46 protein-coding genes and 1 other RNA gene (1 of these 47 running past the window's edge) are annotated in these 57671 nt (G+C 34.2%); 25 read left to right on the forward strand and 22 right to left on the reverse strand.

Annotated features, from left to right (window positions below; all coding sequences use genetic code 11):
- Positions 1-174: 174 nt before the first annotated feature.
- Entirely contained in the window at positions 175-405 is a 231-nt protein-coding gene (locus tag ABD859_RS18940; RefSeq protein WP_345146195.1) for a hypothetical protein, read from the reverse strand.
- Between the two features lie 205 nt (positions 406-610).
- Here ABD859_RS18940 and ABD859_RS18945 point away from each other — a divergent pair, with 205 nt between their 5' ends.
- Together ABD859_RS18945 and ABD859_RS18950 are read left to right on the forward strand one after the other, a co-directional pair.
- Positions 611-1381 (forward strand): TlpA family protein disulfide reductase, encoded by a 771-nt coding sequence (locus tag ABD859_RS18945; protein ID WP_345146197.1) that lies wholly within the window; start codon positions 611-613, stop codon positions 1379-1381.
- A gap of 349 nt (positions 1382-1730) precedes the next feature.
- Positions 1731-3350, forward strand: a complete 1620-nt coding sequence (locus ABD859_RS18950) for an ABC-F family ATP-binding cassette domain-containing protein (protein WP_345146198.1) — start codon at positions 1731-1733, stop codon at positions 3348-3350.
- 77 nt (positions 3351-3427) lie between these two features.
- Here ABD859_RS18950 and ABD859_RS18955 read toward each other — a convergent pair whose 3' ends face one another.
- On the reverse strand, positions 3428-3598 hold the full coding sequence (locus ABD859_RS18955) for a hypothetical protein (RefSeq protein WP_345146199.1): 171 nt from the start codon (positions 3596-3598) through the stop codon (positions 3428-3430).
- Positions 3599-4008: 410 nt separating this feature from the next.
- Here ABD859_RS18955 and pyrR point away from each other — a divergent pair, with 410 nt between their 5' ends.
- The 7 genes from pyrR (at position 4009) to ABD859_RS18990 (ending at position 9268) form a co-directional block, all read left to right on the forward strand.
- Positions 4009-4548 (forward strand): bifunctional pyr operon transcriptional regulator/uracil phosphoribosyltransferase PyrR, encoded by a 540-nt coding sequence (gene pyrR, locus ABD859_RS18960; RefSeq protein ID WP_345146200.1) that lies wholly within the window; start codon positions 4009-4011, stop codon positions 4546-4548.
- Between the two features lie 32 nt (positions 4549-4580).
- Positions 4581-5222: a DUF6891 domain-containing protein gene (locus ABD859_RS18965; RefSeq protein WP_345146201.1), complete on the forward strand. Its 642-nt coding sequence runs from the start codon at positions 4581-4583 to the stop codon at positions 5220-5222.
- A 79-nt stretch (positions 5223-5301) separates the two neighbouring features.
- A complete protein-coding gene (locus tag ABD859_RS18970) occupies positions 5302-6228 on the forward strand; it encodes an aspartate carbamoyltransferase catalytic subunit (protein WP_012026510.1) in 927 nt (308 codons plus the stop codon).
- Between the two features lie 288 nt (positions 6229-6516).
- The gene (locus ABD859_RS18975) at positions 6517-6849 is read left to right on the forward strand and encodes a ribonuclease Z (RefSeq protein ID WP_345146202.1); all 333 of its coding nucleotides are present in this window, start codon (positions 6517-6519) and stop codon (positions 6847-6849) included.
- Between the two features lie 119 nt (positions 6850-6968).
- The gene (locus tag ABD859_RS18980) at positions 6969-7874 is read left to right on the forward strand and encodes a ribonuclease Z (protein ID WP_345146203.1); all 906 of its coding nucleotides are present in this window, start codon (positions 6969-6971) and stop codon (positions 7872-7874) included.
- Between the two features lie 76 nt (positions 7875-7950).
- Positions 7951-8595 carry a pyridoxamine 5'-phosphate oxidase gene (pdxH, locus tag ABD859_RS18985; protein ID WP_345146205.1) on the forward strand — a complete coding sequence of 215 codons (645 nt, stop codon included), beginning with the start codon at positions 7951-7953 and terminating at the stop codon, positions 8593-8595.
- A gap of 172 nt (positions 8596-8767) precedes the next feature.
- Positions 8768-9268 carry a CAP domain-containing protein gene (locus ABD859_RS18990; protein WP_345146206.1) on the forward strand — a complete coding sequence of 167 codons (501 nt, stop codon included), beginning with the start codon at positions 8768-8770 and terminating at the stop codon, positions 9266-9268.
- Positions 9269-9386: 118 nt separating this feature from the next.
- On the opposite strand, the gene ABD859_RS18995 is transcribed toward ABD859_RS18990, so the two are convergent.
- The 4 genes from ABD859_RS18995 to ABD859_RS19010 all read right to left on the reverse strand — a co-directional run bounded on the left by ABD859_RS18995 (position 9387) and on the right by ABD859_RS19010 (position 22014).
- A complete protein-coding gene (locus tag ABD859_RS18995; RefSeq protein ID WP_345146208.1) occupies positions 9387-11318 on the reverse strand; it encodes an OmpA family protein in 1932 nt (643 codons plus the stop codon).
- A gap of 11 nt (positions 11319-11329) precedes the next feature.
- Positions 11330-12247, reverse strand: coding sequence for a PorP/SprF family type IX secretion system membrane protein (locus ABD859_RS19000; RefSeq protein ID WP_345146210.1), 918 nt, complete (start codon positions 12245-12247; stop codon positions 11330-11332).
- A gap of 75 nt (positions 12248-12322) precedes the next feature.
- On the reverse strand, positions 12323-21427 hold the full coding sequence (locus ABD859_RS19005; protein ID WP_345146211.1) for an HYR-like domain-containing protein: 9105 nt from the start codon (positions 21425-21427) through the stop codon (positions 12323-12325).
- A gap of 38 nt (positions 21428-21465) precedes the next feature.
- Positions 21466-22014, reverse strand: a complete 549-nt coding sequence (locus tag ABD859_RS19010; protein WP_345146212.1) for a hypothetical protein — start codon at positions 22012-22014, stop codon at positions 21466-21468.
- Between the two features lie 498 nt (positions 22015-22512).
- Between ABD859_RS19010 and ABD859_RS19015 the strand changes: the two genes are divergently transcribed.
- The 5 genes from ABD859_RS19015 to ABD859_RS19035 all read left to right on the forward strand — a co-directional run bounded on the left by ABD859_RS19015 (position 22513) and on the right by ABD859_RS19035 (position 27401).
- A complete protein-coding gene (locus ABD859_RS19015; protein ID WP_345146213.1) occupies positions 22513-22998 on the forward strand; it encodes a SixA phosphatase family protein in 486 nt (161 codons plus the stop codon).
- A 5-nt stretch (positions 22999-23003) separates the two neighbouring features.
- Complete coding sequence (gene ppk1 / locus ABD859_RS19020) at positions 23004-25082, forward strand: polyphosphate kinase 1 (protein ID WP_345146214.1); 2079 nt, start codon at positions 23004-23006, stop codon at positions 25080-25082.
- Positions 25083-25117: 35 nt separating this feature from the next.
- Positions 25118-26008: a Ppx/GppA phosphatase family protein gene (locus ABD859_RS19025; RefSeq protein WP_345146215.1), complete on the forward strand. Its 891-nt coding sequence runs from the start codon at positions 25118-25120 to the stop codon at positions 26006-26008.
- A gap of 77 nt (positions 26009-26085) precedes the next feature.
- Complete coding sequence (locus tag ABD859_RS19030; protein WP_345146216.1) at positions 26086-26646, forward strand: Crp/Fnr family transcriptional regulator; 561 nt, start codon at positions 26086-26088, stop codon at positions 26644-26646.
- A 176-nt stretch (positions 26647-26822) separates the two neighbouring features.
- Complete coding sequence (locus ABD859_RS19035) at positions 26823-27401, forward strand: NAD(P)H-dependent oxidoreductase (RefSeq protein ID WP_345146217.1); 579 nt, start codon at positions 26823-26825, stop codon at positions 27399-27401.
- Between the two features lie 63 nt (positions 27402-27464).
- On the opposite strand, the gene ABD859_RS19040 is transcribed toward ABD859_RS19035, so the two are convergent.
- Complete coding sequence (locus ABD859_RS19040; protein ID WP_345146218.1) at positions 27465-27881, reverse strand: DNA polymerase III subunit gamma/tau; 417 nt, start codon at positions 27879-27881, stop codon at positions 27465-27467.
- A gap of 10 nt (positions 27882-27891) precedes the next feature.
- Between ABD859_RS19040 and ABD859_RS19045 the strand changes: the two genes are divergently transcribed.
- On the forward strand, positions 27892-28029 hold the full coding sequence (locus ABD859_RS19045) for a hypothetical protein (protein ID WP_345146219.1): 138 nt from the start codon (positions 27892-27894) through the stop codon (positions 28027-28029).
- Between the two features lie 103 nt (positions 28030-28132).
- On the opposite strand, the gene dnaX is transcribed toward ABD859_RS19045, so the two are convergent.
- Entirely contained in the window at positions 28133-29218 is a 1086-nt protein-coding gene (gene dnaX / locus ABD859_RS19050) for a DNA polymerase III subunit gamma/tau (protein WP_345146220.1), read from the reverse strand.
- 198 nt (positions 29219-29416) lie between these two features.
- Between dnaX and ABD859_RS19055 the strand changes: the two genes are divergently transcribed.
- The 4 genes from ABD859_RS19055 (at position 29417) to ABD859_RS19070 (ending at position 31767) form a co-directional block, all read left to right on the forward strand.
- Complete coding sequence (locus tag ABD859_RS19055) at positions 29417-30037, forward strand: DMP19 family protein (protein ID WP_345146221.1); 621 nt, start codon at positions 29417-29419, stop codon at positions 30035-30037.
- 249 nt (positions 30038-30286) lie between these two features.
- On the forward strand, positions 30287-30781 hold the full coding sequence (locus tag ABD859_RS19060) for a hypothetical protein (RefSeq protein WP_345146222.1): 495 nt from the start codon (positions 30287-30289) through the stop codon (positions 30779-30781).
- A 128-nt stretch (positions 30782-30909) separates the two neighbouring features.
- A complete protein-coding gene (locus tag ABD859_RS19065; RefSeq protein ID WP_345146223.1) occupies positions 30910-31389 on the forward strand; it encodes a BON domain-containing protein in 480 nt (159 codons plus the stop codon).
- Between the two features lie 6 nt (positions 31390-31395).
- A complete protein-coding gene (locus ABD859_RS19070; RefSeq protein ID WP_345146225.1) occupies positions 31396-31767 on the forward strand; it encodes a LysM peptidoglycan-binding domain-containing protein in 372 nt (123 codons plus the stop codon).
- Between the two features lie 89 nt (positions 31768-31856).
- Here the strand turns inward: ABD859_RS19070 and ABD859_RS19075 are convergent, their stop codons facing one another.
- A complete protein-coding gene (locus ABD859_RS19075) occupies positions 31857-32150 on the reverse strand; it encodes a hypothetical protein (protein WP_345146226.1) in 294 nt (97 codons plus the stop codon).
- Positions 32151-32274: 124 nt separating this feature from the next.
- On the opposite strand from ABD859_RS19075, the gene rnpB reads away from it, so the two are divergent.
- Together rnpB and ABD859_RS19085 are read left to right on the forward strand one after the other, a co-directional pair.
- Positions 32275-32604: RNase P RNA component class A (rnpB, locus tag ABD859_RS19080), an RNA gene on the forward strand.
- A gap of 30 nt (positions 32605-32634) precedes the next feature.
- On the forward strand, positions 32635-33885 hold the full coding sequence (locus tag ABD859_RS19085; RefSeq protein ID WP_345146227.1) for a cation:dicarboxylate symporter family transporter: 1251 nt from the start codon (positions 32635-32637) through the stop codon (positions 33883-33885).
- A gap of 98 nt (positions 33886-33983) precedes the next feature.
- Here the strand turns inward: ABD859_RS19085 and ABD859_RS19090 are convergent, their stop codons facing one another.
- The 3 genes from ABD859_RS19090 to ABD859_RS19100 form a co-directional block, all read right to left on the reverse strand.
- Complete coding sequence (locus ABD859_RS19090) at positions 33984-34178, reverse strand: hypothetical protein (protein ID WP_345146228.1); 195 nt, start codon at positions 34176-34178, stop codon at positions 33984-33986.
- Between the two features lie 100 nt (positions 34179-34278).
- Positions 34279-34965, reverse strand: coding sequence for a response regulator transcription factor (locus tag ABD859_RS19095; RefSeq protein ID WP_345146229.1), 687 nt, complete (start codon positions 34963-34965; stop codon positions 34279-34281).
- 10 nt (positions 34966-34975) lie between these two features.
- Entirely contained in the window at positions 34976-36334 is a 1359-nt protein-coding gene (locus tag ABD859_RS19100) for a sensor histidine kinase (RefSeq protein ID WP_345146231.1), read from the reverse strand.
- A gap of 136 nt (positions 36335-36470) precedes the next feature.
- Between ABD859_RS19100 and ABD859_RS19105 the strand changes: the two genes are divergently transcribed.
- Both ABD859_RS19105 and ABD859_RS19110 read left to right on the forward strand, forming a co-directional pair.
- On the forward strand, positions 36471-37361 hold the full coding sequence (locus ABD859_RS19105) for a hypothetical protein (protein ID WP_345146232.1): 891 nt from the start codon (positions 36471-36473) through the stop codon (positions 37359-37361).
- 14 nt (positions 37362-37375) lie between these two features.
- Positions 37376-39520 carry a TonB-dependent receptor domain-containing protein gene (locus ABD859_RS19110; protein WP_345146233.1) on the forward strand — a complete coding sequence of 715 codons (2145 nt, stop codon included), beginning with the start codon at positions 37376-37378 and terminating at the stop codon, positions 39518-39520.
- Between the two features lie 96 nt (positions 39521-39616).
- Here the strand turns inward: ABD859_RS19110 and ABD859_RS19115 are convergent, their stop codons facing one another.
- Both ABD859_RS19115 and ABD859_RS19120 read right to left on the reverse strand, forming a co-directional pair.
- Positions 39617-40222, reverse strand: coding sequence for an RsmD family RNA methyltransferase (locus ABD859_RS19115; RefSeq protein WP_345146234.1), 606 nt, complete (start codon positions 40220-40222; stop codon positions 39617-39619).
- Entirely contained in the window at positions 40219-41037 is an 819-nt protein-coding gene (locus ABD859_RS19120; protein WP_345146235.1) for a DUF3822 family protein, read from the reverse strand. The genes ABD859_RS19115 and ABD859_RS19120 overlap by 4 nt, the downstream gene beginning before the upstream one ends.
- 306 nt (positions 41038-41343) lie before the next feature.
- On the opposite strand from ABD859_RS19120, the gene ABD859_RS19125 reads away from it, so the two are divergent.
- Together ABD859_RS19125 and kdsB are read left to right on the forward strand one after the other, a co-directional pair.
- Entirely contained in the window at positions 41344-42753 is a 1410-nt protein-coding gene (locus ABD859_RS19125; protein ID WP_345146236.1) for an ATP-dependent DNA helicase, read from the forward strand.
- 158 nt (positions 42754-42911) lie between these two features.
- Positions 42912-43646, forward strand: a complete 735-nt coding sequence (kdsB, locus tag ABD859_RS19130) for a 3-deoxy-manno-octulosonate cytidylyltransferase (RefSeq protein ID WP_345146237.1) — start codon at positions 42912-42914, stop codon at positions 43644-43646.
- Between the two features lie 243 nt (positions 43647-43889).
- Here kdsB and ABD859_RS19135 read toward each other — a convergent pair whose 3' ends face one another.
- The 8 genes from ABD859_RS19135 to ABD859_RS19170 form a co-directional block, all read right to left on the reverse strand.
- Positions 43890-46301, reverse strand: a complete 2412-nt coding sequence (locus ABD859_RS19135; RefSeq protein ID WP_345146238.1) for an alpha-ketoacid dehydrogenase subunit alpha/beta — start codon at positions 46299-46301, stop codon at positions 43890-43892.
- 189 nt (positions 46302-46490) lie between these two features.
- Positions 46491-49238 carry a gluzincin family metallopeptidase gene (locus tag ABD859_RS19140; RefSeq protein ID WP_345146239.1) on the reverse strand — a complete coding sequence of 916 codons (2748 nt, stop codon included), beginning with the start codon at positions 49236-49238 and terminating at the stop codon, positions 46491-46493.
- A gap of 213 nt (positions 49239-49451) precedes the next feature.
- The gene (locus tag ABD859_RS19145) at positions 49452-50180 is read right to left on the reverse strand and encodes an LOG family protein (RefSeq protein WP_345146240.1); all 729 of its coding nucleotides are present in this window, start codon (positions 50178-50180) and stop codon (positions 49452-49454) included.
- A gap of 206 nt (positions 50181-50386) precedes the next feature.
- Positions 50387-50746, reverse strand: coding sequence for a cupin domain-containing protein (locus ABD859_RS19150; protein WP_345146242.1), 360 nt, complete (start codon positions 50744-50746; stop codon positions 50387-50389).
- A gap of 291 nt (positions 50747-51037) precedes the next feature.
- A complete protein-coding gene (gene uvrA, locus ABD859_RS19155) occupies positions 51038-53869 on the reverse strand; it encodes an excinuclease ABC subunit UvrA (RefSeq protein WP_345146243.1) in 2832 nt (943 codons plus the stop codon).
- Between the two features lie 116 nt (positions 53870-53985).
- Positions 53986-55770, reverse strand: coding sequence for a chloride channel protein (locus ABD859_RS19160; protein WP_345146244.1), 1785 nt, complete (start codon positions 55768-55770; stop codon positions 53986-53988).
- Between the two features lie 85 nt (positions 55771-55855).
- Positions 55856-57535 (reverse strand): gamma-glutamyltransferase, encoded by a 1680-nt coding sequence (ggt, locus tag ABD859_RS19165; RefSeq protein WP_345146246.1) that lies wholly within the window; start codon positions 57533-57535, stop codon positions 55856-55858.
- A gap of 12 nt (positions 57536-57547) precedes the next feature.
- Positions 57548-57671, reverse strand: partial view of an acyl carrier protein phosphodiesterase gene (locus ABD859_RS19170; RefSeq protein ID WP_345146248.1) — the end only. Its footprint extends 461 nt past the window's final position; 124 of the gene's 585 nt are visible here — the last part of the coding sequence; its start codon lies beyond the right edge, outside the window; it ends in the stop codon at positions 57548-57550.

A 57671-nucleotide genomic window follows, 5' to 3' on the forward strand; every position in this document is an offset into this window, starting at 1 on the left:
TAGAAATAAAAAGATGGGACGGTTAAAATTGAGTTTGGTTATTTATTTTTTAACTTTTTTTATTTCGAACAAATGCGGCTTTAGGTAATTTGTTATTTGGTTTTTGCCTAAAGAAGCGCATTATGAACCTGGCAGTTTTTACTGCCAGGTTTTTTTATGTTTTTAAAGTAACGATTAAGCCTCCAAATAAGGATCTAAAATTTCTGCAAGTTTATTGAGCCAATAAAAATTATCATCAATATTCTTTATTTCAGATTCTATGGTTTCGCATCTTCTCATTGTGCATAATGAAAGTACATGATTTACTTCTCGAATTATTTTTGCCATTTCTTTACAATCAATATCATCTGTAAAAAGATTGTTTAATCTAGTTTGAATTTCATTTGAAACACTTTCTGTAGTCATAATCTTATGTTTTTGCAAATTTAAAGAATAATTATTTTAAAATTAGACACAAATTTGTGTCAAAGTATTGAAAATGTTTGTTTTATGCTTTTTTGAGATAAGATTTAAACTAAAAAAACCTTTGCGAACTTTGCGAAAACCTTCGCGTCCTTGCGGTTAAAAAACTTTTACTACTTTTGATATAATATACATTGTTTCAGAATCCATGCAGAAATTTATTAGTTTTATTACACTTCTTTTTATTTTTACAATAAGTACCGCTCAAACAAAATTCGGAAATCCAGAAATTGATCCCATTCAAATTCAAAAAGACTACGTTACTTGGTCGGCATACAATAAAAAGATAATGCTTTCCAGAGATTTTACAGCTTTAGATAATTCATCAAAAGAAATAACAAAAGAAGCTTTTTTAACCGCTTTAACAAACGCAAGTTTAATTCCAATTCGTTTAAAATCTCAGGATTCGGTTTACGTTTATAAATTATTCAAAATACTTCCAAAATCAGATACAAGTATTAAAGCGACTATGAATCAAGAAGCTTTTGACGCTTTAAAAAATTATGAAATGGAAGGAAAACCTTTTCCGCAATTTTCATTTAAAGATTTAGACGGAAACGAAGTTTCAAACGAAACCATGAAAGGAAAAATCATCGTAATTAAATGCTGGTACATTCACTGCGCGGCCTGCATTAAAGAATTTTCAGCCGTAAACGCATTAGTTTCAAAATACAAAGACAGAAAAGATATTGTTTTTGTAAGTCTTGCCGAAGACAATCCGGAACAATTAAAAACCTTTTTAGCCAGAAAACCATTGTCATATTCTGTTATTCCAAACATGAAAGAATACATGAATAATACATTACAGTTAAATGCTTTTCCAACCCATTTTATTCTTAACAAAGAAGGAAAAATTTCCAAGGTTTTAAATAATTACGAAAGCCTTGAAGTCGCTTTGGAGAAAGAAAGTCGTTTTTAAACCATATAAGTTATGTAAGATTTTTAATTTTTTTTTCTCATTTTTTGTCATTTCGACGAAGGAGAAATCTCCGCGAGAAACTCTACAAAGATTTGCGATTTTGCATGTGGAGCTGCTTACGGAGATTTCTCCTTCGTCGAAATGACAAGATTACGTGTTAATAATCTGAATAGAACAAAACTTTGAGTCTTAGCGATTTTGCGAGATTAAAACATTGAGAGCACTTTCTTTAAATAAACTTATATAACTTATATGGTTTAAAAAAGCAGAGAAAACTTAGTCACTTTGTACCTTTGCAACTCTGAACCTTTTTCCGTACTTTTGCACCAAATTAATTAAAAAGACATTCATGTTAACAGTCAATAATTTATCAGTTCAATTTGGTAAAAGAGTTTTATTTGATGAAGTAAATACAACTTTCACTCACGGAAACATTTACGGAGTTATTGGAGCCAATGGTGCTGGAAAATCTACTTTCCTAAAAATCATTTCAGGCGATATGGATCCAACTTCTGGACATATCCATTTAGAGCCGGGAAAACGTATGTCGGTTTTAAACCAGAACCACAACATGTTCGACGAACATACTGTTTTGGAAACCGTTTTAATGGGAAATAAAGTTCTGTATGCTGTTAAAAAAGAAATGGATGAACTTTATTTAGATTATAATGATGCCAATGCAGACCGAATTGGAGAATTGCAAGTGCAGTTTGAAGAAATGAACGGATGGAATGCCGATTCTGATGCAGCATCAATGTTATCGAACTTAGGAATCACAGAAGCAGATCATTATACTTTAATGGCTGATATGGAAGGAAAAATGAAAGTACGTGTGCTTTTGGCGCAGGCACTTTTCGGAAATCCTGATGTATTAATTATGGATGAGCCTACCAACGATTTGGATTTTGAAACAATCGCTTGGTTAGAAAACTTCTTAGCAAACTACGAAAACACTGTAATCGTTGTATCACACGACCGTCACTTTTTAGATGCGGTTTGTACACATATTTCTGATATTGATTTCGGAAAAATCAATCACTATTCAGGAAACTATACTTTCTGGTACGAGTCTAGCCAATTAGCGGCAAAACAACGTGCACAGCAAAACAAAAAAGCAGAAGAGAAGAAACAAGAATTGGAAGAATTTATTCGTCGTTTTAGTGCAAACGTGGCGAAATCGAAACAAGCAACTTCTCGTAAAAAAATGATTTCGAAATTAAATATTGCCGAAATCAAACCTTCAAGCCGTCGTTATCCTGCGATTATCTTCGATCAGGATCGTGAAGCTGGAGATCAAATCTTAAATGTTCAAAACCTGGCGGCTTCTGTAGACGGCGAAGTTTTATTTAAAGATGTAGATTTGAATATGGCAAAAGGCGATAAAATCGTTCTTTTCTCAAAAGATTCACGTGCTACAACAGCATTCTACGAAATCTTAAACGGAGAACAAAAAGCAGATTCTGGAACTTTCGACTGGGGAATTACAACAAACCAAGCGTATCTTCCGGCTGAAAACCACAAATATTTCGAAAATGATTTGTCTTTAGTAGACTGGTTACGTCAGTACGCTAAAACTGAAGAAGAGCGTGATGAGGTTTTCATTAGAGGATTCTTAGGAAAAATGATTTTCTCTGGAGAAGAAGCTTTAAAAACATCCAGAGTTTTATCTGGAGGAGAAAAAGTACGTTGTATGTTATCAAGAATGATGATGGAGCGTGCTAACGTTTTAATGCTTGATGAGCCGACAAACCACTTAGATTTGGAGTCTATTACAGCTTTTAACAACTCATTGAAAAACTTTAAAGGTTCTGTAATCTTCACAACGCATGACCACGAGTTTGCGCAGACTGTTGGTAACAGAATCGTAGAATTGACACCAAACGGAGTAATCGACCGTTACATGACATTTGACGAATATCTTGATGATGAAAAGATTCAGGAACAGAGAAAGAAGATGTATAATCTTTAATCAGTAAGATTTACAAAATTCCAAATAAAAAAAATCCCAAATTCCAATGAATAGAATTTGGGATTTTTTTATGTTTTTTATTTTCTAAAAATCCTGGCAAAAATCCAGATGATAATCGCAATAATAAAAATTACGATAAAAATCCCGAATCCCATTCCGGCTTTAAAAATGTCTCCTATAACTTCACAGCTTGTAAATGAAAACAGTATAACAAATACCATTAACAATCTTAGTATTTTATTTTGCATGATTTTGAGTTTTTAAATTCATTATTAAAATTACTACCAGAATCAGGAAAATGTGTTATAGAATTTTTGAGAAATGTTTTAGGATTTGGAGTTACATTTCGAAGAAAATAAGAGCCATCGGCTCGGCCAAATATTGTAGGGCCGGATTTTAATCCGGTTTGTAATAACGAGTAGAGGTTTTAAGAGCCGTAGGGTCGATACATTTTAAGCGTTTATAATATGTATCGTTCCTATGGAACTAGACGGAATGCTGATTAATTTCTCAACGGATTGAAATCCGTTGCTATAAAATGTTTCATTCCTACGGAATTTATACAGTTAGTGTAGATGTAAAAAATATTTCTATTCTAATAATTCAAACAAATAAAATCAGATTCCGTATATTTGCCCAACTAAATATATCAGTTATTATGAGCCAAAAAGTATTACTTAATTCAAAAGAAGTTACTATCATACTCCATCGTTTGGCTTGTCAGTTAATTGAGAAACACTTAGATTTTTCGGATACTATTTTAGTGGGAATTCAGCCTCGTGGTGTTTTTTTAGCTGAACGTTTAAAACAAATCTTAGAAAACGAATACAAGGTTCCTGAAATTTCTTTGGGATATCTGGATATCACTTTTTTTAGAGATGATTTCCGTCGTACAGACAAACCGCTTGAAGCCAATAAAACACAAATCAATTTTATAGTCGAAGACAAAAAAGTCATTTTTATAGATGATGTATTGTTTACAGGACGAAGCATTCGTTCGGCTTTAACGGCGATTCAGTCTTTCGGGAGACCTTCAGAAATTGAATTGTTAGTTTTAATCGACAGACGTTTCAGCCGTCATTTGCCAATTCAGCCGGATTATCGCGGTCGTCAGGTAGATGCTATTAATGGCGAAAAAGTAATCGTGAGCTGGAAAGAAAATGACGGAGAAGACGTAGTTCATTTAGTTACCAATTAATATAGTAATCATTAAAAATTGAAAATATAGTCATGACAGAGAACGAAGAGTTTATTTATGAATCAATTTTTAATCAGGTAAGAATGGGATTTCTTTCTATTGATGATATTAAAGAAAATATCATGGAAGAAATTGAAGACAACGAATTTGAAGATGAAATTTCAGAAGCCTGGGCTTTTGAAAAAATCGACGAAGAATACCAAAAGTTACTTCAAGAAAGTAAACAATGGAAAAGCCCGACTGATACTGAAAAGCTTATAAAAGCGTTTGATGAATTATGTGATCAAAATATTATCGCACTTCACAACGCCGGATACACCACAAGTGATGGTGAATATGAAGTAGTTGAGGTTGAAAGAGAACTTCGTGAAAATGAAGTTGAATCAGACGGTTACTGTTTTTATCATGAACAGGATTTAGCAAGAGCAATCGATCCAGAAAATCCGAGTTTGTACATCGCTTTCCAGAAAGTAGATAATTCAGATGAAGAAACTACGATTGGAGTGGGTAATAAAGTTGCAGAAGTGCTGAAAAATAATGGTTTTGAACTCAACTGGGATGGTTCTGCAAAAAGAAAAATCGAAATTCCGGGTTTCAAATGGCAGCAGATTTTTGATGAAGAAGGAAGAGATTTGCAGGATTACGGCGAAGTTATAGACAGAATGATCCAATAAGGACATCTGTTTTAAAGAAGTATGGAATGAAGAAAATTTCATCATTCAGAATTAAACAAATAATAGTAAAGAAACACCAATGAAAGAATTAAGCGTAGATCATTTATTAGGAATAAAATATATCAACGAAAATGATATTAACCTGATTTTTGAAACGGCAGATCATTTTAAAGAAGTCATTAACCGACCTATTAAAAAAGTTCCTTCATTACGAGATATTACCATTGCCAATATTTTTTTCGAAAACAGTACAAGGACCAAACTCTCTTTCGAATTAGCGCAGAAACGTTTATCTGCTGATGTAATCAGTTTTTCTGCAGCTCAGTCATCGGTTAAAAAAGGAGAGACCTTGATTGATACAGTAAATAATATCCTTTCCATGAAAGTTGACATGGTTGTAATGCGCCACTCCAATCCCGGAGCGGCTTATTTTTTATCTAAAAATGTCAAAGCGAGTATCGTAAATGCCGGAGACGGAGCGCACGAACACCCAACACAGGCTTTGTTAGACAGTTATTCTATTAGAGAAAAACTAGGCGATGTAGCCGGAAAAAAAGTAGTAATCGTAGGTGATATTCTGCATTCGAGAGTTGCTTTATCAAACATATATGCTTTGCAGATGCAGGGCGCTGAGGTAAAGGTCTGCGGGCCAAAAACCTTGATTCCGAGATATATTGAATCTCTTGGAGTTACGGTTGAACCAAATCTTCGTAAAGCCTTGGAATGGTGTGATGTTGCCAATATGCTTCGTGTGCAGAACGAACGTATGGATGTCAATTTCTTCCCGTCAACACGCGAATATGCACAGCAATACGGAGTTGATAAACCACTTTTGGATTCGCTTAATAAAGAAATCGTAATCATGCACCCGGGACCAATTAACAGAGGAGTTGAGATTACTTCTGAAGTTGCGGATTCTGATCATTCTGTAATTCTAAATCAGGTTGAAAACGGTGTAGCAATTAGAATGGCGGTTATTTATCTTTTGGCTTCTAAGATTCAGTAAAGTTTTAGTGTTCAGTGTTCAGATTTTTAGTGTTCAGTTATTGGTTGTCTCACTGACCTGAATGAATTCGAAAGACTTTTTTTAACGAGAACATAATTTGACAACAAGAGCTTCGACTCTAATCAGCCTGAAAACTTGGAAGAATTAAGGAAAAGACTTAATACTGAAACCTGACCAGTGATCAATAAAAGAATCTGATTACTAAAAATCTGAACACTGAACACTAAAAAAATCTTCGTACCTTAGCTCTCGAAAATCAATTTTTATATTAGCCCCATAAATTAAAAAATGAAAGTAGATCAAAAAGGACATACCGTTACTATTAAAGACACACAAGGAGATGTAAATGCTTTCTTAGAAAAAGTAACGCAGCAGTTTAAAACCTTTGAAAAACAAAATATTATCATCGATTTATCAGCAGATGCTTCGGTTACAGAAAAAGATTTAAAAGCTTTTTTACCGCTTTCTAAGCTTCAGAAAAAAGCAAAAAAATCGTTTGTAATTGTCGCTTCTGATCTTGATTTTAATGCCATTTCAGATAAATTAGCCGTTGTACCTTCGCTTTTAGAAGCTCACGATATTATCGAAATGGAAGAAATTGAAAGAGACCTCGGATTCTAATTTTATCCCGAAGTCTCGGGACAGATTTTAGATTTTAGATTTTTTTGAATACTAAATCTAAAATGGTAGTTAATCTAAAATCTTTCCCGAGACTTCGGGATAAAATCTAAAATCAGTAAATGAAATTAACAATACTTGGCTGTTATGCAGCGACTCCCAGAACACTTACAAACCCGACTTCGCAGGTTTTAGAAATTAAAAACCGATTATTTTTAATTGACTGCGGCGAAGGAACTCAGGTACAGCTTCGAAAGAACAAAATTAAATTCTCAAAAATCAACCATATTTTTATTTCTCATCTTCATGGTGATCATTTGTATGGTTTAATAGGAACTATTTCGACTTTTTCTCTTTTAGGAAGAACAACAGATTTACATATTTATGGTCCAAAAGGAATAAAAGAACTGATTCTGCTTCAATTAAAGTTAACAGAATCATGGACAACTTATTCTTTGTTTTTTCATGAATTACAATCAAAAGAAAGTGAAATTATTTTTGAAGATAAACGTGTTATTGTAAAAACAATTCCGCTTAAACATCGTGTGTACACAAACGGTTATCTTTTTCAGGAAAAACCGGATGAAAGAAAATTAGATGTTGAAGCTGTTCAAAAATATGATATACACGTTGCCTATTATCAGAAAATAAAAAACGGAAGTGATATAACTCTGGATAACGGAACTGTAATTGAAAATGAAAAACTGACTTTCGATCCGCCGCCGGCAAAAAGTTATGCTTTTTGTTCTGACACGGTTTACCATGAAGCTGTAATTCCAATTATACAGAATGCTGATATTTTGTATCACGAATCAACTTTTTTAAATTCTGAAGCTCCTTTGGCTCAAAAAACACTGCATTCTACTGCAAAAGAAGCTGCAACAATTGCTTTAAAAGCGAATGTAAAACAGTTAATTTTAGGTCATTATTCAACACGATACGATGGTTTAGAGCGTTTTAAAGAAGAAGCTGAACAAGTTTTTCCAAATGTGCTTTTAGCAGATGACGGAGTTTCGTTTGAGTTTTAAAGATGCTACGTTTCTAAGGAGCTGAGGTTCTAAGTTTTTGAAGAAATCTAAAATCAACAATCTAAAATTTAAAATCATGAATGATTTAAGCAATTATAGAAAATCATACGAAAAAAGTGAATTACTGGAAAGTAATATTCCGGAGGATCCTATTAATCTTTTTAACCGATGGTTTCATGAAGTGGAAGATTTTGGCGGAAGCGGTGAGGTAAATGCCATGACGGTTTCGACTATTGGATTGGATGGTTTTCCAAAATCGCGTGTTGTGCTTTTAAAGAAATTCTCAGAAGAAGGTTTTATATTCTACACCAATTATAATTCTGAAAAAGGAAAAGCAATTGAAGCGAATCCAAATGTATGTTTGTCATTTTTTTGGCAGGAAATGGAGCGTCAGGTTATTATAAAAGGAATTGCCCAAAAAACATCTGAACTTATTTCTGATAATTATTTTGATTCAAGACCAGACGGCAGTAAACTGGGTGCTGTAGTTTCACATCAAAGTGAAGTTATTCCTTCCAGAACTTTTTTAGAGGAAAATTTAAAAAAACTGGAAGCTGAATTTGAAGGGAAAGCCATTCCAAGACCTGAAAATTGGGGTGGTTATTTAGTAACACCTTTACAGGTAGAATTTTGGCAGGGAAGACCCAACCGACTGCATGATAGAATTCGTTATACAAGTCAATCTGATTTTTCATGGACAATTGAGCGTCTTTCTTCTTGATTTGTAAGAAAAATATAGTATAATAAAAAATATTAGTGCATTTCATCGATTATTTTTGTAGTTTACCGATAAATTGAATACGTTTGACGTAAGAAATTTAGAGCAATTTGTCACATAATAAATTTAAAGCATTTGCCCCAACATTTACTTTATAACTTAACTACTACTGATTATGAAAAAGATTATGTGCGCTATGGTGTTCATTGTGATGTCAATCACAATGAACTCATGCTCTGCCGACGGCGCCGAGGGCAATGAAAATACTACAACTCCAGAAGCTGTAGTTACTACTTATAATTACAATTCATCTGAATTGGAAACGATGCAGTTAATAAACGAATACAGAGTTAGTATTGGTTTAAATGCGTTGGAAAAAAATAATCACATTTCTTCTAAATGCGAAGAGCATAATAAATATATGATTGACAATAATGTTGTAAATCATAACGATTTTACAGCTCGTTCTAACAATATCATGACTGTTCTTGGAGCTAAAAAAATAGGAGAGAACGTGGCTTACAACTACAAAACTTCTGCAGCTGCATTAAAAGCCTGGCTTGAAAGCTCCGGACATAAAGAAAATATTGAAGGTGACTACACTCACTTTGGATTATCTGTTTCGACAGATGCTTCCGGAAGAAAATACTACACGAATATTTTCGTAAAATTATAAAAGAGAAACGTTTGAACTGGTTGGTTAGTTGTCGTTGTGATTCCTGATTTGCAACGACCGTTTTTTTAATAAAAGCTGTCTGAAAAGACAGCTTTTATTTATTTTAGTCTGTTTTTAATTATAATCCAGTAATGATAAATTCGCTTCTTCTGTTCATTTGATGTTCTTCTTCAGTACAGTTTACGCCATCAGAACATTGGTTTACTAATTCAGTTTCACCATAGCCTTTTCCGGTTAAACGGTTTTTAGCGACTCCGTTTTTGATAAGCCACTTTATGGTCGATTTTGCTCTTCGGTCAGATAAGGCTTCGTTGTATTGGTGAGAAGCCCTGCTGTCTGTATGTGAACGAATGTCGAGTTTCATTGTTGGATATTGATTTAATACATCGAGTATTTTTTCTAAATCCAAAGCAGCTTCGGTACGAATGTTTGATTTGTCGAGATCAAAATAAATCATTTTAATACCAAAACATTTTCCAAGATCATCTCCAATAGCAACTTTACATACAGATTTGTCTAATGCAATAGGAAGATTGGTTTTTCCGTTTGTTCTCGCAATCGTTATATCAACTTCTTTTGTAGCATAGTCTGGTTTTTCGGCTCTAACGCTGTACGTTTTGCCGCACTCTACTGCGAAACTGTATTCTCCGGATGTACTGGAAACGGTTGAGTTTTTAATTTTATGATTTTCATATAAAGTAACTTTTGTTCCCGGAAGCACAATCTTGCTTTCAGAATCTGTGATTACGCCATATAATTCCTGAAGACATTTTAATCTTTTGGTTTCGAGAAATTGGTAAATATCATCAGAACCTTGCCCGCCGTCTTTGTTAGAACTAAAATAACCTTGTCTGGTATCCGAATTAATGATATAAGCAAAGTCATCTTTAGGAGAATTAATATCATTTCCTAAATTTTGAATATCGCTTATTGTGCCGTTGTCTTCAATTTGTCCCACAAAAACATCTAAACCTCCAAGTCCGGGATGACCATCTGAAGCAAAATAGATTTCGTTTTCACTTGTTACATACGGAAAGGTTTCTTTTCCTTCGGTATTAATAGAAGATCCGAGATTTTGCGGTGTCCCAAAACTGCCATCGGGATTTATGCTGACTTTAAAAATATCCGACTGTCCCATTGTTCCCGGCATATCTGATGCAAAATACAATGTTTTTTCATCTGGGCTTAAAGCAGGATGTGCTGTACTGTAATTATCGCTTGAAAAAGAAACAGCTTTAACATTAGCCCATTTTCCATTTTCTAAATGTGCCTGGTAAATTTTTACTAAAGTAATTTTGTTGTCATCTTTTCCTTTTTTGCCGTCTATATAGTTATTTCGAGTAAAATAAACGGTAGTTCCATCTTTTGTAAAAACCGGAGTGGCTTCATGAAACTTGCTGTTTAAAGCAGTTTTGAACTTGCTGGTTTTTAGAACCGTACCACTTTGCTGGTCTAGATTGGCGCTGTAAATATTAGTATAATATTCTCCTGTCCATTTATGTTTTCTCTGCGAAAAGTTTCCAGTATCTCTGGCAGAAGCAAAATAGATAGTATTGTTGTAAATAAAGCTTCCATAATCTGAATATTTAGAGTTAATTCCTGCATCTTCAATTTTATAACGTCCGGAGTTTGCTTTAATTTCGGTAAGATAATCAGCATCTTCTCTGTAAAGTTTCCCTCTGGAATCATTCTTGTATTTGGCATTAAATTCATTCATTATTTTATTTGCCTTATCTGTCTGTCCAGTTGATTTTAAAGACTGTGCATATCTGTAATAATATTCGGCTTCGGGAGATGTATTAATGGTAAATAATTCTCCGTACCACTTAGCAGCGCCTTCAAACTCTGAATTGAAATAATAAGAATTTCCAAGTTTTTTAAACAAATCTTCGGATTTATATCCCTTATTGGCAACCCTTTCATACGTTTTTATAGCGTCGATATACGCATAACCGTCATATTTTTTATCACCCGAATTCAGCTTTGCCTGCTGCGGATAGCTATAAAAAACATTTAGAATTATTAAGCAAAGAAGTCTATAATTTTTCATAATACTTATTTTTAAAAGAAACGAGGAGTTGTCATTTTACCATTGTTTTTAAAGAATTCATAACGCAGGAATATTTCATGCGATCCTGAATTGTAATTATTTAGGTTTGTGGTTTCTCGGTCGTAACCATAACCTATATAAAGTCCGTCGGTGATTTGAAATCCAGCCATGGCACTTAAAGAAGCGCTCCATCTGTAAGCAACACCCAAAACAAGTTTATCAATAAACATAAAATTGGCAGAAACATCAACCTGAAGAGGAGCTCCTTCGACCATTTTGGTTAAAACAGCCGGTTTAAACTTGATGTATTGTAATTTATCAAGATCAAAAACATAACCTGCCATTAAGTAATAATTGATTTTGTCTTTGTAAATGGCTATATCATTATCACTATATCTATTGGTTTCTATAAAATTGGGTACAGATAAACCAATGTATGCTTTGTCTGAATGCCAATAAACTCCGGCTCCTACGTTTGGAGTAAATTTGTTGCTTAAATCCTGAAACTGCGGATCGCCTTGTTCTGCCGGATTTAGTTTGTTGACATCAAGATTGAATATATTGGCAGTTCCTTTAATACCAAATGATAGTTTAAAATCAGCAGAAGTCTGAACGGTATACGAAATATCGGCTGAAATATTATTTTCATTTGTAGGTCCGATTTTATCATTTACAAGCGAAAGACCAACTCCTAAATTGCTGTTGTTTATTGGAGTATTGATAGAAAAAGTGCTTGTTTCAGGCGCTCCGTCCAGTCCAACCCATTGGGTACGATATAGTCCAAAAACACTTAAAGCCCCGCGTGATCCTGCATAAGCCGGATTTATATTAATTGTATTGTACATATATTGCGTATACTGTGCATCTTGCTGTGCATAACCCGCAATGGTTACAAACATAATGACGAAAAAAAATAATTTTGTTCTCATAATAGATGTGTATTGTTTAGTGAATATGCAATGCGTTATACGTTTTGCGTTGTACAACGCATTGCTTTTTTGTTCCTATTTGGACAGATATAAATACCCTTCTTTTTTATTGTTTTGAATAACATTGTTTCCATCTAACGATTTATAAGTCACGATGTAGAAATAGGTACCCGTTGGCAGACCATCAGATTGCTGAATAGTTGTTCTTCCTCTTGATGTTCCGTCGAAGGCATTCGTAGTATTGTTGTAATTGTTGGTTTCAAATACTAATATTCCCCAGCGGTTATAAATCTCTACAGTGTTTTCTGGATAACAGGTTAAATCATCAATACCATCAATTACGAAAAAGTCATTTTTTCCGTCACCGTTTGGTGAAAAAGCATTGTGTATCAAAATACTTTGACAAGCCAATACTTTACAGTCGTCGTTTATTTCCATAGTCAGTAAAATACTTCTTGGACAGTTTTCATTAACTATTTTATATTCGAATGTATAACTGCCAAGAGCAAGACCATACGCATTAAGTATATTTCCCTGCAATGCTCTGCTGTTGCTTGTATCTAGCCAGCTTCCTGTTAAAGGAGTACCTTCTGGTAATAAATCAGATAAATTCAATAATGTTGTATCGTCGTTACAGGCTTTACTGGTAATATTTGTTGTTCCGCTTGGCAGAACTGTAATCGTTACCGTTGCAGTGTCACAGTTTTCTGAGTTTTGCTTACCGCAGATGCGATACATGTAAGTATAAGTTCCGGCAGGTGTTAAGCTTGATACCGTTACATTTCCAGATGCATCGATAGTAATGTTAGGATCTGTTTTTGCAGCATTATTGTTTTCATTCAACAGAGTAAAAGTTACCAATTCCAGTGTTGCAGGAAGCTGTCCTTTTAAGTCATTGCTTAAAACATTACCAACTAATCCAAATGTGTTGCATCCTATATTTACGTAATTGTCGTCATTGGCATTTACTTGAGAATCAAGAACGGTTACAGTTACAATTGCTGTATCACAATTTCCGGCATCGGCTTTTTCACAAATTTGATACACTAAAGTATAAGTACCTCCCGGAGCATTTGCTGCAACATCTACAGAACCGTCAGGATTTAGAGTTAAAACTCCTTTTGGATCTGGTGTTACTGTTGACAGCGTTACATCATTAGGATTTATAGCACTATTGTTTAATGTGTCGTTATTTAGAACATTTACTATATTTATTACTCCTGCCGGTCCGGTAATTGGAGTTGGAGTATCATCATTTGCCACGATTGCAAATGTTGGTCTGGCAGTACAATAAGGATCAGCCGGAGGATAATTTACAGTAATAGTTTCACTTGGATTTACTGATACTGTAACGTTAACCGTTGGACGTAGTGACTCGAAACCATCTGAGCCCTGAATCCATTTATTGTTTTCAAAAATCCAGCCCGGCCAGTCAATTCCTTTTCCGTTTTCATCTACTAAAGCTCCAGGCCATAACACTCTGCCGGAAAGAGGCAGATTTGTCATTGTAGTGATTACCGTATTTTGAGCATTGGCCCACGCAATGGTTACGCCGTTTACAGGTGTGAAGTTTACCGGAGTTACTACATAATCAATATAAGGAACATCGTTTACACAAATTGATGTGGCAGTAACCGTCATAACCGGAGCTTCAATGGTAATGGTAACCGTTGCTGTATCACAATTTGAAGTCTGATCTGCTTCGCATATTTGGTAAACCAATGTTAAAGTTCCTGTTGGAGCATTTGGCAATACATCTACAGAACCATCTGGGTTTAGTTGTAAAAACTCATTTGGTGTTACAGTTGTTATAATAACCTGAGAAGATGTTATTGGCGCGCCTTCAAGTGTGTCATTAGTAAGAACATTTATAACATTATGTGTTATGTTATTTACACCAGCTATTGGTCCCGCATTATCATCATTAGCTACTATATCCAAATACGTTTTACAGCTTACGCCGAAATCAATATCTAAGTGTATTAAATCTTCTGGTGTTACATTTACAATGTAACCACTTTCGGTTGTAGTTGAACAAACAATATGCGTTTGCGATTTACTGGTTTTTGATGTAATTTTTTTATCGGTTACAGAAGGAAGCACTTTAACTAAACCTGTAGCGCCTAATGCAGATGCCACGGCGTCAAAATTGGCTTCACGAACTAATTTGATAGTATATTCACCATACGGATTTTGACTGTTTGGTCTGTCTCTCCAGAATCCTGCAATACCAACAATTACTTCTTGGTGATAGCCATTTGGTCCGTCTATAATTACATTTGCGTTAGCTGCATTACCAAAACCGCCGGCATTCAATTCACCTGCATTTAGAGGTCCGGTATAGCTTCCGTCACCGTTTAAATCGATCCATTCCCAAAGGCTGTAATCAATTGCGCCGTTTGAATCAGGAATATTTTTGGTAACAATTCCGTCATTGTTGGCATCATACCATTCATCCTGAATTCCGTTACTGTTCGTATCATACCAAACATAATCTCCTAAAACAGGAAGTGTAGAGGCGCCATATTCAAAATCATGTTTTTGAATTTTACAATCTTCAAGTGTGGTAAAGAACAAGCTTGAATCAATAGGATATAATTGGTATGCACTATTTAAATTAGCATCCTGAACCTGAACTAAATAATTTCCTGTCGGCATGCCTGAGAAGCTGTAACTTCCGTCGGCTGCAGTTAAGTGTAATAAAACAGGACCTGTTGTTGGACTTTGCGGAATCAATGTTATAGGAACATTAGCGATTCCGGAGTGAGTATCAACATTAATTACTTGACCTGATATTTTTACAGTATAACTTGGCTCTGTAATAGTTACCGTTGCTGTTGCAGTACAGTTTTGATTTTCATTTACAGGAGATGATGCAGTAAGCGTATAAGTTCCGGCAGGTAAATTGGTATTACCAACCACTTCGTTTTTATCATTTGTGATAACAACTGTTGAACCTGGACTGCTGGTTACTAAAATTGAACCGTCTTTACCTCCAAGACACGTAGTATTTGTCGCAATACCGCTTACAGTAACTTTATTTTCAACTGTAAAAGTCTGAACTAATTCAGTTTTATTACCTGCGCAGTCTGCCAGCGTATAAGTTCTTGTTAAGATGTAAGGACTTCCTTGACAGCCGCTTCCTTCGTTGTTGGTATCAGATATTGTAATAGAAACATTTGAACTGCAATTATCAGCAGCATCTTTTATATCCTGTACATTTCCGGCTGGTATTTCGGTAATACTCTGCAAGTCTGCAACATCAGAAGGTGCAGTTCCTGTAGGAGCCGTTGTATCTCTTACTGTAATAATTTGAGTGTGAGAAACGGTGTTTCCAGAACAGTCACTTGTTTTCCAATTACGGGTCAGAGTATAATTTGAAGCGCATTCGTTTTGAATATCACTTTTTGTTTCAGTATATACAATTGGTAAATTTCCGTTGCAGTTATCAGAAGCTTCCATATTAGCAGGTTGAGGAACTGCATCGCAAGAAACAGTTATATCGGCAGGAAGTTCTCCAATAAAAGTTGGTGAGCTGGTATCCTGAATAGTAATTACCTGAGTAAAAGTATCCGAAGTATTACCGCAGTCATCTTTTACAGTCCAGGTATTGGTGTAAGTTCCGGCATTACCACAACCTGCAGAAGCCATAAACTGACCGCTTACTTTTGTAATATTGCTTACATCAGCATCGCATAAATCAGTAGCTTTTGGAAATAAGGCTTGCGCCGATGCCAATCCTGTTGTATCACTGCATTCTAAAGTTACGTTTAGAGAACCATTTTGAGTTGTCCAAGTCGGTGCAGTAGTATCCTGAATTGTGATTACCTGAGTAAAAGTATCCGAAGTATTACCGCAGTCATCTTTTACAGTCCAGGTATTGGTATAAGTTCCGGCATTGCCACAACCTGCAGAAGCCATAAACTGACCGCTTATTTTTGTAATGCTGCTTACATCAGCATCACATAAGTCAGAAGCTGTTGGAAATAAGGCTTGCGCCGATGCCAATCCTGTTGTATCGCTACATTCTAAAGTTACGTTTAAAGAACCATTCTGAGTTGTCCAAGTCGGTGCAGTAGTATCCTGAATTGTGATTACCTGAGTAAAAGTATCCGAAGTATTGCCGCAGTCATCTTTTACTGTCCAGGTGTTGGTATAAGTTCCGGCATTGCCACAACCTTCAGAAGCCATAAACTGACCGCTTATTTTTGTAAGGTTGCTTACATCAGCATCACATAAGTCAGAAGCTGTTGGAAATAAGGCTTGCGCCGATGCCAATCCTGTTGTATCACTGCATTCTAAAGTTACGTTTAAAGAACCATTCTGAGTTGTCCAAGTCGGTGCAGTAGTATCCTGAATTGTGATTACCTGAGTAAAAGTATCCGAAGTATTGTCGCAGTCATCTTTTACAGTCCAGGTGTTGGTGTAAGTTCCGGCATTGTTGCATCCTTCAGAAGCCATAAACTGACCGCTTATTTTTGTAAGGTTGCTTACATCAGCATCACATAAGTCAGAAGCTGTTGGAAATAAGGCTTGCGCCGATGCTAAACCAGAGCTATCACTGCATTCTAAAGTTACGTTTAGAGAACCAGTTTGCGTTGTCCAAGTCGGTGCAGTAGTATCCTGAATTGTGATTACCTGAGTAAAAGTATCCGAAGTATTACCGCAGTCATCTTTTACTGTCCATGTATTGGTGTAAGTTCCTGCATTACTGCATCCTTCAGAAGCCATAAACTGACCGCTTACTTTTGTAATGCTGCTTACATCAGCATCGCATAAATCAGAAGCTGTTGGAAATAAAGCTTGCGCCGATGTTAAACCAGAGCTATCACTGCATTCTAAAGTTACATTTAGCGAACCATTCTGAGTTGTCCAAGTCGGTGCAGTAGTATCCTGAATTGTGATTACCTGAGTAAAAGTATCCGAAGTATTGCCGCAGTCATCTTTTACTGTCCAGGTGTTGGTATATGTTCCGGCATTGCCACAACCTGCAGAAGCCATAAACTGACCGCTTACTTTTGTGATATTTGTTAAATCAATATCACAGGCGCCTGAAGCAGTTGGGAATAAAGCCTGTACCGAAACAAGAGCTTGTTGATCGCTGCATTCAATAGTTCTATTTAAAGAACCAGATTGAGTTGTCCAAGTTGGAATGCTAGTGTCTTGTATTGTAATTACCTGTGTGAAAATAGTTGAAGTATTGTTACAGATATCTTTTGCAATCCAAGTATTAGTGTATGTTCCAGAATTAGCACAAGAGCCTACAGAAAAAACGCCGCTTGTTTTAGTATACGTTACAGTTCCTCCACAATTGTCAGAAGCGACAGGTGCCTGATTCTGCGCAGCAGTTAATCCCGCTGTATCACTGCATTGTAAAGTTACATTTAGAGAGTTTGCAGCAGTTGTCCAAGTCGGTGCTGTGTTATCTTGAATGGTGATTACCTGCGTAAAAATCGTTGAAGTATTATTACAAATGTCTTTTGCAGTCCAGGTATTAGTATAAGTTCCAGAATTTGAACAAGAGCCGGCAGAAAAACTTCCTGAGATTTTTGTATACGTTACAGTTCCTCCGCAATTGTCAGAAGCGACTGGAGCCTGATTTTGCGCAGCAGTTAATCCCGAAATATCACTGCACTGCAAAGTTACATTTAGAGAATTTGGTGCAGTTGTCCAAGTTGGCGCTGTGTTATCTTGAATGGTGATTACCTGCGTAAAAACTGTTGAAGTATTACTGCAGATATCCTTTGCAGTCCAAGTGTTGGTATATGTTCCTGAGTTAGGACAAGTTCCCGCTGAAAAGCTTCCTGAAGTTTTAGTGTAAGTTACGGTTCCTCCGCAGTTGTCAGTTGCAACAGGCGTCTGATTCTGCGCAGCAGTTAATCCAGAAGTGTCACTGCACTGCAAAGTCACATTTAAGGCGTTTGCTACGGTTGTCCAAGTTGGTGCAGTTGTATCCTGAATTGTAATTACCTGAGTAAAAACTGTTGAGGTATTATTGCAGATATCTTTCGCAGTCCAGATATTAGTGTAAGTTCCAGAGTTGGCACAAGAACCAGCAGAAAAAGATCCGCTTATTTTTGTGTACGTTACTGTTCCACCGCAGTTATCAGAAGCAACTGGAGCCTGATTTTGCGCAGCAGTTAGTCCCGCTGTATCGCTGCACTGTAAAGTTACATTCAATGCATTTGCAGCAGTTGTCCAAGTCGGTGCAGTTGTATCCTGAATCGTAATTACCTGCGTAAAAACTGTTGAAGTATTGTTGCAGATATCTTTTGCAGTCCAGGTATTAGTATAAGTTCCAGAATTAGCACAAGTTCCGGCAGAAAAACTTCCTGAGGTTTTAGTATACGTTACAGTTCCGCCACAATTATCAGTTGCAATCGGCGCTTGATTCTGTGCAGCAGTTAATCCAGAAGTATCACTGCATTGTAAAGTGACATTTAGAGCATTTGGTGCTGTTGTCCAAGTCGGCGCTGTTGTATCTTGAATTGTAATTACCTGCGTAAAAACTGTTGAAGTATTATTGCAGATATCTTTTGCAGTCCAGGTATTAGTATAAGTTCCAGAGTTAGCACAAGTTCCTGCAGAAAAGCTTCCTGAGATTTTAGTATACGTTACAGTTCCTCCGCAGTTATCAGATGCAATTGGAGCCTGATTTTGCGCAGCAGTTAATCCCGCTGTATCACTGCACTGTAAAGTTACATTCAATGCATTTGCAGCAGTTGTCCAAGTTGGCGCTGTATTATCTTGAATGGTGATTACCTGCGTAAAAACTGTTGAAGTATTATTGCAGACATCTTTCGCAGTCCAAGTGTTGGTATACGTTCCAGAATTAGCACAACTGCCTACAGAAAAAGCACCGCTCGTTTTAGTATACGTTACTGTTCCTCCGCAGTTATCAGAAGCAGAAGGCGCTTGATTCTGCGCAGCAGTTAGTCCCGCTGTATCACTGCACTGTAAAGTTACATTCAATGCATTTGCAGCAGTAGTCCAAGTCGGTACCGTTGTATCCTGAATCGTAATTACCTGCGTAAAAATTGCTGAAGTATTATTGCAGATATCTTTTGCAGTCCAAGTATTAGTGTAAGTTCCAGAGTTAGCACAAGTTCCTGCAGAAAAGCTTCCTGAGGTTTTAGTATACGTTACAGTTCCTCCGCAGTTATCTGTTGCAGTTGGAGCTTGATTCTGCGCAGCAGTTAGTCCCGCTGTATCACTGCACTGTAAAGTTACATTCAATGCATTTGCAGCAGTAGTCCAAGTTGGAACCGTTGTATCCTGAATTGTAATTACCTGCGTAAAAACTGTTGAAGTATTATTGCAGACATCTTTTGCAGTCCAAGTGTTGGTGTAAGTTCCAGAGTTGGCACAAGTTCCTGCAGAAAAACTTCCTGAGATTTTTGTATACGTTACAGTTCCTCCGCAATTATCAGATGCAATCGGCGTTTGATTCTGTGCGGCAGTTAGTCCCGCTGTATCACTGCATTGTAAAGTTACATTTAGAGAGTTTGCTGCGGTTGTCCAAGTAGGAGCCGTTGTGTCTTGAATGCCAATTGTTTGTATCGCAGTAACATTTCCGCAGCTTGTAGTAACCTTAAAAGTTCGGGTAACTACGGTTGGACATGTTCCTGTAGAAGTATCAGAATAAGATATTGTATAACTTCCAATTGAACCGCTGTTTGATAATGATCCTCCCGCACTATTTAATTGAGCAAGTGTTATATTAGTACTTGCAGCGCTATACGGAAGCCCAGTTATTGCTGCAGTACTGCATCCGGAAATAGAGGCATTTGCAGGAGCGACTAATGCTGCAGCCGGACTTATAGAAACAGTAGAATCTGCCGAAGTTAATTCGCAGTTTGTAGTGCCATTTTTAACCTTCACTTTATAAACACCACTTGCAGTTGCTGTAAGAGTTGCAGAAGTCTGACCGGAAATTACAACATTATCTTTATACCAAACATAACTTGGCGAAGCGGCATTTGTAGTTGCTGTTAAAGTAGTAGAACCACACGCTGTTAAAGCTCCAGTAATTACCGGCGGGCACGGAACAAAATAACTCGGACTCGTTATTGCTTTTGAATCATTAGCACAAGTTGAATTTTGATAATTCAGCGTTGATGTGCTGACTGTTTGGTTTCCGCAAGCGCTTCCCGTTGGAGTCAGCTGATAATTTAAAGTGATCGTTTCAGAATTTAAAAAATCAGTATTCCAGGTAATCACTTGTCCGGATAACGAAGCAGTTCCCTTACTTGTGGTAATGGCACTTATCGTAAAACCAGGAATAATAGTTTCTTTTGCAACCAAACTTTGAGCTACCCATGAAATCTGAGTTGCAATCTGATTATAAATTGCAGTTAAATTGGCACCACTTTGCGTAATATAAGCAGCACTTCCCTGAATATTATCTAAAGTATATTTAGCAATATTCTGGTCGCTGTTGTTGGTATTTATATTACCGCTGATACCTCCAAATAACCCCACAGAAAAAACCTGATTATTATATACAACACTAGATTTGGTGGTCGTTTTGGCATTCGCAGCCGCATTTATGGCATCAGTAACGCATTGCGATGTTTTGCTTACATTACAACTTGTATTACCGCTGGTTCCGGTAACGTTGGCAATTCCATCAGTAAGTAAAATTATGGCTCTTGCAGTGCTGCAGTCAAAACGGCCGTTGGTTTCTAATTCAGTTTCAGATCGCACAATTCCAGCATAAATATTTGTAGAATTAGTAGCCTGTAAAGCATTTATCTGATTTGTGATTTGAGTTACGCCTGTAGCATTCAAATACGTCAGTCCAATTTTTAAACTGGCAGTAGTGCTGTAGGCAACAATAGCAATTCGGTTTTGAGGATTTGCTTTTGCCTGATTCAAAAAAGCCAGAGCAGCATCTTTGGCATAATCCATCGAAGTTTTAAAATCTCCCGAAATCGTATTACCCATACTTCCGGATATATCGATTGCCAGAATCACATCCGAATTTCGGGTAATTGGATTAGCGCCTGTAATATCTACTTTTACATTCACAATTCCGCAGTTACTGGCATTTGCTGTTACTGTTTTGTTAGTAGTTATAGTTTGTGCGAATCCAATTGAAGAGGAAAGAAGTAATACAACGAATTGTATTTTTTTTATATCTCGTAAAAAATTGTTTAAAAAAAGTAATAGTTTTTCCATTTTAAATCATTTTAAGGGAATACTTGATATATTTTATTTTAATCATTAACCGGATTAATGATGTAAGTGTGCAAAACAGTATCAGCAGTATAGCTGGAACAGTTTGTAGAAGTCGCGGTAATCTGATTACAAGACCATTTTTGCGGCGAAGTGCCGGCAGGAACCGTGATGTGAACATAAAAATTTACGGATTGTCCTGCATTTAGAGTTAGTTCACTTATTGAGTTTCTTTCTGAGTTTATAAATTCGGTTTTGATGGTTACATTTCCAGATGTTGAACTTCCGTCGGTATTGGTGCAGGAAGCATTAATATTCCTAGAACTTAAAACAAAAGTATCTGTTGAGGAACTGTTGTTTGTTAGAACCATTGAGTAATATGTTCCATCGAGAGGAGTGCTCCTGATATTTCCATTATTTTCAACAATCAAAGATGCGTTGCACGAACCAGATTGTGCTAATGAAATTGTAGTTGTTAAAAGGAAGTATAAGATCAATAATTTTTTCTTAAAAATATTCCTAAGAGAAAATATGAACTTACAATTATTAACAAATTTCACCGCTTTTTCAAGATTTAATGTAGTTCTCATAATTTAGGATTTTTGTTAGTGGTATTTCTCAAATTTTAACAGAATCAAAATTATATTAGAGTTTTTCTAATTAAATTTTTTTATCTGTAACTAACCTAAAAACTCGTTTAACTACTCTTTTTTTGTTAAAAATTGACTCAAAAAAATATTTTTTTAGCTTATTTGATTAAAATTTTAGATCGATTTTTCTTTCATTTTTAATGAAAAACACAAGTATTGTTTTTGTGTAAATGATTAAAAATCAAATATTTAGTTAATTTATTGTTGATTTGTAAAAAATCGACTAAATGTATGTTTTGACAGATGAAGTACATTTTTTCTTAAAATGAGGGAATTTGATTTTTAAGATTGTTAAAATTTTGAGGATAATTAATTCTTGTTAAAATTGCCCCAGAATGTTAACAGAATTAAAAAAAAGAATACTATTAAAATTTCTTTTGTAAATTAGAACTTCAATAAAATCACACTTCTTTTTTGTGGTTTAAAAAGCTTTTGTCTATGAAAAATTTAATTTTAATACGTCATGCAAAATCAAGTTGGGAAGCTCCTTTAAAGGACTTCGACAGACCTTTACAAAAAAGAGGTATTTTAGATGCGCATGAAGTTTCTACTCATATTTCAAAATACCTTCCTAAAACTTATATCGTTTGGAGCAGTACTGCTGCACGTGCTTCAGAAACTGCTTTAATATTTGCTCAAAACATTTCGTATCCTTTAGAAAGCATAGTTTTCAAAGACGATTTATATACTTTTGATGAAAGACAATTAGAAAAGGTTATTAAATCGTGTGATAATAGTTTCGAAAGCGTTATTCTTTTCGGACATAACGAGGCTATTACAAATTTTGTTAATAAATTTGGAGATGTTTTTATCGATAATGTTCCAACTTCCGGCTTTGTATCACTGCAATTTGATTCAGAAAGCTGGGAATCAATCAATAAAGGCAAAACCAACAAAACTATATTCCCCAAAGACTTAAAATAATTACAGTGTACGAACAAAAATATATCGATAGAGAAAAAAGCTGGTTAGCGTTTAATGCAAGAGTACTTCAGGAAGCGGCAGATAATACCGTTCCTCTTTTAGACAGACTGCGTTTTGTTGGAATTTTTTCAAACAACTTAGATGAGTTTTTTAGAGTTCGATATGCTGCAATTAGAAGATTAAGCCTTTCAGGAATTTCCGGAGAAAAATATTTAGGAGGAATCTCTGCGCACCAATTAATTAAGGATATTACCGAAATCGTAATTCAGCAGCAATCTGAAAGTTTACGTATTTTAGGTAATATTGAAAGCGAACTGGAAGCCGAAAATATATTTATTATAAACGAAGACCAGATAACACCAAAACAGGAATGCTTTCTAAAAGACTTTTTCATGCAGAAATTAAGTCCTGAACTGGTGACTATTATTTTGAATGATCTGGCTGTTTTTCCTGTTTTAAAAGATACCGCAGGATATTTAGCCGTTCGTCTTGAACTAAAAAATGATGAGGTTCGTTACGCTTTAATTGAAATTCCTAAAACTATCAACAGATTTGTTGTACTTCCATCTGACGATGAAAAACAATACGTAATTCTGATTGATGACGTAATTCGTTTAAAACTAAAAAACATCTTTAATATTTTTGATTATAAAAGTGTTTCGGCACATATGATTAAAATTACAAGAGATGCACAGTTAGATATCGATAGTGATTTGAGTAAAAGTATGCTCGAAAAAATCGCTACTTCTGTAAAAGACCGCCGAATTGGAGAACCTGTTCGTTTTATTTACGATAGTTTGATTGAAGATGATACTTTAAAGTTCTTCTTAGATAAAATGAAAATCGTCGAAACCGACAGTATAATCCCGGGAGGAAGATACCATAACAGACGTGATTATATGGATTTTCCAAATCTTGGGCGTTACGATCTGCTTTATAAACCAAATGAACCTCTTCCGGTTCCGGGTTTAAGCCTTGACGGAAGTATTTTGGAAAAAATCAGTAAAAAAGATTATCTGGTACACGCACCATATCAGTCATTTGCCTATTTAACTAAGTTTTTGCGTGAAGCCGCTTTAGACCCAAAAGTAAACAGTATTAAAATTACTTTATATCGTCTGGCAAAAAATTCGCAGATTATTAGTTCGCTTATAAATGCTGCCAAAAACGGAAAAAAAGTAGTAGTGCAAATTGAGCTTCAGGCGCGTTTTGACGAAGCTTCGAATATTTCCTACGCAGAGCAGATGCAAACCGAAGGAATCGAACTTATTTTTGGAATCAAAGGTCTAAAAGTACATAGTAAAATATGTGTTATAGAAAGAACCGAAGATGGAAAAAATCGTCGTTACGGATTTATTTCAACAGGAAACTTCAACGAATCGACCGCTAAAATTTATACAGATGTAACCCTTTTTACCTGTCATCAGGGAATTTTAAAAGATACATCTAAAATATTCGAATTCTTCGATATTAATTACAGAGTACACAGATACAAGCATTTAATAGTATCGCCGCATTATACAAGAACAAAGTTCGTAAAATTAATAGATAGAGAAATCCTTCACGCTTTAGCCGGAAGAAAAACATTTATTAAGTTAAAAATGAATAGTTTATCTGATTTTAAAATGATCGATAAATTATACGAAGCGAGCAATGCCGGAGTAAAAATTCAGCTGCAGGTTAGAGGAATATGCTCTTTAATTCCGGGAATTCCCGGAATGAGCGAAAACATCGAAGCCATAAGTATTGTCGATAATTATCTGGAACACTCGCGAGTATATATTTTTGGTAATGCCGGTTTAAACGAAGTATACATTTCGTCTGCCGATTTTATGACCAGAAACCTTGACGGCAGAGTAGAAGTTACCTGTCCAATTTACGATCACGAAATCAAAAAAGAATTAATCGACAATTTTAATATTGCCTGGAAAGGAAACGTAAAAGTAAGATATCATTCATATAAACTGGATAATAAATATAAGCCTCGAAATCATCATGCCCCATTTAGAGCACAATTTGAAACCTATAAATATTATCAAAACAAAGTTGCATTACTGGAAGAGGTTCCTCAAAAAGTAAACTAAATAATTAAAATTCAATTACAAATCATATAGTGAGCATGATTAATATAAGGAAATTTGCAGCGATAGATATTGGTTCAAATGCCATGAGGCTTCTAATATCGAACGTTGTAGAACAAGATGGAAAAGAACCGCAGTTTAACAAAAGTTCCCTTGTCCGCGTGCCAATACGTTTGGGGCAGGACGCCTTTACTGTAGGTGAAATTTCACCGGAAAACATAGACCGAATGGTTGATGCTATGAAAGCATTTAACCTTTTGATGAAAGTACATAAAGTAGAACGCTACATGGCGTTTGCAACTTCGGCAATGCGTGAAGCATACAATGCCAAAGAAGTTGTAGCATTAATAAAGAAAAAAGCCGACATAAAAATCGAGATCATAGACGGTAAAAAAGAAGCTGCAATTATTGCTTCTACAGATTTACATCATTTAATAAAATCAGACGAAACCTATCTTTTTGTTGACGTTGGAGGTGGAAGCACCGAGTTTACTCTTTTCTCTTCTGGAAAAATGATTACGTCAAGATCGTTCAAAGCAGGAACGGTCCGTCTGTTAAATAATATGGTACATGACGTTGTTTGGGATGAAATCGAAAAATGGATTAAAACCAACACAGCAGATTACGAAGAAGTAACGCTAATTGGATCTGGAGGAAACATTAATAAATTGTTTAAAATGTCCGGAAAACAACAGGAAAAACCGCTTTCGTACATTTATATTAATTCGCAATATGCCTTTTTAAATTCATTGACTTATGAGCAGAGAATTTCAGAATTAGGATTGAATTCTGACCGTGCCGACGTAATTATCCATGCAACACGTATTTACTTAAATGCGATGAAATGGAGTGGAGCGCGCCAGATTTATGTTCCAAAAATCGGACTTTCAGATGGTATCGTAAAAGCAATGTATTACGGGAAAATATAATTTTTTCTGCCACGAATTCACGAATTTTAATAAAGCTTACTAAAAATACGTGAATTCGTGGCTAAAAATTTACCATAATGAAAACCATTTTTCAGTCCATTCAGGATTTTTCTTCTGCCGAATTATCTCTTTTAGATGATTTAATAACTTTTCGCACGCTTAAAAAAGGAGAACTTTTATTGACTGAAAATGAAGTTTGTAATGAAATTGTTTTTATAGAAAAAGGAATTCTCCGTTCCTTTTTTGTGAATCACAAAGGAGACGAAATTACCAATTGTTTTGCCTTCGAAAATGAATTTATGGCTTCTTTTGCCAGTTTTATTACAGAAGAAAAAGCCGAAGAAAATATTCAGGCTTTAGCCAATACAAAACTTCAGATTCTAAATAAAAAAGCACTCAAAAAACTATACGAGTCCGGTTTTAAATGGCAGGAAACAGGAAGAAAACTGACTGAATTAGAATTTGTAAATCTTCATAAAAGAATGGTTTCTTTTCAAAAATTATCCGGTGCACAACGCTATCAGGAATTGTATGAAAATCATCAAAAATATCTTCAGTTAATTCCGCTTCAATATTTAGCATCTTATTTAGGAATCACGCCAAGACATTTAAGCAGAATTAGAAAAGCTGTTGTTTAAAATTATTTTTTTTCTCACAGATTAAGCAGATCTTTTATCTGCTTATGAATTAGTAGATTTTTGAGTATGATGATCAGCTTAATCTGCGGGAAAAATAAAAAGCTAGTTTACGGTTTTTTAGGACATTTGTCCAGTAAAAAGAGGACATCAAAAAGTATTTTTGAAAAAACTTCAATATGAAAAAAATACTAATTATAAACGGACATCCAAATCCAGAAAGCTTCAATTTTGGACTTGCCGAATCGTATAAAAATGGAGCCATTGCCTCAGGAGCGCAGGTTGAAACTATTGTAATTGCTGATTTAAACTTTAATCCAAATCTGAAATTTGGTTATCAAAAACGAACAGAATTAGAACCTGATTTACTGGATTCGTGGGAAAAAATTAAAAAAGCAGATCATTTAGTCTGGATTCATCCTGTTTGGTGGGGCGGGCTTCCGGCAATTACAAAAGGATTTATTGATCGTTTGTTTTTACCCGGAATGGCTTTTCAATACCACGAAAATTCTGTTTGGTGGGATAAACTGCTAAAAGGAAAAACGGCCCATATTATTACAACTCTCGATCAGCCTGGCTGGTATTACCGATTGTTTTTTGGAAGACCAAGCGTAAATCAGTTAAAGAAATCGACTCTTGAATTTTGCGGTATAAAACCTGTAAAAGTCAGCTATGTTGGAATCATCAAAACTTCTGATGAAAATCAACGAAAAAAATGGCTCGAAAAAGTCTACAATTTTGGACTTCAAAATAAATAAAGCAGTATCGAATTATACGAATTAAATAATTTGTAAAAATTCGTGTAATCCGTGGCAAAAAAATTAATCTTTTAAATCTAATCCAAATGTTGAGCGTAAAAGTTCGATATTTGGGTTGATTTCTAAGAAACGATTGTAACGGTCCTGATTGTTGTAGCTTTTTTTGGCTTCAACCTTTTCATTAACAATTACTTCAATTGTTATATCATGATTATGTAAATGTCCTTTTAGGTGTCCTAACAACGCATTCATCTGGCTTTCAAACTCCAGTTTTGAACCCTCGTTTGGCAATTCATAACTAATTTTAGTTCCGTCTAAAACAGGATCACTGATCTGCAAAATAGATTCCATGATTTTTAGACCTTTCTTACCTAAACGTTCTGCATAATTGTTCCAGTGAAGACGCATATCAGTTTCGTTAAACTCTTCAGTAGGTAAAACAGAAGTAGGCTTAACGTAAGTTTTACTGCTTTCTTCCAATTCCTTTTTCTTGCGGATACTCGCTAAAGAAAATGCAGAAACTTTAGGTTCTCCGCCAGTTTCAGCTCTTGGAGTTTCAACCTTAGGTACAGGAGGAGTTTCTGTTTTTTGGACAGATTCAGCAGGTACAGGATTTGATGTTGGTTGATTTGAAACAGGAGTATTTGTCTCAGCTGGAGTTTCTGTTTTTGAAGTTTGGCTTTTTACTTCAACAATAGAAAAACTTCCGTTTTTATAATAAGTGGGCGGAATTATGAATTGCTCAACTTTTTTTTTTCTCCATCAAAGTTGATAGAGGCCAATTGCATCAAACATAACTCTACTAAAAGACGTTGATTTTGACTCAATTTATATTTTAAATCGCAGTCGTTTGCAAGATCAATTCCTTTTAGTAAAAATTCCTGAGAGCATTTTTGAGACTGAACACCATACATTTGCTGTGCCTGTTCTCCAACTTCTAGTAAAGCAATAGTCGAAGGCGTTTTACTTACCAGCAAATCTCTAAAATGAGACGCAAGTCCGGCAATAAAATGATGTCCGTCAAAACCTTTGGCAAGAATGTCGTTATAAGCAATTAAAAGATCCGGGATTTTGTTTTCCAAAATCAAATCTGTAACAGTAATGTAGGTTTCGTAATCTAAAACGTTTAGATTTTCGGTTACTGCCTGACGCGTTAAGTTAGTTCCGCAATAGGAAACCACACGGTCAAAAATAGACAAAGCATCACGCATTGCACCATCTGCCTTTTGAGCAATAATGTGCAGTGCATCATCTTCAAAAACGATTCCCTGACTTTCAGCAACATCAGCCAAATGTTCTTTAGCATCTTTTACTGTAATTCTTTTAAAATCAAAAATCTGACAGCGCGATAAAATCGTTGGAAGGATTTTATGTTTCTCTGTAGTTGCTAAAATAAAAATAGCATGTTTTGGCGGCTCTTCTAATGTTTTAAGAAAAGCATTAAAAGCGGCCGAAGACAACATATGCACCTCGTCAATGATATATACTTTGTATTGTCCTGTTTGCGGCGGGATTCGAACCTGATCGATAAGGCTTCGAATATCATCAACAGAGTTGTTTGAAGCAGCATCTAACTCAAAAACGTTAAACGCAAAATCTTCAGTTGGATCGTCATATCCGGGCTGATTTATTTTTCGCGCCAAAATACGTGCGCAGGTCGTTTTTCCAACTCCACGCGGACCTGTAAATAAAAGAGCAGAGGCTAAGTGATTAGTTTCAATAGCATTCAACAAAGTGTTTGTAATGGCTTTCTGCCCCACAACATCCTTAAAGGTCTGCGGGCGGTATTTACGAGCCGATACTACAAATTGTTCCATATTCTCTTTTATTGGATAGCAAATATAGAGTATAATTTACGGATTTAAAAATTTAAAAATTGAAAGATTTTTAAGTGGAGTATTCACTTTAAGTTTAACGATTGCTAGTAAGTTAATTACGGAAATTGGGTCTCACTTTTTAATTTTTTGTATTAGAAAAAAAACTAATTTCGAAACAAATACTTAATCTCAATAAAAATGAATAAGAAATTTTTCGGTTTACTATTTATCATTCTTCTAACAAGTTGTAATAAAAAAGAAAGCCCTAATTCTATAGATAATGAAATTATTAACAGGGTTGAAATTTTTGAAAAGCCTGCAAAAGTTTATGTGGTAACGGAACAAATTATAGATAATTCTTCAGATGAAAACCTTGAGCAAATTATTTATGAAGATATTTTTCGGTTTTTAAGTGCAAATAGTGATACGGAATTTGCAAATATTGAAAAATTAAGTGCCGGTCAGCAAATGTATTGGTCCACTTGGATTGTTGAAAGAGAAGTAAATAATGGCGGATTTAATCAATTTTATTTTAATAATAGTATTGAGTTAGGAGAAATTGCATATAAAGGATTTAAAACTTTGAATGCTCATAAATTTTCGGATTTAATGTTTGATGCTAATAAAGTCTTTAAAGAAAATAAAAAAGAATTAGAAGCTTTTTATAATGGAACGGCTGAAAGTTTTAGTAAATCTTACGAAAAAAATCCTTTAGGAAAATTTGATGATATGTTTTATGATTTGAATAATACTTTGCACTTAAGACAATTAAGAGTAAAATATATTCGCGAACACAAAAATGAGTTCATTAATCGTTAGCATTTTTAAAGTAAGCTCTAAAATAATTTGAGTTGCAAATTTTAGAGCTAAATAATAGCAATCAGCTATAGTCACATTAAAAAATTCTGCAATACGTTGCAGTCGATTTTTAAAAAGTTAGAAGATCTTCGACAAGGCCTAATGATTAGAAATTATTTCGATAATAAAGTTTTCTAGTATAAAACAGATAAAAACATGCTTTCTGATTTTGATAAAAAAGAGATCAGATATTCAAAACAGGAGTAAATCATGAAAAACCTGAAAATTTCAAGACTTATTATTCTTTTGGCAATTCTTTGTTTTTCAAAATCAATATCGCAGACTATGAATGCACTTCCTTCAAATTTAATGAAAATTACCAATGCGTTTTCTGTTGCTGATTTTGAAAAAGTCAAAAGTTTTGTTCTAGAAAAAGGAAATCGAAAAACCTACCGAAATTTCGACAATCAAAATCCATACTATAATTTTGAAAGTTTTGAAGCCTATTTGGGTGCCGATATTGGTCAGCAAAATATTAATAACGATCCCAATTTATCTGATTTTAATGAATTGACTTTAAAAGATCAAAATAATTACTATAAAATTATAATTGTACGTAAAGGCGATATTCACGCTTCAAAAAGAAATGTTCTAAAAGGAATGCATGAAAATGAAGTATATTATGTTGATCCCTATCAGGAAAAAATAAATCAGATTCCAAACCTGCTTTCGCAATATTTAAAACATCTTCAAAAAATCAAATAAGTTTTTTACAGTAAATCAATTACCCTTATTTTACTGGAAAAGATATAAAACCCGTGACAATATCCTATAATGTTTTGATTTTTAATCTCTTTAATTTTGAAAGTGGTTAATTATTAAAATCTATTATTATGAAAATGAAATCAATTTTATTGGGAATGGGAATTGCAGTTTCTCTTATTGCCTGCGCTCCTAAAGACGCTGATATCGAAAAAGCAATCATGGAAAAACTAAGCGATACAACCGAAGTAACTGTTACAGTTCATGAAGGTGTAGCTACAATTGTTGGAACTTGCGATGATGAAGCTTTCAAAAAAAATATCGAGCGTTCTGTAAAATCTGTTAAAGGTGTAAAAACGGTCGTAAATAACTGTCAGATTCCACAGCCTAATGTAGAACCAGCTGCCGCTGCAGTAATCATAAATTCTGATGCTGAATTAGATAAATCAGTACACAAAGTTGTAGATTCTTACGATGGTGTAAGCGTAACTGTTGTTGGCGGTGTTGTAACACTTTCCGGCGAAATTAAAAGAGATAAGTTACAGCCTTTAATTCAAAGAATTCAGGAGCTAAAACCCAAAAAGGTTGACAATAAATTAATTATTAAATAGATTGTTATGAGCTTACAAGAAAAATATAGAGATTTAATTACTGCTGCTGACGATTTACAAATAGCTGATTTAGAAGTTAGAGAACAGGATAATGTACTGTACATTGACGGCATAGCAAAATCTGCGGCAGATAAAGAAAAACTTTGGAATGCTTACAATACAATCGATCCTGATTATAGATCTGCTGATGTTGTAATGAACATTCAAGTTGAAGAAGGTATGTCAAGAGAATATACAGTAGAAATTGGTGATTCTCTTTCTAAAATAGGAAAAGCATATGGAGTTTCGTGGCAGGATATTTACGAAGCAAACAAAGATATTATTACCAATCCTGATTTAATTCAGCCGGGCTGGAAATTAAAAATACCCACGGTATAAAGTTTGACAAATTCCAATAAAAAAATCCAAATTCCAATTGTACAGATGTAAAATTGGAATTTGGATTTTTTTAATTTGGGTTTTTAATTTTACCTCCCCCTAATACTTAAATCAAATAAAAATTTGGCAGTTTCCTGATCTGAATCGGCAGAAAAACCTGCTACATAAACACCTTTTTTGCCATTAATGGACCTAATTCCGTATACAACTGCCTCATCCGCCGGGTCTGATTCCCCTTCGTATCTATACACATGAACAATTTCAAATTTCTCAGGATTTTTTTTAATCATATCTGCATTTCTATTAAAATCGCAGGTAAATCCTTTTTCATTCAATTGATCTAAAGCCTTTGAGACAGTTGCGTAATGATACATTCTTTTCATGATAACTGAATTTAAAATTATAGATTTTTAAAGATAACTATTTTAAAATTAAAAAGTTAGAATAAAAATCATAAAATCGGAAATTTAAAATGAATATAGTTAGATGATAAAATTGTACTTTTGCCGCGCAGACCGCCTTATCGCCGTCCTGATTTATTAGGAGGGAGGAAAGTCCGGACACCACAGAGAAGCATAGCGGGTAACGCCCGTCGGTTCTCTCGTTTTTTGGAACGAGAGGATTAGGACAAGTGCAGCAGAAAGTATGTACAGGTAATGCTGTAGTGAAACCAGGTAAACTCTATGCGGTGAAATGCCAAGTATATCAGCATTTAAGGGTTTCTCGTCCGTTGCTGAAGGGTAGGCAGCTTGAGTTCCGGAGTAATTCGGAATCTAGATAAATGATAAGGCCTTGATTTATCAAGGACAGAATCCGGCTTATAGGTCTGCATTTTTTATATATTTGTGAAATTATCTAACCAATTTCATGAATATAACCACACCCAATCCTTCTTTAAATACTAAGAAAAGTGTTTTTAAAACTGTTGTAACCAATCTTACGTTTTGGGTTTTAATTGCTATTATATCGGGTATTCTGCTTGGCCATTTTTCTCCTGAAAATGGAGTAAAAATGGAATTTTTAGGAAAGAAATTTATTCAGTTGATTTCTCTTTTTATTGGCCCGATTATTTTCCTGACCATTGTTTTAGGAATTTCCGGAATGGGAAATTTGAAGAAAGTAGGCCGAATTGGTGTAAAAGCATTAACGTATTTTGAAGTTGTTTCGACTGTTGCTCTGGCAATTGGCGTGGCTGTAGCTTACCTGTTTAAACCCGGAAAAATTGATAAATCGAGTTTAACATTTGGAGATGCAAGCCAATATACTAAAGGTGCTTCAGAACATTTTTCATGGCTGGAGTTTTTCTTGTCAAATTTTACACTTCAGGTTTTACTGGCTGCAATTATCTGTGGGATTGCATTAAATTTTTATCAAAAAAGAGAACAAACGATTTTGGTTTTAGAACGCTTTTCAAAAGTAGTTTTTCTTGGTTTGAAATACGTTATGTATCTCGCGCCTATTGGTGCCTTTGGAGGGATGGCGTATACGATTGGTAAATTTGGTCTGGCAACTTTAATTCCGTTAGGAAAATTAATGCTCTGCGTTTATTTAACAATGGTATTGTTTGTCTTTTTGATTTTGGGAACTATTCTCAGGTATTACAAAATCAGTATTCTTTCGATTTTAAAATATATCAAAGAAGAACTTTTACTTGTTCTTGGAACATCTTCTTCAGAAGCTGCTCTGCCCAGCATTATGGTTAAACTGGAAAAAATGGGATGCAGTAAATCCGTGGTAGGACTGGTAATCCCCACAGGTTATTCTTTTAATTTAGATGGAACTTCTATTTATCTTTCGATGTCGGTGCTTTTTATTGCGCAATTATATGATGTGCATTTAAGCTTCTTCGAAATTCTAACCGTTATCGGAATTTTAATGATTACATCAAAAGGAGCGGCAGGCGTTACCGGAAGCGGCTTTATTGTTTTAGCATCGACATTAACAGCATTGCACAAAATTCCTGTAGAAGGCTTGGCATTTTTACTGGGCGTAGATAAATTTATGAGCGAAGCCAGAGCGATTACCAATTTAATAGGAAACACAGTCGCAACCATTATAATCTCAAAAACAGAACGTGATTTTACAGAATTGAATCTAGATCCTGTTTATGAAGAATAGTTTTTGTTTTTAGTAGCAAAGAGACAAAGAGACAAAGAGACAAAGTTCTAACTCTGAATCTTTGCCTCTTTGTTACTCTGTTACTTTGTCACTTTTAATCAAGCTTCATCTTTTGTAGCACGTACAAGGCTGATTCCCGACATAAAAAAGACAATGCCTAATATTCCGTAAATAATTAATGATTTTATATCTCTGGTGCCGCCAGAAGTGCCGGCAAAAATAACCGCGGTATAAATAAGGCCAACAATTCCGAGAATCGTTAATAAGCCTCCAAAAAAGCGTTTTAGATTCATGACTTTTAGTTTTAATGTTATTCAAATGTATAATTGATTCTCTTAGAATGCATTATACAATTGATTTTAAAACTTATATCATTTTCACGATCTCTAAAAGTTATTTTTCTATTTTAAATTCTAAACCAATACCACGCACGCTTTCAATACTGATTTTTGGATCTGAATTGAAATATTTTCTAAGTCGGCTGATAAAAACATCCATGCTTCGACCTGAGAAATAATCATCTTTTTTCCAAACCGACATTAAAATTTGTTCTCTCTTTAATAACTGATTATGATTTAGATACAAATATTCAATAAGAGAAGCTTCTTTTTCTGTAAGCTGCTGAACGTGATTTTTATTGTTAAGAGTTAAGCGTTCATTATCAAAAATATAAGAACCAATTTCAATAATATTATTTCCGTTTAAAGTTCTTTTTTGTTCAATTCTCTTCAGAATATTCTGTAAACGCAAAACAAGTTCATCGACTTCAAAAGGTTTTGCAATATAGTCGTCTGCGCCTAGTTTTAAGCCAATAAGTTTATCTTCTTTTAACTTTCGTGCCGTTAGAAAAATAAACGGAATGTCGGGATTAATAGTAATTATTTTTTCAGCCAGCGAAAATCCGTCCAGTTTAGGCATCATTACATCAAAAACACAAATATCAAAAGTTTGGTTTTTAAAATAATCCAAAGCAATCTCGCCGTTTTCTGCCCAGGTTACTTCAAATTGATGCAGTTCTAAATATTGTTTTAAAATGGCAGCAAAATCAAAATCGTCTTCCGCTAAAAGTAATTTTTTCAAAATGAGGTATTTAAACTTTTAATAAAATAGTAAACTGAGCGCCTTTTCCTAAATCGCTTATCACGTTAACAGAACCCTGATGCGCTTTTACAATTTGATCAACATAATACAAACCTAAACCAAGACCTTTTGTATTGTGAAGATTACCTTGTTCAACACGATAAAATTTCTCGAAAAGAAGCGCTTGCTTGTTTTTAGAAATTCCAATTCCGTTATCTTCAATGCTTATAGAAAACTGATTATCAATTTGTTTTGTTTTTATAAAAATGGTATTCGAGCCATATTTTACAGCATTTTCCAGAACATTTAAAATTGCTGTTGTTAAATGAAATTTATCTAAAACCAGTGTCGTTTTTTGAGTTTCAAAACGGGTTTTAATTTCAATTTCAGGATATGTGATTTTAAAATCGTTTACAATTGCCTGAAGAAATTCTTCAGTTTCAATTTTTTCTTTTTGCAGTTCGATTTCATTTTCTGCCAGCGAATTAGCCATAACCTGATCGATTAGATTTTGAAGACGATTGTTCTGGCGTGAAATAGTGTTAACAATTGCGGTAAAATTTGCATCGTTTTCACGAATGTTTTTCTGCTCTAAAATTTTTGTTGAAATGCCCAAAGTGGCTAAAGGCGTTTTAAGTTCGTGCGTAATATTATTGATAAAATCTGTTTTTACATCACTTACTTTTTTTTGTTTTATTAAAGCTTTAAGCGCAATTACAAATAAGGTTATAAGCGTAAGAATCGATAATAATGACAATATAAGCACAAAAGTCATTCGTCTTAAAATAATCATTTCCCAGTCGATTACCGAAACATACATAGAATCTTCGGTCAATAATTTATAATCCTGATTTTTATAAGTTCCGTTTGTTGTGCCTACATAACTGCGAACCAGAAAAGCATGATTAAGCGAAGCCAGATTACCGTATAATTTATTTCGAATAAAAGGTTTTTCAGAAAAAATAGTATCGGCTTTTTTTGTGTTTTGATATAAAATGAATTTGTTGAGAACAATTGCAAAATCGATTTTGAAATTAGGAAGATCTCTTTCAAATTTTCGTTGAATTTCTCGGGTTAAAGCGCTTTGATATTCATTTCGTAAGACCTCATTTTTAATGTCTAATTTATTTTTTTGTCCCTGAAAATACGTTTCGGATAAACTTTTATAAAGTTCTTCTTTTTTTGAAACCAAAGCCGAATCGATATCGCTGTAATCATTTGAAATCTGAGCAATTTCATTTTTAATCTGCGTATGAAACTGTGCCACTTTATAATCATAAGCGGTTTTTACCAAATAACACTGTACAGTCGATAAAACAATAAGCGCGATAACCGAAAATGCGATTAATAAATTGATTCTTTGTTTCATATTCATTTGAAATTCTGATTCAAAAATACAGCTTTTACCACACATAAAGGAGATTAACGCTCCATTAACCTTCGATTAACTTTCGCAATTCCTTTTTTAAAGCACTTTTGCTGCATCTCAAACCAAAAAAATCAAAATGAAAAGACTAAAAAAGATTAGTGAAGTTTTAATTGTTTTCTGTTTTTTACTCAATTGTCATGCAGGTGAAATGAAAAAAAAGGAAAGATTTTATGAACTAAATATTGCTTCAAAGCAAAAAGCAGTTTTGATTTTATTTCCGTGTTTTCCGTGCGGTATTGAACATACCAAAAAAGAAGCAGGGTTTTTAAAAAACCTTGCAAAAGAAGGGGTTACAACGATTCTTTTAAATTATAATATGAAACTCTATTTAACAGAATTGGAAAAAGAACAACTGGCTAAAAAATTGAATTTAATTTTCGAGCAAAACAAAGTTGTAAAAGAAAATATTTTTATAGGAGGTTTTTCCAGCGGCGGAAATCTTGCGGTTTTGTTGTCAAATTATCTCATAAAAACACAAAACTCTTTAAAATCAAAGGGTTTATTTGTTGTCGATTCGCCTTTAGATTTAGAGCAATTATATGATGGAGCAGCAGAAGATGTAAAAAAGAATGTAAGTGAAGAAGCGGTTGAAGAAGGGAATTACTTACTGCAATTATTTAATAACGAATTAGGAAATCCTAAAGACAATATTGAGAATTATAAAGCACTTTCGCCTTATTTAATGTCTTGTGATTCAAAACAAAATATCGAAGACCTAAAAAACATTAAAGTTAGATTGTATTGTGAACCGGATTTAGAGTGGTTTTTAAAAAATAAAAACAGGAAATATGAAGAACTGAATGCTTTTCAGCTGGAAATGACTTATAAATCGTTATTAAAGCTGGGGGCAGAAAAAACTGAATTTATAAAAACAACAGACAGAGGTTTTGATGCAGAAGGAAATAAAAAACCGCATTCATGGAATTTGGTTGAAAGAGAAAGTCTTTTAAAGTGGCTTTTAAATTAAAACAGCTTAGAAAAATGAAATCTAATCACTTTAAACTTAAAATGAATCTTTATTTACCGCTAAAAATTCTAATAACAATTTTGCTTTTTTGTCTTTCGTTTTTTGCAAATGCTCAAAATGAAACTCCAAAAGATTCTATTGCAAATCAGGAATTAAAAGAAGTTGTAATCAGCCAGAACAAGAAAACGTTTACCAATACAAACGGAAATATTAAAGTAGATGTTGCCAATTCGGTTTACAATGCCATTCCCAATACAATCGATTTATTGTCCAGACTGCCAACAATACAAGTAAGCTCTGATAAAGAAAGTATTACGGTTGTAGGAAAAGGAAATCCTCTGATTTATATTGATAATCAAAAAGTAGGAATAAACGATTTAAATGCCTTGGTTCCCGCTGATATTAAAACGATCGAAATTATCCAAAATCCTTCTTCTAAATATGAAGCCGAGGGAAGATCTGTAATTTTAATTACCAGAAAGTTCAGTAAAAAAGACAGCTTTAGAACCGATATTTCTGAAGTGGCGTCGTTTAAGAAAAATTTCAACAATTATCTGGGATTTAGTTCGAGTTTTAAGAAAAATAAACTCGAATGGAAAGTCAATTTTAATTACAACAGATTAAATCCGTGGGAAAATCATAGCATTGATTATCAAATCGCAGATGCCGATATTGCTTCAAAATATGATGTTACAGCGACTACAAAACGTAAACAATATATTTATGGAGGAAGTTTGTTTTATAAAATAAACGAAGACGATTATTTTTCGGTTAGTGCTGCTTTCAGACTCCGCGATGATACTTTTCCAATTAACACATTTACGTATAACAAAAATCCAGATGGCGAAAACAATGTTTTAACGTGGAGTGATAATTCGAGCAAAAAGAATTATGGAAATATATTTATGAATTATTCAAAGAAAATAAAAGCAATCGATACCAGGCTTTTTGCCGGTTTTCAATATTCTAATTTTCAGCAGGATTTAAAAACTTTAGTCAAAAATAATTACAACGAAACTGAGTTTAATCCGGCTCAAAACCGAAATCAGAAATTTAATGTCGATTATTTTTCCGGAAGAATTGATTTGGAAAAGAAGTTTAAAAACGAAATAAATCTGGAATACGGAGCACTTTATTCTGCCACAAAATCAAAATCAGATACTGATATTTTTGATTTTGAAAATGATGAAAACTCAAATTTAAATTATGATTTTAAAGAAGAAAACCTTGCGGGATACACACAGCTTTCGGGAAAAATTAAAAAAATCAGTTTTTCTGCCGGACTTCGGGTTGAGAATACAAACGTTAACGGAAAATACAGAACCGATTCTTCACCTTTAATTGATAAAAATTATACCAATGTTTTTCCTAAAATGCAGTTGTCTATGGCTATAGACAGCACTAAAAATATTAGTTTTAATTATGCCAAAAGTATTTCAAGACCCCAGTATTCCACTTTAAGCAATATTGCGACTTATATAAATCCGTATTTTCTATATTCCGGAAATATTAATTTGGGTCCGACATTTACCAATGAAATTTCATCGACTTTTCAATACAATGACAAATCAGTAAAACTGAGTTATTACCAAAATAGAAATCCGGTTTACAACAGTTTTTTGTTTGATAAAGAAACAAATATAATGACTTTTAAAGACATAAATTTTGAGAAGGAATCTGGTTTAAACCTTGATTTTGAAATTCCGTTTACGTATAAATTCTGGACAACAAGTAATTCACTCATTTTTATTCTGGAAAAAATTGAAGATCCGTCGGCAGCATTTTTGGCTTCAAAACCTTATTTATATTATTATTCAAATAACGAATTTAAGCTTCCAAAAGAATATTCGTTTGTAGTGAGTTTTTGGGGATTAACGAGGCAGACGAGCGGTATTTTTGAAAGAAATGTGAGGTTTGTTACAGATCTGGCGCTTTCTAAAACATTTTTTAAAAAATGGAATTGTACTTTGAACTTTAATAATGTATTTAAAAATGTAATTCAAACAGAAGAATTTATCATAAACAATGTCAGTTCAACAGCCCGATATGTAGTGGATGCGCATGAGATTTCAATTTCGGTTAAATATTCTTTTGGGAAAGTTAAAGAAACAGAATTTAAAGACAAAAATGTAAATGAAAACGAAAGTAGAATTCGATAAAAAGAAAAATTCCAATCCCGAAGTTTCGGGATAAAATCCCAAATTCCAATTGAAGTTTGGAATTTGGGATTTTAAAAAGTTAAAAATTGATATAAATTATCCTTCGTCTTCTTCAACAATTTTCAATGGCGATTCGCCCGGAAGTTCTTCATCATCATCTGTAGAATTTAATTCGAAGAAACTAAAAAAAGAACCGCCGTAACTTTTCTGAAATGAAAAATTACTTAAATGATCCATTTTGGTATATTTAGAATGTTCGATAATCATCATTCCGTCTTCAGAAAGTAATTCTTTTTCAAAAACTGTGAGAACAATTTTTTCAAAAGCTGCCTGATCAAATCCGTAAGGCGGATCGGCAAAAACAATATCGTAAGTCGTTTTGCAGTTTTCTAAAAATTTATAAACATCACTTTTTGTCGCTGCAATATCAAAATCAAATTCTGATGAAACTTGTTTAATAAATTTTACGCATCCAAAATCGCCATCGATAGACGTAATAGGAGCGCTTCCGCGTGAAGCGAATTCATAACTAATGTTTCCGGTTCCCGAAAATAAATCCAAAACCTTTAAGCCGTCAAAACTAAAATGATTATTTAAAACATTAAACAATGCTTCTTTACTCATGTCAGTCGTAGGTCTTACAGGAAGATTTTTTGGTGGAAAAATCCGGCGCCCTTTGTATTTTCCTGAAATGATTCTCATGATTGAAATAAGATATAATGTTTTTGATTCCGAGCAGTTGTATAATTGTTTCTTTCTTTTAACGTGCTAACGTCAAGAAAAGAAATATTACGAACGTATTTGTAAGCAATAGCGTAGAATGGATCATTCTGATGAATTGTACCCAATAATTCTAATTGAAAAATTTCAGGATTTAAATTTAACTGTTCTGCTGTGAAAAGAATATAATAAATAAAATCCTCAGGAGTCTGGTATTCAAAAGAGTTAAATAACAGCAGTTTTTGGTTTTGAACAACGATAATTTCAAAATGGTCGGGATTAAAATTAACTACCATTTTTTTCTCGTCGTTATTTTTTGAAGCTTCAAGAATTTTTTCGACCAAAATACTGTTTACATGTTTGTAATCGAATGAACCCACATTATCAATTAAAAAGTTATTGATGTTGATGTAGGGAATGTAAACAGAATTCATTTCGTAATTCAAAATCTGATCGTACGTAAAAAAATCTGTATCGAATACTTTTGTGGTGTACTGCAAATAACTTCCCAGATAATCTTCGTCAAATAATGCCGTAGGTACAAAAGTGGAAAGATTATTATTATGAATGACTAAAATATCGTCATACGTTTCTTTTAATTCAGGGTGATTCTTAAAAGCTGAAGCATATAAATCTTCAATTTTATTTTGTTTTTGAGTATCAAACAAAACTTCATTAAAAGCAGTAATCGTGTTATTTAAAGTATCAAAACAACAAAATGAAAATCCGTTCAGAGAGACCTGAATCGAAAGTTTTTTATAATTTTTTGATGTGATATTTTTATTGTGTATTGACATAATTGATTTACAATTCGTTACCTGTTTTGTTTCAAGAAAGAATTTAAAGGTGACCACAAACTTACAAATAAAAAAAATAACAATGTTAATTGCATTTCAATGACAATCACATAAATTAAATGCAATTTCAAAAAATAATATTACAATAAAGTTATCTAAGTATTATCATTGTGTTTATTTTCAGGTGTATAAGTAAATTTTAACTTGAGGTTGTGTTTTTTAATTTTGATAATAGAAATTGAATACTGCAATTGATTTTTGTCATTGCCATTTAAAAAAGCGACCTTTGTATTTCAAATTTACTTTATGAATTCAGCCTCATTTTACGGCATTCTGCAAAAAAGATTTCCTTTTGCACCCACTTACAAACAGGATATATTTTTTCAAAAAATCGCCATTTTTTTAACCGAACCTGCAAATGATACAATTTTTGTATTGAAAGGATATGCCGGAACAGGAAAAACAACAGTAATTTCGACTATTGTAAATAATCTGGGCGACATTAATAAAAAATTTGTTCTGCTTGCGCCAACGGGACGCGCCGCAAAAGTAATTGCAAACTATTCGAATACACCGGCTTTTACGATTCATAAAAAAATATATTTCCCTAAAAAATCATCGGGTGGAGGAGTGGCTTTTACCAAACAAGTCAACAAACATAAAAACACCATTTTTATCGTCGATGAGGCCTCAATGATTTCAGACAGTACTTTAGACAGCGGTTCACTTTTGGACGATTTGATTTATTATGTGTATTCGGGAACCAATTGTAAAATGATTCTGCTTGGAGATACAGCACAGCTTCCTCCGGTAAATCTTGATATAAGTCCGGCTTTGGATATTCATACGCTTGGCGTTCATTATGATAAAGAAGTAGAACATATTGAGTTAGACGAAGTAATGCGTCAGGAAGAGAGTTCCGGGATTTTGTACAATGCCACAGAATTACGCGAATTATTGAAAGAGAGTTTTATTACGGAGTTTAAATTCAATGTAAAAAAGTTTAAAGATATTGTACGTTTAACTGACGGTTATGATATTCAGGATGCTATAAATACCGCTTACAGCAATTATAGTATTGAAGATACTGCTTTTATTGTGCGGTCAAATAAAAGGGCAAATCAATACAACGAACAAATTAGAAGCCGAATTTTGTTTAAAGAAAGCGAACTTTCGGTTGGCGACTTTTTAATGGTGGTAAAAAACAATTATTTCTGGCTTAAAGAAAGTGATCATGCGGGATTTATTGCCAATGGTGATATTATTGAAGTGCTTGAGCTTTTTGGAATCCGCGAATTATACGGATTTAGTTTTGCCAAAGTAAAAATCAGAATGGTGGATTATCCTGACCAAAAACCTTTTGAAACGGTTTTGATTCTCGATACTTTAAAAAGTGAATCTCCATCTTTAACTTACGAAGAAACCAATCGTTTGTATGAAGAGGTAATGAAAGATTATGAAGATGAACCAACAAAATATAAAAGATTCCAAAAAGTAAAGGAAAACGAATATTTTAACGGACTTCAGGTGAAATTCTCGTATGCGATAACTTGTCATAAATCGCAGGGAGGGCAATGGAATACGGTTTTTATTGAACAGCCTTATCTGCCGGACGGTATTGACCACGATTATATACGCTGGCTTTATACTGCTATGACACGTGCAAAAAACAAACTTTATTTAATAGGATTTAAAGACGAAAGTTTTGAAGAATAATATTTGCGGCCACGAATTCACTTTGTCTATTCGTTATCGCTCGAATCACGAATCTGCACGAATTTTTTCTAAAGATTTTTGTGTTAGCGTAATTTTTGAAATTCGTGGCTGAAATTTAAAAGTTACTTACATTTGTTTTACTTAAAACGAGATTTAAAATGAAAATAATAGCGGTAATTCCGGCACGATACGCATCAACACGTTTTCCTGCAAAACTTATGCAGGATTTGGGAGGCAAAACAGTAATTCTAAGAACGTATGAAGCGGCAGTTTCAACTAATTTATTCCATGATGTTTTTGTAGTTACAGATTCGGATTTAATTTTTGATGAAATTGTTTCTCATGGCGGAAAAGCGATTATGAGTATCAAAGAACACGAATCAGGAAGTGACAGAATTGCTGAAGCTGTTGCTGATCTTGATGTGGATATTGTGGTAAATGTTCAAGGCGATGAACCTTTTACAGAAGCCGGCCCTTTAGAGCAGGTTTTATCTGTTTTTAGAGACGATCATGACAAAAAGGTTGATCTGGCTTCGTTAATGCGTGAAATTAAAGATGAAGACGAAATCAATAACCCAAATAATGTAAAAGTTGTGGTAGATCAGGCGCAGTTTGCGTTGTATTTTTCGAGATCAGTAATTCCGTATCCAAGAGAAAAAAATGCTGGAGTAAGATATTTTCAGCATATTGGGATTTATGCTTTTAGAAAACAAGCTTTGTTAGATTTTTACAGTCTTCCAATGAAGTCTTTAGAAGCTTCTGAAAAACTGGAACAATTGCGTTATTTAGAATTTGGAAAACGTATTAAAATGGTCGAAACAACACATGTTGGAATTGGTATTGACACAGCCGAAGATTTAGAAAAAGCGAAAGCTATGCTTAGAGATATTTAATTAATTGATTTATATCCCGAGGAAAGGATTTCCACAAGCAGTTCGACAAAGATTGAAGATTTACTGCGTGGAGTTTCTTGCGAAGATTTCTCCTTACGTCGAAATGACAAAACAGTTGTAATAATAAAAAAAGCTCCTTAGGAGCTTTTTTTATTATAGTAAATCTAAAATCTAAAATCTAAAATCTAAAATCTAAAATCTAAAATCTAAAATCTAAAATCTAAAATCTAAAATCTAAAATTCTTAATATAAAGCCGGGAATTTAGAAGGATTAACTTCATTCATCATGCTGTACACTTTCTCAAAAATATCTTCGGCAGAAGGTTTAGAGAAATAATCACCGTCAGTTCCGTAAGCCGGTCTGTGGGCTTTTGCAGCAAGAGTCTGCGGTTTGCTGTCAAGATATTTGTATGCGTCCTGTTCTTCTAAAATCTGCTGTAAGATAAATGCTGAAGCTCCACCCGGAACGTCTTCATCGATTACTAACAAACGATTTGTTTTTGCAATACTTTTTACAATATCTTTATTTACGTCAAACGGAAGTAGAGACTGAATATCTATAACTTCACAGTCAATTCCTAAATCTAATAATTCATTAGCTGCCTGCTGAACCAGTCTTAAAGTAGATCCGTAAGAAACTAAAGTAATATCTGCACCTTCTTTTAAAGTTTCTACAACACCAATTGGTGTTTTAAATTCTCCAAAGTTTAGAGGTGTTTTCTCTTTTAATCGGTAACCGTTTAAACATTCGATTACTAATGCAGGTTCATCACATTCTAAAAGCGTGTTGTAGAATCCTGCTGCTTGTGTCATATCTCTAGGAACCAAAACGTGAATTCCTCGAATTGCATTTATAATCATTCCCATTGGAGAACCAGAATGCCAGATACCTTCTAGGCGATGTCCGCGGGTTCTGATAATTAATGGGGCTTTTTGTTTTCCAACCGTTCTGTATTGTAATGTTGCCAAATCGTCACTCATGATTTGAATTGCATACAGTAAATAATCTAAATACTGGATTTCAGCAATTGGACGTAAACCTCTTAACGCCATTCCAATTCCCTGACCAATAATAGTGGCTTCACGAATTCCGACATCGGCAACACGAAGTTCTCCGTATTTCTCCTGCATGCCTTCTAAACCTTGATTTACGTCGCCAATGTTTCCAACATCTTCACCAAAAATCAATAATTCAGGATATTTATTGAATAATGCATCAAAATTATCACGAATTATCATTCTTCCGTCTAGATCCAATTTTGCATTTTCGGCATATTTAGGAAGTACTTTTTGTACAGAAAATACATTTTGAGCTGATTCTGAATGCTGATTACTGCTGAATTTTTCCTGAGTAAGTTCAATAAAATTAGTAATCCAGTTTGATAAAAGAACCTTACTGTTTGGAACTTCAATAAAACGAAGAATTTTGCGTGCATAAACCAATAATTCTTTCTTTAAAGGCGCTTTAATAGCTGCTAATTCAGAAATTAATTTTTTGATTCTTTCTTTATGGTTGATGCTTGCTTCTGCAATTTGCTCCAATAAGTTTAAAAGATTATTCTGATCTTCGATAATTGGATTGATAAAATCATTCCAGGCTTCTTTTTTAGCATCAAGAACTTCTTTCTTTAACTGAGCATCAAGTTCTGCTAATTCTTCCGGAGATGCGATATTAATGGCAATCATCCATAAACGCATTTGACGAATACAGTCAAAATCTCTTTCCCAAGCTAGTCTTTCTGCGCTTTTGTAACGTTCGTGAGAACCAGAAGTAGAGTGACCCTGAGGCTGCGTTAATTCGTTTACGTGAATTAAAATAGGAATATGTTCTTCGCGGGCAATTGCGCCGGCTCTTTCATAAGTCGAAACTAGTTCGGCATAATCCCAGCCTTTTACTCTAAAGATTTCATAACCTTTTGAGTCTTCATCGCGCTGGTAGCCTTTTAATATTTCAGATATATTCTCTTTTGTAGTTTGGTGTTTGGCGTGAACCGAAATTCCGTATTCATCATCCCAAACACTCATAACCATAGGAACCTGAAGTACACCGGCAGCATTAATGGTTTCAAAAAATAAACCTTCAGATGTGCTGGCATTTCCTATAGTTCCCCATGCAACCTCATTTCCTTCTACAGAAAATTTGTCTTTTATGGTAATTCCATCAACGTTTCTGTAAATTTTTGAAGCCTGAGCTAATCCCAATAATCTTGGCATTTGTCCTGCTGTAGGCGATATATCTGAGCTTGAGTTTTTTTGTTTAGTTAAATCTTTCCAAGATCCGTCTTCGTTTAAACTGTGAGTAACAAAGTGTCCGCCCATTTGTCTTCCGGCAGACATTGGATCATAATCTAAATCGGTATGGCCGTATAAACCTGCAAAAAATTGTTTTGCGGTTAATTCGCCAATCGCCATCATAAAAGTTTGATCACGATAATATCCAGAACGAAAATCCCCATCTTTAAAGGCTTTAGCCATAGCAAGCTGTGGTACTTCTTTTCCGTCTCCAAAAATTCCAAATTTAGCTTTTCCGGTTAATACTTCTTTACGGCCTAAAAGACTACATTCGCGGCTAGTAACGGCAATTTTATAATCCGTCAATACCTCCGTTTTGAAATCTTCAAAGGTTAAAGTAGTATTGCTTTTTTCTGTTATCATAATCTTGTAGGGGTCATGTTGAGTCTGCGAAATTACTTAAAAACAATCAATAATCATAATTCTTTAAAATAAATATAATTCAATTATTTGTATTTAAAACCAAAAAACTACGTATTTTATTTATGATATTTTTATTGTATTTGTTCTTTTTCTGATAATTATTTATGTTTTTGATTAAAATTTATTCAATTAAAACCATTTTCGGGTGAAAAGAGTGACTAATGTTCTTGGTGAAAAAGTTATCACAAATCTAATTTTTTCGTTGTATTTATTTTGTGATATTTCCCATCCGTTATTTGAATAAACCGGAAAATAAAGTTCAAAATAGTCAGGCACAAGGTTTAAGCGTATTCCGCTGTCATAACCAAAATACTCTTTTTGATGTTTATTTTTTAAAAAACCGGCGTCGCCATACACCTCAATCCAGTTCCAAAGAGCGTAACTGGCATTTACAGTCGCCATCCATTGATTGGCATAAGAAGGATTAAGTCTGGACTTAAATCCGCCTTCGGCAATTACATACTGCTGACTGAAAAAGCCTGTTGTTTCTGATCTTCCCAGAATATTATAATCAAATAAATAATCTGTTGGCTTGTCTAGACCAAAACTAAAATAATCTGAATTTGTTGTGTTGTAGATAAAACTTCCCGCAAATAATCTCAGGTTTAACTTTCGGTTATTTTCAAATAATCGTCTATATTCTACTTCTCCTGAAACTTTTCCAAAACCGCTTGAAAACTGAACATCAGTCATAAAATTAAAATGATCTACTAATTCCGTTTTGGTGTTGGCGTAACGCGCGTTGAAAATAGAATAATTAGGTTTTGAATTATCTGTAATAAAAGAACTTGCTTCGCGGTTTACAATTACCTGACGCAAAAGGATAAGTTGTTTTCTGTTGTCTCTGAAATTTTCTTCACGAATTCGAAACTGCACCATAGGGTTTAGTCTTAAATACGTTGCATCCGGCGCGTAATGAAAATAGTTCTGGCTTAGAGAATATCTTACATTATATAAAGTACTGTTTCTGTAATACTGACTCCATGAAAAAGCAGACGAACCTGATAATGTTCCTGCTTTTAAAGAATAAGCCGGATTAATATCGAATATAAAAGGTTTGTCTAGTATGGTTTTGTTATGAAAACGTACTCCTGGCGTAAAACCGTCATAATAGTTATAAGTAAGCGTAGGAATATATAAAATTTGATTGTAATAAGGATCTTCTAAATCTTTTGCAAAATTAAATTTTATAGGACGATTGGTAATCGCTAAACTTTTTAATGATTTCCAGTTGTTTCTCTGATTGAATTCCGGAACTTCATTATCATAATTAATTACCAGTTTGTCAGCGTTTTTTCGGCTGAATTGGTATATTGAATCCGGTTGTTTAGGCTCTATCCATTCTTTAAAAACGATTTTGTTCTTTTTAAGTCCATAAATCGGAATTGGTGCGTAAATATCTGTTTTGCTTTTTATAGAAAACTGAACACTGTCTGCAGTTCTGGATACGTTTGTAAATTTATAATCAATAATTTCTCTTGAATCAATAATGGTATTAAAAAACCAGTCAAGATTTTTTGGACTTTTATTAACTAGAATTTTTTCAAAATCATAACGATTTGTCTGCTGTGATTTATTAAGTTCATAAAATTGCTGAACACTCTCGGGTACAATATTGTGATTTAAATAATCGTCTAAATAGCTTAAACTTAAACCTGCGCGGTATTTACTGGCAATCTGTTCGTTAAATTTTATTAAAGTGTTTTTTGGATCACCAAGAGGCTGATCCAGATTTTTACGCGCCATAAGCATATAGTAATAGCTGTATTGCTCGTTAAAGGTAAGATTGGTAATGTTGTAACTTTTAAAAAGTTTCATTTTAGAAAGCTTTCCAAGCATTTTTTCATCTAAATGGTATTCTTCCATGTATTTCATCATGGCATAAATCTGAATTCCGTCGTAAACCCAGTTGTCTTTTCGCGGATCAAGTCGAAGTGAATTTTTTAAGTAATTGTTGAGATAGGTTTTAAAAAACGTAATCTCGAACATAAATTCATCTGAAAACGGACTTATAAATGAAGGAAGCTGATTGAGCCCGTAAAATGGATTTCGTTCGTAATCAGCCTGCGAAACCGTGATTTTCTGGTGAGGATATTTCCCTATAAATTCATTCGCAAAAGCGGCCACACGATTAATGACAATGGCTTTTTCAATTTCGGTTATCTTTTTGTTTTTCAGGTCAGATAAAACTTCGATTGTTCCGTTATCGTAACTTCTAAAATTGTTTTCTTTTTCAATAAACAAATTAAAATCAGTTCTGTTATTTCCGGAAAAGGAATAAATATCGTAAGACGTATTTGAACTGTCTTTAGAAACCGAATTTAAATCGGTTATAACAGAATAATTGTTTGGAACTTTTATTTCAAGCTGAAAATCTGCCGTGGCATTGGCAATATCATCAAGATTAAAGTTGTTGTATTTTACAAAAGAATGATTTTCGAAACGGGCAGGAGTTAAAAACCAGTTTTTTAAATTCATTCCGTTTTGGTCAAATCCGTAATGTGTGAATTTATCACTCGGTATTTTTGAAATATAAGTAATATGCAGATCTATTTTTTCGCCCGGAAAAAGTCTTTGGTTTAGTTTAACAATAATAAAATCCGGATTTTTTTCGGTTCTTTCCCATTCAAAAGCTGTAAAATTAGAATCAGTAAGGCTTAAAATAGTTGTATTTCCTCTTTCAGCGGCTTTTGCCAAATGAAAACCACGATAAAATTCATCAGAAAAGCGTTTTGCCAAAGGCGTATTTTTATCAGCAAAAGCATTATTCCAATCGTTCAGTACAATCGAATCCAGTGTGTCGTTTGAAGTGTTATAATACGTAATATCTTGTTTGGTATTAAGTGTTTTAAGTTCAAGATTAACCGCCACTTCCATCTTAGATTGATGTTGCGCGTATTGTTTTATCGAAGTGAATAAAACAAAAACAAGTATTATAATTTTATAATATGATTTCAAGAATTGGAGTAAAATTGTTGATATTCCTTAAGTTACGTGTATAAACGCCTTTCGGTTTTCGGTAAAAATAATATAAAAAAAGCTGTTTAAAAAAACAGCTTTCAAATTTTGTGATAATATGTAATTTAAATTTTAGAAGTTTGGACTTAAATCGTATTTCTTGTAGAATTTGTCAAGCGCTTCAACTACTTCATCTTCAGTGTCTACGATTTTAAATAAGTTTAAATCTTCCGGGCTGACAGTGTGCATTTTTTCGACCAAAACTGTTTTTACCCATTCGATTAATCCAGACCAAAATTCAACTCCAACTAATATAATTGGGAATTTTCCAATTTTCTTAGTCTGAATCAAAGTAATCGCTTCAAACATTTCGTCAAGTGTTCCAAAACCTCCCGGCATAACCACAAAACCTTGTGAATATTTTACGAACATTACTTTTCTCACAAAGAAATAATCGAAATTCAGGTTTTTATCGTGATCAATATAAGGATTAAAGTGCTGCTCAAATGGAAGTTCGATATTTAAACCTACCGAAGTTCCGCCGCCTAAATGTGCTCCTTTATTTCCGGCTTCCATAATTCCCGGGCCTCCTCCCGTAATTACACCATAACCGGCTTTACTGATTTTGAAAGCAATTTTCTCAGCCAGTAAATAATATTTGTCATCTGGTTTTGTTCGTGCCGAACCAAAAATGGAAACACAAGGACCAATACGACCCATTCTTTCATATCCACTGACAAACTCAGACATAATTTTAAAAATTGCCCAGCTGTCATTTGTTCTAATTTCATTCCAGGTTTTTTGTTTTAAACTGTCCTGGATTATTTTGTCGTCGTCATTATCAAAATCTTCTAATCTCATTTTAGGTATTTTATAATTTATATTTTTATTAAGCTGCTATTTTGTTATAGTTAGAATTAGGAGCTGATTCCTGATGTTCACTATGCTTGATTCACAAAAACTTTGGCTAAAGAGCCTTGTTTTTCTAAATCAGGAGATGCCGTTCCCATCAGGGCTGGGGCAGTTGGTTTTAAATAAACAATTGGTTTGTAAAAGAAAAACTATTATTAATAGGATTGTTCTTCAATTGATTTTGTAATCCTGCTTTTAACTTTTCCGGTATGCTCTGTAGTTTTAGATTCGATCAGCATTATTAAACATTCTTCTGCCGACGAAACCCTGTGATTCACACCTTTTTTTACAACAAACAAATCACCTTTTTTCATTGTAACAGCGGGTTCATTTTCGATTTCCATTAAAAGTTCGCCGTCAACAATGTAAAATAATTCATCTTCATTTTCGTGATTATGCCACGGAACTTCCTGACCTTTTATTTTAGCCACTTTAATATATTGATCGTTTACTTCATCAATTATTTTAGGCGAAAAATATTGATCTACATTACTGAATTTATCTTTTAGATTCATAGATTTTATCTTAAGTCTTTTGTCAGAATAAAAAGCGTTGACAAAAAGGGCGTACTAAATTAGTGCTTTTTTTAAGAATTGTTATAAAAATGTAGATTTATTAATTAAAATGTAACATTTATGAATCAGTTTTTTTGCTTGTAGATTAAAAATCAATGAATTAAAAGTAATGCAGGTTTAAGACTATTTTCCTGAGATGAAATTTTATGAAGGTATCAAAATCATAAATGAAAAATTCATCCTGTAATAATTATTGGGATGGATAAAATCCATCCCAATATAAAGATTTTGTTATTCTAACTCTTTTTTCAAAAACTTAGCCGTGTAGCTTTTTTTATTTTTAGCTACTTCTTCCGGTGTTCCTTTAGCAACTAATTGTCCGCCGCCTTTTCCGCCTTCCGGACCGATATCGATAATATAATCGGCAAGTTTAATAACATCCATATTATGTTCGATAACCAGAATAGTATTTCCTTTATCAACCAGTTTATTAATAACGTCCATTAAAACTCGAATATCTTCAAAATGCAGTCCGGTTGTAGGTTCATCCAGAATATAAAATGTATTTCCTGTATCTTTTTTAGATAATTCACCTGCAAGTTTAATTCGCTGTGCTTCTCCGCCGGAAAGTGTTGTACTTTGCTGTCCAAGCGTAATATATCCTAAACCGACATCCTGAATTGTTTTTACTTTTCTGTAAATCTTCGGAATATTTTCAAAAAACGGAACTGCTTCATCAACCGTCATATCCAAAACATCTGAAATTGATTTTCCTTTGTATCTAATTTCAAGTGTTTCTCTGTTAAAGCGTTTTCCCTGACAAGTTTCACATTCTACATAAACGTCTGGTAAAAAGTTCATTTCTATTGTTCTCACGCCAGAACCTTCGCAGGTTTCACATCGTCCGCCTTTTACGTTAAAACTGAAACGTCCTGCTTTATAACCACGAATCATACTTTCTGAAGTCATCGTAAACAGATTTCTAATTTCGGTAAAAACTTCGGTATAAGTCGCCGGATTAGAACGAGGGGTTCTTCCAATCGGACTTTGATCTATATCAATAACTTTGTCTATATGTTCTAAACCTTCAATTTTTTTATACGGCTGTGGTTTTTTTACGCCGTTAAAATAATGAGCGTTCAAGATAGGGTAGAGCGTTTCATTAATCAATGTCGATTTTCCGCTTCCTGAAACTCCTGTTACACAAATTAATTGTCCTAAAGGTATTTCAATCGAAACATTTTTCAGGTTATTTCCTGTGGCTCCGGTTAGTTTTAAAAACTTTCCGTTTCCTTTTCGTCTTTCTTTCGGAATCTCTAATTTCATTTTACCGTTCAAATATTGAGCGGTAATAGTATTTGATGCCAGAGTTTCTTTTGGTGTTCCGGTGCTGATAATCTGCCCGCCGTATTTTCCGGCTTTTGGACCAATATCAATTACATAATCGGCTGTTTCGATCATGTCTTTATCGTGTTCTACTACAATAACTGAGTTTCCAATATCGCGTAATTGTTCCAGAGACTGAATTAGTTTTTCATTATCTCTTTGGTGTAAACCAATACTTGGTTCATCCAGAATATATAAAACGCCTACTAATTGCGAACCAATTTGTGTTGCCAGACGAATACGCTGTGCTTCACCGCCGGAAAGTGATTTTGAACTTCGGCTCAAAGCCAGATAATTCAAACCAACATTCATCAGGAAGTTCAAACGGTCTTTAATTTCTTTTACAACTTCAGATGCAATTAAAAGCTGTTTGTCTGTTAAATGATCATTTAAATCATGAAACCACGCTGTTAAATCTGATATATCCATATCACATAATTCTGTGATATTTTTTTCATTTACTCTAAAAAATAAGGCTTCTTTTTTAAGACGTGAACCTTCGCAGACAGGACAATTAATTTCGTCCATGAAATCTTTTGCCCAGCGTTTAATGCTTGTTGTAGCGCTTTCGTCATATTGATTTTTAATGAAGTTTGAAATTCCTTCAAAATCAATTTTATAGTCGCGTGTAACGCCAAGATCTTTTGAGCTTACGGTAAATTTGTCTTTTCCGCCATACAAAATCATCGTCATGGCTTCTTGCGGAATTTTCTCGATTGGATCGGTTATTTTAAACCCAAATTTTTCTCCAATTGTTTCCAGCTGTTTGAAAATCCAAGATGATTTATATTCACCAAGCGGAGCTAAACCACCGCTTTTTATAGACAATTTTGGATTTGGAATAATCTTCTTTACATTGATTTCGTGAACCGTTCCCAGTCCGTTACAATGTGGACAGGCTCCTTTTGGGGAGTTAAAAGAGAATAAATTAGGTTCTGGATTTTGGTATGAAATTCCGGTTGAAGGACACATCAAATTTCGGCTGAAATAACGTACTTCATTAGAATCCTGATCTAAAATCATTAATACATCTTCGCCGTGATGCATAGCGGTATTAATGCTTTCAGCAAGTCTTTTTTGAGTATCTGGATTATCTTCAATTACCATTCTGTCAACCACAATCTCAATATCGTGTGTTTTATAACGGTCAAGTTTCATTCCTGCGACTAAGTCCTGAACTTCGCCGTTTACACGAACTTTCAGGAATCCCTGCTTTGTAATCTGCTGGAATAATTCGGCATAATGTCCTTTTCTGGCTTTAATAACCGGAGCTAGAATGTTAATGCGTTTTCCTTTGTAATCTTCAATAATCAGATTTTTAATCTGTTCATCAGAATAGGAAACCATTTTCTCGCCTGTATTGTAACTGTATGCGTCTGCGCCACGAGCGTATAAAAGTCTTAAGAAATCATATATTTCGGTAATAGTTCCTACGGTTGAACGCGGACTTTTACTGGTTGTTTTTTGTTCGATGGCAATAACGGGAGAAAGTCCGTCGATTTTATCAACATCAGGGCGTTCTAATCCGCCGAGAAATTGTCTGGCATAAGCCGAAAAAGTTTCCACATAACGACGCTGCCCTTCAGCATAAATAGTATCAAATGCCAAAGATGATTTTCCCGAACCTGATAAACCGGTAATTACAACCAGTTTTTCACGCGGAATTGAAATATCGATATTTTTTAGATTATGAACTCTTGCGCCAAGAACTTCAATAGTGTTGTCTTTATCTAGCATAAAATTGAGCAAAACGCAAAGTTACCACTTTGATTTGTTCTTTTTGTACTCAAATGCAAAAGTTTATGTTACAATTAGTAACAAATTAACACTGGTTTAGGGCTTGTTTTTTAAGTTTATTCAATTGTCATTGAACGCAGTTTCATTCGGTAAGCTTCGAGCGCAATTGATTTTGAAATGATACCAAAATACTTTTCATTTCGAATAACGGGCAGAAAAGCCGATTTTGACATTTCAAATTTCGTCATTACAATTTCCATGCTGTCATTTGAAGAAATAGTGGCAGCCGGCATTTTCATAACATCTTTAATCAAAGTATATTTTACGCGGTAGGCATTAAAAATAATTTCTCTGATATCATTAAAATGTACGATACCCACTAAATCTCTGTCGTTGTTTACAACGGCAAAAACTACCTGATTTGAGTGTGAAATAAGATCTACGAGTTTACTTAAATGATCTTCGGGAGAAACGGTTAAATAATCGGTTTGAATAATGGTGTCGATATCCAGAGTCGATAAAATATTCGAATCTTTATTGCTGGTAAAGGCGTGTCCTTTTTTTGCCAGATTTTTTACGTCAAGCGAATATTTCTCAAAACGCTTAGAAATAGCAAAGCTGATCGAAGAAACAATCATAAGCGGAATCATAAGTCCGTAGCCTCCTGTAATTTCAGCAATAAGGAATATTGCAGTAAGCGGTGCATGAAACAATCCGCTAAGGATTCCGGCCATTCCTACCATTGTAAAATTAGAAATAGGCAATTTTGATAACCCAGTCAGCGTAATAAATTTTGAAAAAAAATACCCTAAATAAGATCCTAAAAATAGCGATGGCGCAAAGTTACCACCGTTTCCGCCGCTACCTATTGTAAGTCCAGATGCAAAAACTTTTACCATCATGGTGCAGCCTACAAAAAGAAGCAGCATCCATTCGTTGTTTCTCCAGCTGGCAAATAAAGTATTGTCTAATAATTGTCCAGGATCATTTTCAGAAAGGGTTTTAATGCTTTCGTATCCTTCACCAAAAAGAGTTGGAAAAATAAAAATAAGAAGAGCCAAAAGCGAAGAACCAATAAGGGCTTTTTTATAAGGACCCATTTTTAGTTCGGAAAAATAATGTTCGACTTTTTGGAAATTTCGGAAGTAGTAAACGGCAATTGCGCCGGTTAATACTCCTAAAAGCACGTAAAAAGGAATATTGTGATAATCGAATGTTTCTTGTTTTTTGAAAGATAAAAGAATGCTTTCGTCTAATACAATTGCCGAAACTAATGCACCCGTGGCAGCAGAAATCATAATAGGCGTAAATGCAGAAATACTAACATCGACCAGCAGAACTTCAATAGCAAAAAGAACTCCGGCAATTGGTGCGTTAAATGCAGCGGCGATTCCGGCAGCAACACCACAGCCAATAAGCAGTGTTCTGTCTTTGTAAGCTAACTTATAATTTTGGGCATAATTAGAACCAAAAGCGGCTCCTGTAATAACAATTGGACTTTCTAATCCGGCAGATCCACCTAAACCAACCGTTAAGGAACTGGTTACAATTTGAGCATACATCTGCTTTTTCGGGATAATACTTGCTTTTTTAGCAACGGCATATAAAATTTGAGAAGTCCCTTTTTGAATCGTTCCGTTTAAAACTTTTTTTACTACTAATACAGTCAGTAAAATACCAATTATAGGCAGGATACTATTAATAAAACCTAATTTTAAAATACCGCTTATATAAGTAGCAAATGAAAAAACACTGTGGGCAAAAGTCTTTAAAACAATTACCGCAAAGGCGCAGGAAATTCCAACTAAAACACTTGATAAAAAAATGAATTGTTTGGGTGTCAAAATAGATTGAGCCAAAGCAATAATGTTTTCCAGTCGTTTAAACAGATTTTTTATCATTAGTATTTTAAAAATTTACCGAGAATGCAAATTTAGCTCTAAACATTCAATTTTATCAAATTTTTCTACTTAAATCTTTTTGTGTTTAAAATCCAGCTGCTTTATCATCTCCTCTAAAATCGGCACCTCCTTCTAGTGTATTGTCCGGATAAACTAAAATAGCATCTACTTTTCCAATTACCGGAGTTGTTTTTTCGTTGATTAAATATCCTTTTGATTTTAAGCTTTCTAAGGTTTTATAATTAAAAGTATCCGGTTCAAAAGTTATAAGATCCGGAAGCCATTGATGATGAAAACGAGGTGCGTTTACAGCATCCTGCATACTCATATTGTACTCGTAAACATTTAAAATAGTCTGCAGTACTGATGTAATAATAGTTGATCCGCCCGGCGAACCTACAACCATAAATAATTTTCCATTTTTTTCCAGAATTGTAGGTGTCATTGAACTCAGCATTCTTTTTTGAGGTGCAATGCTGTTGGCTTCATTTCCAACTAATCCAAACATATTTGGAGAACCCGGTTTGGCACTAAAATCATCCATTTCATTGTTTAAAAAGAAGCCCAGTTCATCGCAGTAATATTTTGAACCAAAGCCGTCGTTAAGCGTCGTTGTTGCTGCAACAGCATTTCCAAATTGATCTACGATAGAATAATGAGTGGTTTCGGTACTTTCATTATAAGTTACTTTTCCTTCTTTTATGTCTGATGATAAAGTTGCTTTTTCTGAATCAAAACTTGACATCCTTTCTTTTAAATAAGAATCTGCAAGAAGTCCTTTTATTGGAATTTTTACAAAATCCGGATCTCCTAAATATTGGCTTCTGTCGGCATAAGCCCTTCTTTCTGCTTCTACAATTACCTGAATCGACTGTTCAGAATTATGTCCCATTTTTGATAGATAAAAAGGAGAAATCATTTTCATAATCTGAGCCAGACAAATACCGCCGCTGCTTGGCGGTGCCATCGATGTTACTTTTAAATCTTTATAATCAAACTGCAATGGTGTTCTCCATTTTGCTTCGTATACCGCTAAATCTTTCAGCGTAATAATACCGCCTTTTTTCTTTAAATAATCAACTAAAACCTGAGCCGTTTTGCCTTTGTAAAATTCGTCTTTCCCATTTTTAGAAATTCGTTTTAAAGTACTGGCAAGAGCGGGATATTTTATAGTGTCGCCTTCTTTAAAATTTCCTGCCATTAAGGTGTTTGAACCATTTGCCTTTACAATGGCATCATGATATGCTTCTAATTGTTTCTGTTGTTTTTTGGTTACCACAACACCTCTTTCTGCTAAAGCTATTACAGGTTTTAAAATTTCAGACATAGGCAGTGAACCTAATTTTTTATGAACAGCAAAAACTCCGGCAATAGTTCCCGGAACACCAATTGCCAAAGCCGATTCGGTGCTTTTGCCTTTTATTACATTTCCTTCTTTATCAAGAAACATATTTTTTGTAGCCGCTAATGGCGCTTTTTCTCGATAATCCAAACTTCCTACTTCGCCGTTTGCTTTTCTGTAAACCATAAATCCGCCTCCGCCAATATTTCCGGCATACGGATATGCTACTGCAAGAGCCAGTTCTGTTGCCACCATAGCATCATAGGCATTTCCGCCTTTTTTCATGATTTCGACACCAATTTTTGATGCTTCTTCGCGGGCAGAAACCACCATGGCTTTTGATGCCGTTAAACCAGTTGGGTGTGCTGTCTGCGCGAAACTGTAAATAGAAATAAAATAAAATAGAAGAGAAATTTTTTTCATAATCGGTTTTATTTATAATGAAAGTAATTTTTGTTTGGCGTGTTTTTGGAGATCTTCAAAAAACACGGTGAATTCCTGTTCAAAATCAGTATAAAATTCCTTTAGTTCTTCGCTGGCAAACTGCATTTTTGAAACA

This window comes from Flavobacterium ginsengiterrae (genome assembly GCF_039539785.1).
Lineage (GTDB): Bacteria > Bacteroidota > Bacteroidia > Flavobacteriales > Flavobacteriaceae > Flavobacterium > Flavobacterium ginsengiterrae.

Coding starts and splice junctions, on each gene's coding strand:
- ABD859_RS19090 (WP_345146228.1), bottom strand. CDS start 34,178: ATGAATCTAAAACGCTTTTTTGGAGGCTTATTAACGATTCTCGGAATT.
- ABD859_RS18970 (WP_012026510.1), top strand. CDS start 5,302: ATGAAAGAATTAAGCGTAGATCATTTATTAGGAATAAAATATATCAAC.
- ABD859_RS19075 (WP_345146226.1), bottom strand. CDS start 32,150: ATGAAAAGAATGTATCATTACGCAACTGTCTCAAAGGCTTTAGATCAA.
- ABD859_RS19030 (WP_345146216.1), top strand. CDS start 26,086: ATGAAAACCATTTTTCAGTCCATTCAGGATTTTTCTTCTGCCGAATTA.
- ABD859_RS19005 (WP_345146211.1), bottom strand. CDS start 21,427: ATGGAAAAACTATTACTTTTTTTAAACAATTTTTTACGAGATATAAAA.
- ABD859_RS18995 (WP_345146208.1), bottom strand. CDS start 11,318: ATGAAAAATTATAGACTTCTTTGCTTAATAATTCTAAATGTTTTTTAT.
- ABD859_RS19110 (WP_345146233.1), top strand. CDS start 37,376: ATGAAATCTAATCACTTTAAACTTAAAATGAATCTTTATTTACCGCTA.
- ABD859_RS18980 (WP_345146203.1), top strand. CDS start 6,969: ATGAAATTAACAATACTTGGCTGTTATGCAGCGACTCCCAGAACACTT.
- pyrR (WP_345146200.1), top strand. CDS start 4,009: ATGAGCCAAAAAGTATTACTTAATTCAAAAGAAGTTACTATCATACTC.
- ABD859_RS19160 (WP_345146244.1), bottom strand. CDS start 55,770: ATGATAAAAAATCTGTTTAAACGACTGGAAAACATTATTGCTTTGGCT.
- ABD859_RS19150 (WP_345146242.1), bottom strand. CDS start 50,746: ATGAATCTAAAAGATAAATTCAGTAATGTAGATCAATATTTTTCGCCT.
- ABD859_RS18950 (WP_345146198.1), top strand. CDS start 1,731: ATGTTAACAGTCAATAATTTATCAGTTCAATTTGGTAAAAGAGTTTTA.
- ABD859_RS18975 (WP_345146202.1), top strand. CDS start 6,517: ATGAAAGTAGATCAAAAAGGACATACCGTTACTATTAAAGACACACAA.
- ABD859_RS19015 (WP_345146213.1), top strand. CDS start 22,513: ATGAAAAATTTAATTTTAATACGTCATGCAAAATCAAGTTGGGAAGCT.
- ABD859_RS19035 (WP_345146217.1), top strand. CDS start 26,823: ATGAAAAAAATACTAATTATAAACGGACATCCAAATCCAGAAAGCTTC.
- ABD859_RS19085 (WP_345146227.1), top strand. CDS start 32,635: ATGAATATAACCACACCCAATCCTTCTTTAAATACTAAGAAAAGTGTT.
- ABD859_RS19140 (WP_345146239.1), bottom strand. CDS start 49,238: ATGGAAGTGGCGGTTAATCTTGAACTTAAAACACTTAATACCAAACAA.
- ABD859_RS19025 (WP_345146215.1), top strand. CDS start 25,118: ATGATTAATATAAGGAAATTTGCAGCGATAGATATTGGTTCAAATGCC.
- ABD859_RS19125 (WP_345146236.1), top strand. CDS start 41,344: ATGAATTCAGCCTCATTTTACGGCATTCTGCAAAAAAGATTTCCTTTT.
- ABD859_RS19010 (WP_345146212.1), bottom strand. CDS start 22,014: ATGAGAACTACATTAAATCTTGAAAAAGCGGTGAAATTTGTTAATAAT.
- ABD859_RS18945 (WP_345146197.1), top strand. CDS start 611: ATGCAGAAATTTATTAGTTTTATTACACTTCTTTTTATTTTTACAATA.
- ABD859_RS19120 (WP_345146235.1), bottom strand. CDS start 41,037: ATGTCAATACACAATAAAAATATCACATCAAAAAATTATAAAAAACTT.
- ABD859_RS19145 (WP_345146240.1), bottom strand. CDS start 50,180: ATGAGATTAGAAGATTTTGATAATGACGACGACAAAATAATCCAGGAC.
- ABD859_RS19070 (WP_345146225.1), top strand. CDS start 31,396: ATGAGCTTACAAGAAAAATATAGAGATTTAATTACTGCTGCTGACGAT.
- ABD859_RS19105 (WP_345146232.1), top strand. CDS start 36,471: ATGAAAAGACTAAAAAAGATTAGTGAAGTTTTAATTGTTTTCTGTTTT.
- ABD859_RS18955 (WP_345146199.1), bottom strand. CDS start 3,598: ATGCAAAATAAAATACTAAGATTGTTAATGGTATTTGTTATACTGTTT.
- ABD859_RS19000 (WP_345146210.1), bottom strand. CDS start 12,247: ATGAGAACAAAATTATTTTTTTTCGTCATTATGTTTGTAACCATTGCG.
- ABD859_RS18990 (WP_345146206.1), top strand. CDS start 8,768: ATGAAAAAGATTATGTGCGCTATGGTGTTCATTGTGATGTCAATCACA.
- dnaX (WP_345146220.1), bottom strand. CDS start 29,218: ATGGAACAATTTGTAGTATCGGCTCGTAAATACCGCCCGCAGACCTTT.
- ABD859_RS18965 (WP_345146201.1), top strand. CDS start 4,581: ATGACAGAGAACGAAGAGTTTATTTATGAATCAATTTTTAATCAGGTA.
- ABD859_RS19065 (WP_345146223.1), top strand. CDS start 30,910: ATGAAAATGAAATCAATTTTATTGGGAATGGGAATTGCAGTTTCTCTT.
- ABD859_RS19135 (WP_345146238.1), bottom strand. CDS start 46,301: ATGATAACAGAAAAAAGCAATACTACTTTAACCTTTGAAGATTTCAAA.
- ggt (WP_345146246.1), bottom strand. CDS start 57,535: ATGAAAAAAATTTCTCTTCTATTTTATTTTATTTCTATTTACAGTTTC.
- ABD859_RS19060 (WP_345146222.1), top strand. CDS start 30,287: ATGAAAAACCTGAAAATTTCAAGACTTATTATTCTTTTGGCAATTCTT.
- ABD859_RS19055 (WP_345146221.1), top strand. CDS start 29,417: ATGAATAAGAAATTTTTCGGTTTACTATTTATCATTCTTCTAACAAGT.
- uvrA (WP_345146243.1), bottom strand. CDS start 53,869: ATGCTAGATAAAGACAACACTATTGAAGTTCTTGGCGCAAGAGTTCAT.
- ABD859_RS19100 (WP_345146231.1), bottom strand. CDS start 36,334: ATGAAACAAAGAATCAATTTATTAATCGCATTTTCGGTTATCGCGCTT.
- pdxH (WP_345146205.1), top strand. CDS start 7,951: ATGAATGATTTAAGCAATTATAGAAAATCATACGAAAAAAGTGAATTA.
- ABD859_RS18940 (WP_345146195.1), bottom strand. CDS start 405: ATGACTACAGAAAGTGTTTCAAATGAAATTCAAACTAGATTAAACAAT.
- kdsB (WP_345146237.1), top strand. CDS start 42,912: ATGAAAATAATAGCGGTAATTCCGGCACGATACGCATCAACACGTTTT.
- ABD859_RS19115 (WP_345146234.1), bottom strand. CDS start 40,222: ATGAGAATCATTTCAGGAAAATACAAAGGGCGCCGGATTTTTCCACCA.